Annotated in this window: 38 protein-coding genes, 1 tRNA gene and 1 other RNA gene; 30 read left to right on the top strand and 10 right to left on the bottom strand. The window is 52.3% G+C overall.

The window, feature by feature from the left end:
- From ACYVJG_RS10925 to ACYVJG_RS10900, 6 genes are all read left to right on the top strand, one after another.
- A partial coding sequence (locus ACYVJG_RS10925; protein WP_460431080.1) for a zinc ribbon domain-containing protein occupies nucleotides 1–161 on the top strand: 161 nt, incomplete at its 5' end.
- Nucleotides 162–233: 72 nt separating this feature from the next.
- Nucleotides 234–437: a hypothetical protein gene (locus ACYVJG_RS10920; RefSeq protein WP_460431079.1), complete on the top strand. Its 204-nt coding sequence runs from the start codon at nucleotides 234–236 to the stop codon at nucleotides 435–437.
- The gene (locus ACYVJG_RS10915) at nucleotides 437–751 is read left to right on the top strand and encodes a cell division protein ZapA (protein WP_460431078.1); all 315 of its coding nucleotides are present in this window, start codon (nucleotides 437–439) and stop codon (nucleotides 749–751) included. Before ACYVJG_RS10920 ends, ACYVJG_RS10915 begins: the two co-directional genes overlap by 1 nt.
- A 30-nt stretch (nucleotides 752–781) precedes the next feature.
- Nucleotides 782–964, top strand: a non-coding RNA gene (ssrS, locus tag ACYVJG_RS10910) — 6S RNA.
- A 29-nt stretch (nucleotides 965–993) separates the two neighbouring features.
- On the top strand, nucleotides 994–1,611 hold the full coding sequence (locus ACYVJG_RS10905; protein ID WP_460431077.1) for a 5-formyltetrahydrofolate cyclo-ligase: 618 nt from the start codon (nucleotides 994–996) through the stop codon (nucleotides 1,609–1,611).
- A 6-nt stretch (nucleotides 1,612–1,617) separates the two neighbouring features.
- Nucleotides 1,618–2,421, top strand: coding sequence for a sulfite exporter TauE/SafE family protein (locus ACYVJG_RS10900; protein ID WP_460431076.1), 804 nt, complete (start codon nucleotides 1,618–1,620; stop codon nucleotides 2,419–2,421).
- Here ACYVJG_RS10900 and ACYVJG_RS10895 read toward each other — a convergent pair.
- A complete protein-coding gene (locus ACYVJG_RS10895; RefSeq protein ID WP_460431075.1) occupies nucleotides 2,401–2,841 on the bottom strand; it encodes a cyclic pyranopterin monophosphate synthase MoaC in 441 nt (146 codons plus the stop codon). The genes ACYVJG_RS10900 and ACYVJG_RS10895 overlap by 21 nt on opposite strands.
- 262 nt (nucleotides 2,842–3,103) lie before the next feature.
- On the bottom strand, nucleotides 3,104–6,601 hold the full coding sequence (locus tag ACYVJG_RS10890) for an indolepyruvate ferredoxin oxidoreductase family protein (RefSeq protein ID WP_460431074.1): 3,498 nt from the start codon (nucleotides 6,599–6,601) through the stop codon (nucleotides 3,104–3,106).
- Nucleotides 6,602–6,859: 258 nt separating this feature from the next.
- Here ACYVJG_RS10890 and leuS point away from each other — a divergent pair, with 258 nt between their 5' ends.
- From leuS to ACYVJG_RS10865, 5 genes are read left to right on the top strand one after another with little or no spacing between them, the layout of a single operon-like run.
- Nucleotides 6,860–9,478 (top strand): leucine--tRNA ligase, encoded by a 2,619-nt coding sequence (leuS, locus tag ACYVJG_RS10885; protein WP_460431073.1) that lies wholly within the window; start codon nucleotides 6,860–6,862, stop codon nucleotides 9,476–9,478.
- Between the two features lie 41 nt (nucleotides 9,479–9,519).
- A complete protein-coding gene (locus ACYVJG_RS10880; protein WP_022653305.1) occupies nucleotides 9,520–10,032 on the top strand; it encodes an LPS-assembly lipoprotein LptE in 513 nt (170 codons plus the stop codon).
- Nucleotides 10,032–11,042 (top strand): DNA polymerase III subunit delta, encoded by a 1,011-nt coding sequence (gene holA / locus ACYVJG_RS10875; protein ID WP_022653304.1) that lies wholly within the window; start codon nucleotides 10,032–10,034, stop codon nucleotides 11,040–11,042. The genes ACYVJG_RS10880 and holA overlap by 1 nt, the downstream gene beginning before the upstream one ends.
- A 24-nt stretch (nucleotides 11,043–11,066) precedes the next feature.
- Nucleotides 11,067–11,501, top strand: coding sequence for a response regulator (locus ACYVJG_RS10870; RefSeq protein ID WP_460431072.1), 435 nt, complete (start codon nucleotides 11,067–11,069; stop codon nucleotides 11,499–11,501).
- Between the two features lie 25 nt (nucleotides 11,502–11,526).
- A complete protein-coding gene (locus ACYVJG_RS10865; RefSeq protein ID WP_460431071.1) occupies nucleotides 11,527–12,525 on the top strand; it encodes a hypothetical protein in 999 nt (332 codons plus the stop codon).
- 3 nt (nucleotides 12,526–12,528) lie between these two features.
- On the opposite strand, the gene ACYVJG_RS10860 is transcribed toward ACYVJG_RS10865, so the two are convergent.
- Both ACYVJG_RS10860 and ACYVJG_RS10855 read right to left on the bottom strand, forming a co-directional pair.
- Complete coding sequence (locus ACYVJG_RS10860; protein ID WP_460431070.1) at nucleotides 12,529–12,939, bottom strand: YchJ family protein; 411 nt, start codon at nucleotides 12,937–12,939, stop codon at nucleotides 12,529–12,531.
- The gene (locus tag ACYVJG_RS10855) at nucleotides 12,920–13,384 is read right to left on the bottom strand and encodes a hypothetical protein (protein WP_460431069.1); all 465 of its coding nucleotides are present in this window, start codon (nucleotides 13,382–13,384) and stop codon (nucleotides 12,920–12,922) included. The genes ACYVJG_RS10860 and ACYVJG_RS10855 overlap by 20 nt, the downstream gene beginning before the upstream one ends.
- 63 nt (nucleotides 13,385–13,447) lie before the next feature.
- Here ACYVJG_RS10855 and ACYVJG_RS10850 point away from each other — a divergent pair, with 63 nt between their 5' ends.
- From ACYVJG_RS10850 to ACYVJG_RS10825, 6 genes are all read left to right on the top strand, one after another.
- Complete coding sequence (locus ACYVJG_RS10850; protein ID WP_460431068.1) at nucleotides 13,448–15,496, top strand: methyl-accepting chemotaxis protein; 2,049 nt, start codon at nucleotides 13,448–13,450, stop codon at nucleotides 15,494–15,496.
- A 79-nt stretch (nucleotides 15,497–15,575) separates the two neighbouring features.
- Nucleotides 15,576–15,660: transfer RNA gene (locus ACYVJG_RS10845), tRNA-Leu, on the top strand.
- 547 nt (nucleotides 15,661–16,207) lie between these two features.
- Nucleotides 16,208–18,394 (top strand): type I restriction-modification system subunit M, encoded by a 2,187-nt coding sequence (locus tag ACYVJG_RS10840; RefSeq protein WP_460431067.1) that lies wholly within the window; start codon nucleotides 16,208–16,210, stop codon nucleotides 18,392–18,394.
- The gene (locus tag ACYVJG_RS10835) at nucleotides 18,391–19,614 is read left to right on the top strand and encodes a restriction endonuclease subunit S (RefSeq protein WP_460431066.1); all 1,224 of its coding nucleotides are present in this window, start codon (nucleotides 18,391–18,393) and stop codon (nucleotides 19,612–19,614) included. Before ACYVJG_RS10840 ends, ACYVJG_RS10835 begins: the two co-directional genes overlap by 4 nt.
- Nucleotides 19,611–20,387 (top strand): DUF3800 domain-containing protein, encoded by a 777-nt coding sequence (locus tag ACYVJG_RS10830; RefSeq protein WP_460431065.1) that lies wholly within the window; start codon nucleotides 19,611–19,613, stop codon nucleotides 20,385–20,387. The genes ACYVJG_RS10835 and ACYVJG_RS10830 overlap by 4 nt, the downstream gene beginning before the upstream one ends.
- A 174-nt stretch (nucleotides 20,388–20,561) precedes the next feature.
- Nucleotides 20,562–23,846, top strand: a complete 3,285-nt coding sequence (locus tag ACYVJG_RS10825) for a type I restriction endonuclease subunit R (RefSeq protein WP_460431064.1) — start codon at nucleotides 20,562–20,564, stop codon at nucleotides 23,844–23,846.
- 522 nt (nucleotides 23,847–24,368) lie between these two features.
- Here the strand turns inward: ACYVJG_RS10825 and ACYVJG_RS10820 are convergent.
- The 3 genes from ACYVJG_RS10820 to glnK all read right to left on the bottom strand — a co-directional run bounded on the left by ACYVJG_RS10820 (nucleotide 24,369) and on the right by glnK (nucleotide 26,640).
- Nucleotides 24,369–24,665, bottom strand: coding sequence for a transposase (locus tag ACYVJG_RS10820; RefSeq protein ID WP_460431063.1), 297 nt, complete (start codon nucleotides 24,663–24,665; stop codon nucleotides 24,369–24,371).
- A gap of 168 nt (nucleotides 24,666–24,833) precedes the next feature.
- Nucleotides 24,834–26,273, bottom strand: a complete 1,440-nt coding sequence (locus tag ACYVJG_RS10815) for an ammonium transporter (protein WP_460431062.1) — start codon at nucleotides 26,271–26,273, stop codon at nucleotides 24,834–24,836.
- A 28-nt stretch (nucleotides 26,274–26,301) separates the two neighbouring features.
- Nucleotides 26,302–26,640, bottom strand: coding sequence for a P-II family nitrogen regulator (gene glnK, locus ACYVJG_RS10810; protein WP_022654670.1), 339 nt, complete (start codon nucleotides 26,638–26,640; stop codon nucleotides 26,302–26,304).
- Between the two features lie 395 nt (nucleotides 26,641–27,035).
- Between glnK and ACYVJG_RS10805 the strand changes: the two genes are divergently transcribed.
- The 7 genes from ACYVJG_RS10805 to ACYVJG_RS10775 all read left to right on the top strand — a co-directional run bounded on the left by ACYVJG_RS10805 (nucleotide 27,036) and on the right by ACYVJG_RS10775 (nucleotide 34,696).
- The gene (locus ACYVJG_RS10805) at nucleotides 27,036–27,317 is read left to right on the top strand and encodes an accessory factor UbiK family protein (RefSeq protein WP_022654671.1); all 282 of its coding nucleotides are present in this window, start codon (nucleotides 27,036–27,038) and stop codon (nucleotides 27,315–27,317) included.
- 4 nt (nucleotides 27,318–27,321) lie between these two features.
- The gene (locus ACYVJG_RS10800) at nucleotides 27,322–28,812 is read left to right on the top strand and encodes a YifB family Mg chelatase-like AAA ATPase (protein ID WP_460431061.1); all 1,491 of its coding nucleotides are present in this window, start codon (nucleotides 27,322–27,324) and stop codon (nucleotides 28,810–28,812) included.
- A gap of 25 nt (nucleotides 28,813–28,837) precedes the next feature.
- Nucleotides 28,838–29,614 (top strand): TlyA family RNA methyltransferase, encoded by a 777-nt coding sequence (locus tag ACYVJG_RS10795; protein WP_460431060.1) that lies wholly within the window; start codon nucleotides 28,838–28,840, stop codon nucleotides 29,612–29,614.
- Nucleotides 29,607–30,365: a pseudouridine synthase gene (locus tag ACYVJG_RS10790; RefSeq protein WP_460431059.1), complete on the top strand. Its 759-nt coding sequence runs from the start codon at nucleotides 29,607–29,609 to the stop codon at nucleotides 30,363–30,365. Before ACYVJG_RS10795 ends, ACYVJG_RS10790 begins: the two co-directional genes overlap by 8 nt.
- A gap of 32 nt (nucleotides 30,366–30,397) precedes the next feature.
- On the top strand, nucleotides 30,398–31,714 hold the full coding sequence (locus ACYVJG_RS10785) for a hybrid sensor histidine kinase/response regulator (RefSeq protein WP_460431058.1): 1,317 nt from the start codon (nucleotides 30,398–30,400) through the stop codon (nucleotides 31,712–31,714).
- Nucleotides 31,715–31,736: 22 nt separating this feature from the next.
- Nucleotides 31,737–33,536 (top strand): putative bifunctional diguanylate cyclase/phosphodiesterase, encoded by a 1,800-nt coding sequence (locus ACYVJG_RS10780; protein WP_460431057.1) that lies wholly within the window; start codon nucleotides 31,737–31,739, stop codon nucleotides 33,534–33,536.
- 203 nt (nucleotides 33,537–33,739) lie between these two features.
- The gene (locus ACYVJG_RS10775; RefSeq protein ID WP_460431056.1) at nucleotides 33,740–34,696 is read left to right on the top strand and encodes an Rpn family recombination-promoting nuclease/putative transposase; all 957 of its coding nucleotides are present in this window, start codon (nucleotides 33,740–33,742) and stop codon (nucleotides 34,694–34,696) included.
- Between the two features lie 154 nt (nucleotides 34,697–34,850).
- Here the strand turns inward: ACYVJG_RS10775 and ACYVJG_RS10770 are convergent, their stop codons facing one another.
- Both ACYVJG_RS10770 and rsmI read right to left on the bottom strand, forming a co-directional pair.
- Nucleotides 34,851–35,366 carry a hypothetical protein gene (locus tag ACYVJG_RS10770; protein WP_460431055.1) on the bottom strand — a complete coding sequence of 172 codons (516 nt, stop codon included), beginning with the start codon at nucleotides 35,364–35,366 and terminating at the stop codon, nucleotides 34,851–34,853.
- Between the two features lie 35 nt (nucleotides 35,367–35,401).
- The gene (rsmI, locus tag ACYVJG_RS10765; RefSeq protein ID WP_460431054.1) at nucleotides 35,402–36,310 is read right to left on the bottom strand and encodes a 16S rRNA (cytidine(1402)-2'-O)-methyltransferase; all 909 of its coding nucleotides are present in this window, start codon (nucleotides 36,308–36,310) and stop codon (nucleotides 35,402–35,404) included.
- Here rsmI and ACYVJG_RS10760 point away from each other — a divergent pair.
- The 6 genes from ACYVJG_RS10760 to prfA all read left to right on the top strand — a co-directional run bounded on the left by ACYVJG_RS10760 (nucleotide 36,305) and on the right by prfA (nucleotide 41,403).
- Nucleotides 36,305–37,441, top strand: a complete 1,137-nt coding sequence (locus tag ACYVJG_RS10760; protein ID WP_460431053.1) for a penicillin-binding protein activator — start codon at nucleotides 36,305–36,307, stop codon at nucleotides 37,439–37,441. The genes rsmI and ACYVJG_RS10760 overlap by 6 nt on opposite strands.
- Entirely contained in the window at nucleotides 37,404–37,757 is a 354-nt protein-coding gene (locus ACYVJG_RS10755) for a YraN family protein (protein ID WP_460431052.1), read from the top strand. Before ACYVJG_RS10760 ends, ACYVJG_RS10755 begins: the two co-directional genes overlap by 38 nt.
- Nucleotides 37,758–37,792: 35 nt before the next feature.
- Nucleotides 37,793–38,383, top strand: a complete 591-nt coding sequence (locus ACYVJG_RS10750) for a phosphoheptose isomerase (protein ID WP_460431051.1) — start codon at nucleotides 37,793–37,795, stop codon at nucleotides 38,381–38,383.
- Nucleotides 38,384–38,386: 3 nt separating this feature from the next.
- On the top strand, nucleotides 38,387–38,989 hold the full coding sequence (locus tag ACYVJG_RS10745) for a BON domain-containing protein (protein WP_460431050.1): 603 nt from the start codon (nucleotides 38,387–38,389) through the stop codon (nucleotides 38,987–38,989).
- A 75-nt stretch (nucleotides 38,990–39,064) separates the two neighbouring features.
- Nucleotides 39,065–40,315 (top strand): glutamyl-tRNA reductase, encoded by a 1,251-nt coding sequence (gene hemA, locus ACYVJG_RS10740; protein ID WP_460431049.1) that lies wholly within the window; start codon nucleotides 39,065–39,067, stop codon nucleotides 40,313–40,315.
- 8 nt (nucleotides 40,316–40,323) lie between these two features.
- Entirely contained in the window at nucleotides 40,324–41,403 is a 1,080-nt protein-coding gene (gene prfA, locus ACYVJG_RS10735; RefSeq protein WP_022654328.1) for a peptide chain release factor 1, read from the top strand.
- A 40-nt stretch (nucleotides 41,404–41,443) separates the two neighbouring features.
- Here the strand turns inward: prfA and ACYVJG_RS10730 are convergent, their stop codons facing one another.
- Nucleotides 41,444–42,127: a hypothetical protein gene (locus tag ACYVJG_RS10730; RefSeq protein ID WP_460431048.1), complete on the bottom strand. Its 684-nt coding sequence runs from the start codon at nucleotides 42,125–42,127 to the stop codon at nucleotides 41,444–41,446.
- Nucleotides 42,128–42,407 lie beyond the last annotated feature (280 nt).

Here is a 42,407-nt window from a genome sequence, read left to right as displayed (position 1 = left end):
AACATCGTTTCGAGTGCCCTCACTGTGGTCTGCGGGCGCACAGCGACTTGAATGCAAGTCGGAACCTTGCCCGCATTGGCGAGACCGCCGTCTCGCCAAGGGCGGCTGTAAATACGCCTGATGTTGGAAATGGGATCAACCATGCTCTCGTTTCACAATAAAGCCTTCGACTTCAGTCGAGGGTTATTTACAAGGTTTGACGCTAAATTAGCCGCCCTTTATAGTGCGCTCCCATGAACGCTGAACTCGAAACCCTACACCAAAAAGTGCTGCAGCTTGCTGCTCTCTGTCGGCAATTGCGCTCGGAAAATGCTGAATTGCGTCAGCAACTCGCACGCTCCACCCAAGACAACCGCCACTTACAAGCGCGGTTGAATGAGACATGCGCCAAAATCGCTGACTTAATCAGCCAATTACCCGAAGAGGATGATGTGTAATGGGCATACAACAGGTCGAGATCAATTTATTGGGTCAACGTTTGTATGTCAGTTGTCCTGATGGCGAAAAACCTGCGCTGATGGAAGCTGTTCGCTTCTTAGAAGCGCGAATGCGCTCGATTCGTGAGGCTGGGCGTGTCGTGGATGTGGGAAAAATTGCGCTATTAGCGGCATTAAACATCACTCACGACTATTTACACACCAAGGTTGCAGGTAGCGATGTAGACTTACTGCAATTTCAGGGTAAAATAGAGGCCATGAGTCGATTGATTGACGAAGTGCTTGATCCCGATGCCGACGAGGCACACGATTGAGCCTTTAAGCAAGTATCGAACACCTTTTTTAGTCCCCTGCGCTGTTTGCAAAGGCACAAATTCCTTTGAACCAATAATCGCAGACTGGTTTCTGGCTTGATTTGTACCTGCGTGTCGCGCTGCCTAGTTCAGTGCGCCCAAAGTACAACGTCGGGAACCACATTGAACCTTAGGTTCAAGCGAATCAGCCGGCGCGGCAATCGCGGGGGACTTCTCCTTCCTACATGTCAAATAAGCCCCCTGTGTCTGCAGCCAGTGATCTTGCTCGCCACAAAAGTGAATTGCGTCGGCAATTGCGACAGGCCAGACAGGCGCTCTCTCCCAAACACCGTCATGACGCGGCACAACGCGTTGCAAAGTTGGCACGTCCCTATCTCAAATCGGGGCGGCGGATTGCGCTTTATCAAGCGTATGGCAGTGAAATCTCGTTACAACCGTTACTAAGCCTCGCCCGACAACAACGCTGTCGAGTGTTTCTTCCTGTGGTACCAAAACGTGGCCGTTGCTTATCATTTACTGAATGGCGGCCACAACAAGCAGGCTATCGCAACCGATTTGGTATTGTTGAACTGCGAGGTGTGGCACTCACTGCTAAAAAGATGCACACCATTTTTATGCCTTTACTTGGTTTTGATCAGCAAGGTTATCGCTTGGGGCAAGGCGGGGGGTTTTATGATGCCACGCTGGCTTTTCGTCGCCATTATCAGCACTTACAACAACCCCGTTTAGTGGGTGTAGCCTTCGCCTGCCAACAGGTGGCGGCAGTGCCAACCGAGGCATGGGATTTACCTTTAGATGCGGTGCTTACCGAACGGGAGCGGCGTGTATTTTCTAGTTTACGATTACGGCGGAAAGACTAAGAGACAATGCCTGAACTATCAATTTTATTGGGGCTGATGGCAATCGGTGCCGTGGCTGGCTTTCTTGCGGGGTTACTTGGGGTAGGCGGTGGTTTAATTATTGTGCCGGCGTTGGTGTGGATGTTAGAAGCCAGCGGCATGCATGATCATGTGCAACATATTGCCCTTGGCACATCGTTAGCTGTCATGGTGTTTACCAGCTTTGCCAGTGTGCGGGCACATCATCGTCATGGCGCGGTCGATTGGTCGATTGTGCGGCGGATGGCGCCGGCGATGGTCTTGGGAACGTTATTGGGCTCACAAATTGCGGGCTTTATTCCAAGCCGTGATTTGAAATGGTTTTTCGTTTTTTATGCCTATCTTATTGCCGTCCAGATGTTATTAAACCTCAAACCAAAGCCAGAACGCGATTTGCCCGGTGCCGTAGGGCTATGGTCGATTGGTGGGATCATTGGGGTGATTTCCAGCTTTGTTGGGATTGGCGGCGGCTCGATGAGCGTACCGTTTATGAGCTGGTGTAATGTGGCCATGCAAAGAGCGATTGCAACCAGCGCTGCCTTAGGGTGGCCGATTGCGTTGTCAGGCGCCATTGGGTATGTGATTGCAGGATGGTCACAGGCTAAGCTGCCCGAGTATTCGGTGGGTTTTGTCTATCTGCCAGCGTTATTAACACTGTGTATTGTGACCACCGTGGTTGCGCCAATTGGTGCCAAAATCGCTCACGCCCTGCCTGTCTCCCAGCTCAAGAAAGCCTTTGCTGGTATTTTGATTGTGATGGCAAGCGAAATGTTATGGGGTTTGCTGCGTTAGGATGTCGTGTTGTGTCTCATCCAACAGCCGAATATGCGCAATCCGCAACGCTTCGTTAGTTTCTTTGCAGTGGGTGTAGAGTGCTAAGAGCGCCGCGCTGACCGCGCTAAGTGCCTCGGTATCTGCCCCATTGCCGCCGCGTGTTTCCGCTTTAGCCGTACAGATAATGGCGGCATTTTCACGATCAAAGCGAAAACCCACGGTTACCCGCATAAAACTGCGATAAGCCGGCTCGGAAAAAAGATGGGCGGTTTGTCGTGCGCCTTCGAGCGCGGCTTGTCTGGCATGACTAAGCCATTCGCCAAAGCCTTCTTCTCCAGCATCGATTTTAGCCAACAGAGAAGCGCTAATTTCAATCCGACCTTCAGCAATGGCAGTTTGCTGCATGAGTTGTGCGTATTCTGTATTGATGCTGCCCATGAGTATCGGTTTCCGTATGTGCACTGAGGATCGACTAAATCTGTCGTCTTTTCGGAACGCGATCACATTACGCCAATAACATGATTTTGTTGGAAAGACGCGATAGCACAGTTTAGCAAACTGTGTTGTGGCATGGTGGGCAAATTACACGAGAAACGCAATACCAATTTCCGAAAAGAAAGCCGGTCTTTGTGAATCTCCTGCAGAAACTACAGAATGATCCACAAAAACCGGCACAAATGACTTTTTGTTTAAATTTTAACTACGCAGCACGATGTTCTGTTGTCTGTTGGTGCCACTGGGCAAATAGCGTTTGTTCTTGTTGTCTGACCTTGTGTAAAGCGGCTTCTTTGACATGCCCAAAACCGCGAATTTGCTCTGGTAAGCCAGCGATCTCGATAGCAAGCGCAAGGTTATCGCTGTTGAGCTCAGACAATACTTTTGCCATCGTTGCTTCAAAATCGCGAATCAATCCCCGTTCAACCCGTCGTTCTGCTTGCCAGCCAAACACATCTAACGCAGTGCCACGCAGCCCGCGCAATTTAGCCAACAGTTTCAACGCAGAAAAAGCCCACGAACCAAAGCGGAATTTGCGAGGTTTATCGCTACCACCGCCTAGCCATTTTTGTAAATAGCCGGTGCCAAAGTAGAAGGAGAGGTGGAAATCGCCTTCAAACTGTTGCTGCAATTCGGCGACAAACTCACCATCGGTGTACAAGCGCGCCACTTCATATTCGTCTTTATACGACAGCAATTTGAAATAACTGCGAGCCGCAGCGCGGGTAAGGTGACGCGACCCGGGTTTGACTCGTTCTTCTGCTGCTTGAACGTGTTCAACCCAATGGTGGTAACGATTGGCAAGCGCCTGATTTTGATAGGCCGTTAAAAAAGCCTCATGTGCTTCACGCATTTTTGCCAGCGATTGAGGGAAGGGCAAGGTTTTTACCACAGCAGGAGGGAAGGCGAGACTTTCCACTTTAGCCAAATCGTGCGCGGCATAGCGGCCCCAAGTGAAGCTCTGTCGGTTGAACTCCACCGCCGCACCATTCAATTCAATGGCGCGTAACATGGCTTGTTCACTGATTGGAATCAATCCTTTTTGCCATGCCACACCCAACATAAACATATTGGTGGCCAGCGAGTCGCCCATCAATGCAATGGCCAAGCGGGTGGCATCAAGGTCGGCATAGTATTCTTGTCCAAGGGTGTCCACCAACGTTTGCCGCATGGCTTGACTGGGGAAATGGGCATCGGGGTTTTTGGTGAACTCACTGGTTGGGGCTTCAAAGCGATTGACCAAACCACGGGTAAACCCACGCCGCATTTTAGCCAATGATTCCGCACTCGCGGTCACCACTAAGTCGCAACCTAACACCACATTGGCATCACCTGCTGCAATCCGTACCGCGTGCAGCTTGTCTTGTTGATCAGCAAGGCGGATGTGTGACCACACCGACCCCCCTTTTTGTGCCAAGCCTGCCATATCCAACACTGAAATGCCCAGCCCGTCTAAGTGTGCGGCAACCCCGAGAATTTGGCCGATGGTCACAACACCGGTGCCCCCCACCCCAGTGACCATAATGCCGTAGGGCTGCTGAGTGCTGGGAAGAGGTGGTAACGGCAGAGGCGGCATATCATTTAAGCTAGGCCGACTCTTTTGGCCATTCTTTTTCAGTTGTCCACCTTCGACAGTGACAAAGCTTGGGCAGTAGCCATCCACACAAGAGAAATCTTTATTACAAGAAGACTGGTCAATGGTGCGCTTCCGTCCCAGTGGTGTTTCCAGCGGCAACACAGATAAGCACTGCGAAGTTTTGCCACAATCACCACAGCCTTCACAGACACGATGATTGATAAAAGCGCGTTTAGCGGGATCGGGATAGTTGCCGCGTTTCCGCCGCCGCCGTTTTTCTGCCGCACACGTTTGGTCATGGATCAAAATGGTGGTGCCGGCAATCGCACGCAGCTGTTGTTGTAGCTGCTCAAGCTCACGCCGATGAAAGACTTCCACCCCAGCCGCCAAGCCTTGCACCCCTTGGTATTTTTCTGGCTCGTCGGTGGTAATCACAATCCGTTTAACCCCTTCGGCTGCCAGCTGACGGGTAAGCATCGGCACATCAAGATACCCATCCACATGCTGACCACCCGTCATGGCTACCGCATCGTTATACAAAATTTTGTAAGTGATATTGACCTTGGCCGCAATCGCAGCCCGAATCGCCATCAGGCCAGAATGGAAATAGGTGCCATCCCCTAAGTTGGCAAACACATGCTGCTCTGAGGTGAACGGCGCTTGGCCAATCCAAGTACACCCTTCTCCACCCATTTGGGTAAAGGTTTGAGTATGCGGCTCAATCCAAGTCGCCATGTAATGACAGCCAATCCCTGCCACGGCACGGCTGCCATCGGGGACTTTGGTCGAGGTGTTGTGTGGACACCCCGAACAATAATGCGGTACACGGGCAATCGCCTCGCGTTTTTGTTGCAGTTGGGCTTCTTTTTCTTGATAAAACTTCAGCCGTTCATGAATGATCGGGCTATCAAAAATGGTTTCTAAACGCTTGGCGATAGCACGAGCAATCATCGCAGGAGTCAGCTCGCCCGCTGCTGGCAACAACCAATCACCATGCGGCAACGCCCATTCGCCCTTTTCGGCAAACTTTCCGACCACCCGTGGCCGCACGTCTTCACGCCAGTTGTAGAGCTGCTCTTTTAGCTGGTATTCGATGATTTGGCGTTTTTCTTCGACCACCAAAATTTCTTCCAGCCCTTCAGCAAAATGACGCACCCCTTCCGACTCTAATGGCCACACCATCCCGACCTTGAAAATCCGTAGGCCAATATCAGCCGCTAGGCGCTCATCAATTCCCAAATCATCGAGGGCCTGCATGACATCAAGATAGCTTTTGCCACTGGTGATAATGCCAAGCCGAGGGTTGGGCGAGTCGAGCACAACCCGATTCAGTTGATTGGTTCGCGCATAGGCCATCGCCGCATACAGGCGGTGATGTAACAGTCGTTCTTCTTGTGCTAACGGTGGATCCGGCCAGCGGATATTGAGCCCCCCTTCTGGAATCGGAAAATCCTCGGGAATTCGCGTAGTGATGCGTTCTGGCGACACATCAACCACCGCCGAGCTTTCTACCGTATCCGAAATCGCTTTCATGGCAACCCAACAGCCACAATAGCGACTCATCGCCCAACCATGCAGACCAAAATCTAAAAACTCTTGCACCCCTGCTGGATTCAACACCGGAATCATCGAGGCAGCGAGAATATGATCAGATTGATGAGGAAAAGTGGAGGATTTTGCCGCATGGTCATCACCTGCAATGACTAACACACCGCCATAACGACTACTACCAGCGGCATTGCCATGTTTGAGCACGTCGCCGGAACGATCGACACCGGGGCCTTTGCCATACCACAAGGCAAACACACCATCGTATTGTGCCCCTTGAAAAAGATTAACCTGTTGTGTGCCCCATACGGCGGTGGCGGCTAAGTCTTCATTCAGCCCAGCTTTGAAATGAATATGATGGGGTTTGAGGTAGGGTTCGGCTTTTTCCATCGCTTGGTCAACATTGCCAAGTGGAGAGCCACGATAACCGCTGATAAAACCAGCGGTATTTAAGCCTACGGCTTGATCGCGTTGCCGTTGCATCATCGGCAAACGCACAAGGGCTTGAATGCCCGTCATATACACCTGACCAGTTTGCGCGGTGTACTTGTCATCCAGAGAGAGTGTTTCTCGGATCATGGTGTTTCTCCTCGTGAACCAACCTCATCAAGTGGATAACGAGATGGGTGGCTTTATTGCGATTGATTCACCTCGCTCTTGTGGAGCGGGTTTTACCTGTGGGGTAGCGATATTTTTATCCCCCTGTGGCCAATCTAGAGAGCAAACCACGAAAGGTCAATTTGCGCCGCAACAAAGCATGCTGCGCAATTCCGCAAAAGCGGATGCAAATCGCTATAATCGCTGGATTTTCTTTCTTTCCATTAGGTTCACTACATCATGCAAGAACAGTACGCCCCGCGCGATATTGAAGCGGCTGCACAAGCGCATTGGGAAAAAACTGCCGCGTTTAAAGCAGTGGAAGACCTGAGCAAGCCAAAATTCTATTGTTTGTCGATGTTCCCCTACCCCTCCGGCAAACTGCACATGGGCCACGTCCGTAACTACACCATCGGTGACGTGCTATCCCGCTTCAAAAAAATGCAGGGGTTTAATGTTTTGCAACCCATGGGCTGGGATGCGTTTGGGATGCCGGCTGAAAATGCGGCCATCAACAACCAAGTTGCGCCCGCTGCATGGACCTATGCCAATATCGATTACATGAAAACCCAGCTGAAAAGCCTCGGTTTTGCCATCGATTGGGAACGGGAAGTGACCACTTGTAAACCCGATTACTACCGTTGGGAACAGTGGCTGTTCACCAAGTTGTATGAAAAAGGGGTGATTTATAAAAAGCTCGGGGTGGTGAATTGGGACCCAATCGATCAAACCGTGTTGGCGAATGAGCAGGTGATTGATGGGCGTGGCTGGCGCTCGGGTGCGTTGATTGAAAAACGTGAAATCCCGATGTATTACTTCGCCATCACCAAGTACGCTGATGAATTGTTAGACGATTTAGAAAAACTCGATTGGCCGCCACAAGTGGCCACGATGCAGCGCAATTGGATTGGCAAAAGCTATGGTGCCAACATCCGCTTTGCCTATGATGAAGTATCAATTGGTCATGCAGGCGAGTTGTCTGTTTACACCACCCGTCCCGATACCTTGATGGGTGCCACTTATGTGGCGGTAGCAGCAGAACACCCACTGGCGCAACAAGCCGCCGCCGCCCAACCTGAGTTGGCCGCCTTTATTGCCGAATGTAAAGCCGGTTCGGTCGCCGAGGCAGATTTAGCTACCATGGAAAAGAAAGGCATGGCCACAGGGCTTTATGTGGTACATCCACTGACCGGCGAAAAACTGCCAATTTGGGTGGCAAATTATGTTTTGATGAGCTACGGCTCTGGGGCGGTGATGGCCGTTCCCGCGCATGATGAGCGCGATTTTGCTTTTGCCAATAAGTATCAACTGCCGATTAAACAAGTCATTACCTTGACCAGCGGTGATGCCGATTTTGACCCCACGACATGGCAAGATTGGTATGCCTGCAAAGACCCTGGCGCGACACAAACACTGCATTCGGGTAAATACGATGGACTGGACTTTGAAGGGGCGTTTACTGCCATCGTGCAAGATTTGGCCACCAAAGGTGCTGGAGAGAAAACCACCCAATATCGCCTGCGTGATTGGGGTATCTCTCGCCAACGCTATTGGGGATGCCCAATTCCGATTATTCATTGCCCAAGCTGTGGCGATGTTTCGGTGCCAGAAGATCAGTTGCCAGTGGTCTTGCCAGAAAATGTGGTGCCGGATGGCTCCGGCAATCCATTGGTAAAAATGCCTGAGTTTTACGAAACGACATGTCCGAAGTGTGGTGGTGCAGCAAAACGTGAAACTGACACCATGGATACTTTTGTCGAATCGAGCTGGTATTTTGCCCGCTACGCCAGCCCCGATTGTCAAACTGGGATGGTCGATGAACGCGCTAAATATTGGTTAAACGTCGATCAATATATTGGCGGCATTGAACACGCCATTTTGCATTTGTTGTACGCCCGTTTCTTCAACAAATTGATGCGTGATCAAGGTCTGTTGCATACCGATGAACCATTCCAAAAATTGCTGACTCAAGGCATGGTGGTATGTGAGACATTCTATCGTGAGCAAGCCAACGGCAAAAAAGATTGGTTTAACCCTGCCGACGTTGAAATCACCCGTGATGCCAAAGGCAAAATTACGGGTGCCATTTTGAAACAAGATGGTCAGCCGGTGGTGATTGGCGGCATTGAAAAAATGTCGAAGTCGAAAAACAACGGTGTTGATCCCCAAGCTTTGATTGAACAATATGGGGCAGATACGGCGCGCTTGTTTATGATGTTCGCCGCACCACCATCGCAATCGTTGGAATGGTCGGATGCTGGGGTGGAAGGGGCACATCGTTTCTTACGCCGCGTGTGGAAAATCGTCCACGAGCATGTGCAACAAGGTGTGGTCGCCGCTTGCCGTGAGCAACAAGGGTTGTCTGCGGATCAAAAAGCGCTGCGTTATCAGTTGCACAGCACCATTCAAAAAGTGACCGATGACTATGGTGTACGGCAACAGTTCAACACTGCCATTGCCGCCGTGATGGAATTGCTCAACAGCTATCAAAAGACCGATTTAAGTGATGCAGTGGGTCGCGCCTTGGCACAAGAAGTGTTAGAGGCTGTGGCATTATTGTTGTCACCGATTGTGCCGCATATCTGCGAGGGCTTGTGGCAAGCCTTGCGTGGCGATAACAGCCTGTTGCAACAAGCATGGCCGGCAGTCGATGCCTCGGCGTTGGTGAAATCAGAAATTGAACTGATGGTGCAGGTCAACGGTAAGTTACGTGGCGCCGTCACTGTCGCCGCCGACGCGAACAATGAATTGATTCAACAAGCCGCCCTTGCCAACGAAAACGTACAACGTTTTATGGAAGGTAAACCGGCGAAGAAAATCATTGTTGTGCCGGGGCGTTTGGTCAATATCGTGGTGTAACTTTTTTAAGTAGCGTAATAACACATAGGAGTGATGTGCCGATGGCTTTCCCTTTTCGCACCTTTTGTGCTGCGGTGCTGGCGCTAGGGCTGTCGGCCTGTGGCTTCCACTTGCGTGGCCAAGGCCAAGTTGGCCCTGCCTTGCCGTTTTCGACGGTGTATGTTGAAAACCCAAGTGGTAGCGCCATCGCTCCCCTACTCAGCCGCTCACTGTCTTTGCAAAAAGGCGTGAGCGTGATGAGTGATGTACGAGCAGCAGATACCGTCTTAAGCGTGTTGTCAGAACAACAAGCAAAAGACTTACTGACCTTAAACCGCGCCGGTCGTGTTAACGAATATCAGCTGACATATCGTGTCAGCGTGCAGCTCAAGAAAAATAACCAAGCGTTTGGCGAGCCCGTCACGGTATGGGTGCGGCGCGATTTTCCGTATAGCGATAGTTCAGTGTTGGGTAAGGAGCAAGAAGAACAATTGGTCTGGCGCATGATGCGAGAAGAAGCGACCACGCTGTTAATGTATCGGTTGCCGGCGGTGAAAGCGGTGAGTCGTCCTTAATGCCACAGTTGAAGATTGACGAGCTCAATACTGCCTTATCCAAGCAAGGCCTTGCCCCGTTGTACGTAATCCACGGTGAGGAAACCTTGCTCGCGCTCGAAGCTGCCGATGTGCTACGCACTGTTGCGCGGCAACAGGGTTTTGAGGAACGCGAAGTCTTGACGGTTGAGGGCCATTTTGATTGGTCGTATCTGTTTGAAGCCGCGATGAGTGTGTCGTTGTTTGCCAGCCGTAAATTGCTTGAGTTGCGTATTCCCTCTGGCAAGCCCGGCACCGAAGGCGCTGAGGCACTACAACGCTTGGCCCAACAGCTTCCTGTTGATACGTTGGTCCTGATTTTGTTGCCTCGCCTAGAGCGTGCTCAACAACAAAGCAAGTGGTTTAGCGCACTAGAAAAACAGGGGGTGGTGTTGGCAGCACAGCCCATCGACCGCCGCGAATTGCCACAATGGATTCGTCGTCGGCTGGCAGCACAACAACACAGCATGACCCCTGAAGCGTTGGCGTTTTTTGTCGATCGTGTCGAGGGAAATTTACTCGCAGCACGACAAGAAATCGACAAATTAGCGTTGCTCTATCCTGCCGGCGAACTGGATTTGCCCGAGGTGCAAGCGGCGGTAGCCAATGTAGCGCGGTTTGATGTGTTTGCCTTGTCAGAAGCTTGGCTGGCAGGCGATACCGCCCGAACCTTGCGTATGTTGCATGGTTTAGCGGCAGAGGGCGAAAGCCCAGTGTTGGTGTTGTGGTCGTTGGCAGAAGAGCTGCGCACCCTAATTCGGGTGAGCGATGGTCGGCAACAAGGCCGATCCATGAATGAGTTGTTGCGTGAATTCCGAGTGTGGGGGGCACGTCAACGTTGGATTGAACCTGCTTTGCGCCGGCTATCACGTCCACAGTTGCTCAATGCTTTGAGTGAATGTGCACGGATTGATCGTTGTATCAAAGGGGCGGAAGCAGGGGAACCGTGGGGTTTATTGCAAAATATGCTGCGTATGCTATGCAAATCATAGCGCACACAAAAAGTTGGAATCACTATGCCTGTTTCTGCCCTAAATATTATGTTGGTTGAGGATGAGCTAGCGGATATGCACTTAATCCGCTTTGCTTTAAATAATGGGGAATTACCCGTCTCACTCCATCACGCTTGTGATGGCTTAGATGCGGTGCAATACCTCGAACAACATCCTGCCGCGTTGCCTGATCTGATCTTATTGGATTTGAATATGCCAAGGATGGACGGCAAAGAGTTTTTGAAAACCGTGAAACACCATCCGATGTGGAGTCAAATTCCCGTGGTGGTGTTGACCACTTCGGATGCCGAGCGGGATGTCTTGGATGTGTATCGTCTTGGCGCGGCGGGCTATGTCACCAAACCCAGTGATATGACGGTGTTTGTCGATGCCATGCATCACTTAAAACACTACTGGATGCAAACCGTGCGCCTCCCTGGCCGGTTGTTATCTGCTTAACTCGCCAACAGAAAGGCAATCGGGCATGGCCATTACTGCACAAGTCAGTCAAGGAACATTGTTATTAGATCATAACGGGCAAGTATCGCGCTTTGCTGTAGATTCAGAGGTCGCCAAAACCATTGGATTATGGATGGCATGGTTTAACCAAGCCCCAACCAGCAGCGAACTCAATACCATCGTCAACTATGTGCAAACCCAATCTCATAGTGCCAGCCAAGCCGCAGCGGCCGTCTTGACCCACCTCATTCCCGCTGCCACCAGCCACACCACCTTATTTCACACCCTGTATAGCAACCTCACCGGCCATGTCGCCAATAGCCAAGAAGCCAATTCCTATCTCACACAGCTCAACACCGGCAGTTTAACCCCGGCTGGCCTCTTGGAATTGGCAGGACAGGTTAAGCTTAGCCAATTAGCCGCAACACAAAGCGTGCCCGATGGAAGTCAGTTGGTCAGTGTCAATGAGCTAACTGCGGTTCAGAATTACCTGACCACCGGCAACTATGAACCATTCGCTGCCCAGCTTGGCCAAATTCTTGGCAGCAGCGAGGCCAGTGTGAACAGTGCCCAGCTCGCACCGCTGTTTATTGCGTATGGCAGTGAAGTCAAGACCTTGGCACAGTCGCTACTTAACCAAGCGCAGAATGGCGCCAGCCAACAAAGTTTGGTCAATTACGCCAATGATTTCTTTGTGGATACGCTGTCAAAGTTGGGACAAACAACGCTCAATAGCCGCAGCGAGATTGCCAATGCACTACAGCGGGTGGCGACACAAATTACCGAATCGTCGATTTGGGATAAGCTGCAAGCTGAATGGCAACGTGCCCAAGATCAGTTGTCGAACTGGGTGCAAAATCCGATAGATTCGGTGAAGGACAAAGTCGATGAGGTGCTCGATAAAATCAAATGGCCTTCCTTCCGCCCACTCCCAGAGACGGAGTCGATGGAAACCGATGCTGAAATCACACTAATCGGTATCAGCGTTAACCATTCAGGCAGCGAGCACGACCCGTTCGCCTAGTCGTTAGCTGTCTGTGAAATCACCATCAACATACCACCATCGCCCCGCTTCTCGGACAAAACGGCTGCGCTCGTGCAAACGAAAAGCGCGGCCGTTGACTTTATAGCGGGCCACAAACTCCACTTCACTGCGGTTCTCGTCATTGTCGATCACAGCGAGATGCGACAGCACCTGTAAACCACACCACTGTGGCGGATGATCATCTTCCAGTTCAGTCGGGCATGTGCTGGCGTGCCATGTTTGACGCAAATAGGCCCAATGCTGTTGTGTGAAGGCGCTATAGCGCGAGCGCATCAGCTGTTCGGCGGTCTCAGCAAACTTTTGCCCCAACAGCAAGGGCTGACAACATTGTTCAAAAGAAAGACCGCTGCTGCATGGACATGGCATCGGTGACTTAGCGCGCTGTTTGGCCATAAATCGTTTTCAATAAAAAATGGGTAAAAAGCGGGGGAGTGGATTGACGCGTCTGCCACGGTTGGGCATTCACGCTATCCAGTTTTTGTTTGAGTCGCTGGCGCAAATCGGTTTGGCTCAAGCGTCCGGCTTGGACTTTTGCAATCAACTCGCGATAACGAGCAAATACCTCATCATCAATAGGATTGGCACCGACAATTTTAAGTCGCTGTTGATTTAAAGCCTCTGCTGCCTGCAACCGTGTCAATTCACCTTCTCGCAAACGGTCCGCGATTTGATCTGCCGCAGCAAGCAATTGCTGTTGTTTTTTCTCGCGTTGCAGTGAAGTGTCGGTCGTGGTGTTAGGCGTTGTCGTCGATGAAGGGCCTTGCCCAAAGGGCAATCCGGCACAGCCGCTAAGAATTAGCAAAAATGCTAAAAGAGTGCCTATAGAAGAGAGTTTCATGTTATGTTTATTGACATAAAAATGGATTAAAAAAACCACATCACTGGAACAGGAGAAACAACAATGGCCATTGGACTACAACATCGTCCGCTTAGCCAACAACTTATCTTAGTGGTCTCGCTAATCTTGTTGTTAGTGTTTAGCATTTTAACCGGCGCAGTTTCATACTTTGGGCAAAAAATGGCACAGGAAAAAGCCCAAGCTGCTATGGTCAGCGATGCCCAAATGATGCGCGGGATTTTAGATGCCTATTTTGACAACGTAAAAGAACGCGGAGCACGCCAACTCCAGTTTTTTGAACGTTGGCTCGGCGGCACAATCACTGCCGACCCCAATACCCTCGTCAAAACGGGGAATAAAGAACTGCCACAGATCAAGCTAGGCGATGTTGTGTTAAATGGTAATACCGATTTAATGGCACGGTTTCGTGATTTAACCGGTGATGACACAGCGGTGTTACAACTGCACGATGGCCTGTTTTATCGTACAGCCACACTGTTGAAAAAAGATGGCGTTGCCATGAATGGCACGCCCTTACCAAAAGATGACCCAGTACCAACTACCTTAGCCCAAGGTAAAGATTACAGCGGTTTGGTGGAACGCAATGGCAAGTATTACTTCAGCACCGTACGGGTTTTAAAAGACAGCCAAGGTAAGGTCTTTGGTGGCTTGTCGGTACGGATTGCCTTGGATGGCGAATTGGCACAGATTCGTCAACTACTCAGTTCACGCTCTATCGGCAAAACCGGTTATCCCTTTTTAATGCACCCAAGCAGCGAAGAAAAAGGCATTGCCCGTTTTGTGCTACACCCTCGCTTCCAAGACAAAACTGTTGTAGAAGCGGTCAGCGATCAACCCACACAAGATGCTTTACGCAAGATGATTAGCGATAAACAAGGTATGATTCGCTATTTGTTGGCCGATCCTAAGTCGGGGGATTTGTTAGAAAAAGTGGTGGCGGTTGAAACCTCGGAGAAATGGAATTGGGTGTTAGCGTTTGGCACGTGGACACACGAATTCAATGAAGATACCGTGGTGTTGCGCAACATTATGATGGTGATTTCGTTATGCGCCGGCGTGTTGTCTGCCGTGTTAATTTTGTTAGTGATTCGACAACGCTTAAAACCTTTATCTGAAATGGTCACTGCCGTCGAACGGATGGGCATGGGTGATCTGCATGTTCGGGTGAGCAATGCCGAAGCCAACAGCGGTAACGAGGTATTACGACTGGGCGCGGCATTGAATGAAACGGTGAATAAGGTGGCAGGGCTGGTCAATCAGGCCAATGGCTGTGCGCAACAAATCGCCAGCTCATCGGCACAGCTGGAAACCACAGCGCAATACGTGCTCGATAGCTCGTCGCAACAATCGTCCTCTGCCACGGAAATGGCAGCGGCGATTGAACAGATGTCTGCCAATATTGCCCGTGTTGCTGAACATGCCAGCCGTGCCGCAATGCTCAGTAGCACCGCCCGTGAAACAACACAAGAAGGCCGTAATGTGGTGCAAAACACGGTATCCGATATGGAAACCATCGCCAGTGATATTCGTGCCTCGGCTGAGATGATTTTGTCATTAGGTGAACGCTCTCGCCAAGTGTCGAGTATTGTCGATGTGATTCGTGATATTGCTGAACAAACCAATTTGTTGGCACTCAACGCCGCGATTGAGGCCGCCCGTGCGGGTGAAATGGGGCGGGGGTTTGCGGTGGTGGCCGATGAAGTGCGGAAACTGGCCGAGCGCACGGCGATCTCCACTCAAGAAATCACCGGCACCATTCAGGCGATTGTCACTGAAACCCAGCAAGCGGCGGAGCGGATGGGGACTGTCCGAGAGCAGGTCAGCACAGGGGTCAGTTCGGCACAACAGGCCAATAAAACGCTAGGCGTGGTGGATACACAAACAGCCGATGCGGTGGCGGTAGTAAAAAATATTGCCAGTGATATGCAAGAGCAAAGCCATTCTAGCCAAGCAATTGCAGAGCATGTTGGACAAATCGCTAGCATGGCTCAGGCCAACACCGATGCCGCACAAGGTAATCGTGAATCGGCTCATGCGTTGCAACAGGTGTCAAAAGAGCTGATTCAGGCCTTGGGGCAGTTCAAATTTTAATTTTTTTAAAAAGCCCCTTGTCAAAAAAAAGCAGGCTGTGTATTATTTGTTTCCTCGCAGCAACAACTGCAAGACACCTGCCCAGGTGGCGAAATAGGTAGACGCAGGGGATTCAAAATCCCCCGCCGCAAGGCGTGTCGGTTCGAGTCCGACCTTGGGCACCAAGAATTCAAAAAGCGACGCCTAGCGTTTCCAAACAAACCCAGCAAAAGCCCTGTGCCTGCTGGGTTTTTTGTCGTCTATTGCCAATGATTGGCAACATCGGAACAAGTGAAGTTTGTGTATCACTTTGTGTTTAACCTCTTCCCAACCGCTAAACAGCAGAGTTCATGCCGATGCTAAAAACGGCCTAGTAGGATACTTGTTGTTCTTCGATGTCTTGCGTATCGACAAAAAATATCAATCGGCACACTTCTGCAACTTGGTATAATTCTGTCATGGAAACCGTCAAAACGCTGAAACTGCGCATCTAAAGACAAGTACGCGAATTAAAAAATAAGTAAATCAACTCCCGTCTAAAGACAGAAGCTTTATGGTCAGGAAAACCTGCCACATTCCGGACATTTACAAGGTCGGTTGCACAAACGGCAGTTTGTGCTATCCCCCGTTATTCGGCTTTGCCGCCATGCCACGAGAGGGATACGGGCGACGCACTGAAGATAGCGCAATTCCTCCTCTGACCCAAGTCAGGGGTTTCCTTGCGGAGAATCTATGAATATCCAGCAACTCGAAAACGAACTCTGGGAAGCGGCTGACCAACTGCGCGCCAATTCCAAGCTCACCGCCGCCGAATATGCAATGCCGGTACTTGGCCTGATCTTTCTGCGTCATGCCGACAACCGTTTCAAGGCTTATTTGCCTGACATCGAGGCTGACATCCCATCACAGGTACCTATAACCCTGCGCGAAGAACTCATCAAACTCGGTTTTCAGGGCAAAGCTGCCATTTATTTGCCAGAAGCTGCACGTTTTGACCGCATCGTTAGCCTGCCACAAGGTGCTCAGGTGGGCGAGATTATCGACGCCGCCATGGACGCAGTCGAGGCCGAATACCCAGTACTTTCTGGGGTGTTGCCGCGAGGCTATGCTGCCTTTAAACCTGATCTGCTGGCTGATTTAGTCAAAATTTTCGACCGCCCCGCCATCAAGGCCGCCACTGGTGACGTGTTCGGGCGCATTTACGAATACTTCCTCAACAAGTTCGCCATGAGCGGCGCGCAGGAAGGCGGCGAATTCTTCACGCCACCGTCGCTGGTGCGCATGATCGTCAACGTCATCGAACCAGACCACGGACTCGTACTCGATCCGGCCTGCGGCTCGGCGGGGATGTTCGTGCAAACGGGCCACTTCATCGAAGACGTGCGCCACCAACAGGCCAACGACACTGTTACCTTCCATGGTCAGGAAAAAAGCGACACCAACACCAAACTGGCCCGCATGAACCTCGTGGTGCACGGGCTTGATGCCTCCAATATTCGCCAGGGCAACACCTTTTACGACCAAGCCGAACACCTGATTGGCCAGTGCGATTTTGTGATGGCCAACCCACCCTTTAATGTGGACGGTGTGGACGCCAAAAGAGTACAAGCCCAAGTTGGCGATGGCGGACGTCTGCCCTTCGGCCTGCCCGGCACCAATGCCAAGACCGGCGCCATCAGCAACGCCAACAGCCTGTGGATTCAGTACTTCTACGCCTACCTCAATGACACCGGTCGCGCCGGTTTCGTCATGGCCTCCAGTGCCTCGGACGCCGGCAACAAAGACCGCGACATCCGCGAAAAGCTGGTCAAGACCGGCCACGTCGATGTGATGATGGCCATTGGCAACAAGTTCTTCTACACCCGCAGCCTGCCGTGCACGCTGTGGTTCTTTGATAAAGGCAAGCAGCAAGACCTGCACGACCAAGTGCTGATGATCGATGCGCGCAACGTCTATCATGTCGTCTCGGCACGTTCACACGTTTTCACCGACGAGCAACTCGCCAACCTCACCGCTATTGTCTGGCTGTACCGAGGTGAAACCGAAAAATTCGTCACGCTCGTCGCCCGCTATCAGCGTCAGGTGGATGACTGGCTGGCCGCCCTTCCCGCACGCCTCGAGGCTGACACCGCCGCTGTGCAGGCATTAGCCGCGCCGCTGCAAACCTTTGCCAATCAGACCACGCTGGCTGAGTTGAACGCCGACCAAGCCGAGGACACGCAAATCACGCAGGCCCAACTTGACGCTTTTAAGGTCGAGCTGGCGACGGCACAGGCCGACACGCAGGCGGCGGATGCTATCGCCGCGCTGCTCACCACCTGCACCGAGGCCCGCGCCGCTATCGCAACTGTTCGGGCTGAGCCTGTCGAAGCCCATTCAAGCCAAGTCACCTTGCAAGCCACGCTCGAGGCCTTGGCACCGCAACTCAAAGCCGCTGGTAAAACCATCGAAGCCCGCCACAAGCAATGGCTCAAGCTGCTGGACACGGCTGAAAAGCAGCTACGCGCTCGGCAGAGCAAAGCCTTCGACGGCAAAGCCGCGCGCGAAGCCAAGCGCGCTCTGCTGGCGGCTGATGCAAAGAAAAACGAGGACCCGACGGTGCGTGATGCAGTGCTCGACGCGCTGAAACAAGCCGCCTACTTCATCCATCAGGTGCATTGGTTGCATAGCCGCTTTCCACAAGGCTGGTTTCAGGATGTGCCGGGCTTGTGCAAAGCGGTGACGATTGACGAAATCGCCGCCAACGACTGGTCGCTCACGCCCGGGCGCTATGTGGGCGTGGCCGCCGCCGCAGAGGATGATGAAGACGACTTTGCTGAAAAGCTGCGCGAGATTCACGATGAGTTGGCCGAGTTGAATGACAAGGCGGTGGAATTGGCGGGGCGGATTGCCCGCAACTTTGAGGAGTTGATGGGATGAGCTGGCCACTGCGCCCTATTTCTGAATTGTGCGAGTTGGCTGTGGACTGCGTGAACAAGACGGCACCCGTTGTTGAGCACGAAACACCATACAAAATGATTCGTACCACCAATGTGAAAGGTGGTTTTGTCGACATTCATGATGTGCGTTATGTTTCGAAAGACACTTTTGACAAATGGACACGTCGATCCCGGCCTCGCTACGGGGATGTTATCCTGACCCGAGAGGCACCTGTTGGCGAAGTGGGGCGCTGCACATTTTCGGATGAAGAGAATATTTTTCTCGGGCAGAGACTTTTTCAGTACCGTCCAGATCCCGAAAAACTAGACTGGAACTTTCTTGCCTATGTTCTTCAGTCGCCTGAAGTTCAAGGTCGATTACATGGGCGTTCGTTTGGGGCGACGGTTCCCCACGTTAAAGTCGGTGACGCCGAATCACTCTTGATTCCTTGCCCCCCTCTTGAGGAACAGCGGCAGATTGGTTGCGTACTGTCCGCCTACGACGACCTGATCGCCACCAACCAGCGCCGCATTGCCTTGCTCGAAGACGCCGCTCGCCGTCTGTACCGCGAGTGGTTCGTACACCTGCGCTTTCCCGGCCATGAGTCGGTGCCGGTGAAGGACGGGGTGCCGGAGGGGTGGGCTAAATTGCCTCTGGGTGATGTTGCAGAAATCACGATGGGGCAGAGCCCTGAATCCAAGTACTACAACACCGATGAAGACGGGCTGCCGTTTCATCAAGGCGTTTCCGATTTCGGAAATCGCTTTGTCTCGCACGAAACCTACACCAAACAAGCCACGCGCATTGCGGAGGCGGGTGACATCCTGTGCAGTGTTAGGGCCCCTGTTGGTCGGCTTAACCTAACCCGAGACAAGATTGCCATTGGCCGTGGTCTATCGGCCATGCATAGCCGCGCAGGCCATCAGTCTTTGTTGTTCTATCAGTTGGATGCGCTGTTCGTAGAAGAGGACATGATCGGCGGCGGCGCTATCTTTGCCTCGGTCGGGAAAAAGGAGCTTTTCGGTCAGTTGGTCTTGCAACCAAGCTCCAGCATTGCCACTACATTCAATCGGCTTGCCGCAGATATTGATGCACAAATCGAGAACCTTGATTCGCAGAATCAAGAGTTGGCCAAGGCCCGCGACCTCCTACTCCCCAAACTGATGTCCGGCCAACTCGACGTCTCTGGCATCCGCCTGCCCGATGAGGTGACGGTATGATCGAACCGGTGGCCAGCTACATCATCCCTGGGGGCGGTAGTAGCCACAGCGACTACATCGTCTACGTCGACGAAAGCGGCGACCACAGCCTCACGTCCATCAACCCGCGCTATCCGCTATTTGTGTTGTCGTTCTGTGTATTTCGAAAGTCGGTTTACAACGAGCAAGTGGCACCCGCGCTGCGGCGCTTGAAGTTTGCCGCCTTCGGGCACGACATGGTGGTGCTGCACGAATCGGACATGCGCCGCCGCCGTGGGGCATTTGCCCATTTGATGCAGGCGCCGCGCGAGCAGTTTCTGGACGACGTGACCGGCACCATTGCGCAGGCTGATTTTCAGTTGGTGGCCGCCGTCATCGACAAAACCCGCCTCAAGAAAGCTTCGGATTCACCAGGACATGCCTACCACCTGGCGCTGGCTATGGGCTTGCAAAGCCTGTTTGAGCTGCTGTGCGAGGCTGGCCAGCACGGGACAGTCACCCACATCGTCTGCGAGGCGCGCGGAACTCAGGAAGATATGGAGCTTGAGCTTGAGTTTCGCCGCTTGTGCGATCAGGCGGCTTACGCGCAGAGAGGCATTGCTTTTGAAATGGTGATTGCCGACAAGAAAACCAATTCAGAAGGTCTGCAACTGGCAGACCTCACGGCGCGGCCCATTGGCTTGTCGGTGCTTCGGCCTGAGCAGGCCAACCGAGCGGCACAGGTGCTGGAAGAGAAGTTCTACCGGGGCAAAACCGGCAGCAAGCTGGGCACGGGGCTGAAGGTGTTTCCTTGAGCAGCGAAAACTGCACCCCAAAAAGCAGAAGGGCCTCCGAGAAGTCTCGGAAGCCCAACGCCGGTGGCGTAGTCGCAACCCATTTGGGTGCAATAGTAGCGGATCGACCATGACTTGACAAGATAGCTGGGATCTGCTTTTGGTAGTCCACAAGGACAAAAGGGAAACAAGAAAATGGCCAAGAAGGACTATTCCGAAGACCTGTTGATCCAAGCGCCAACAGCTGAACTGCTGGAAAAGCAGCTAGGCTGGGAAAGCGTGTTTGCACAAGACGAAGGGGGGTTCGGGCCTGATAGCCTGCTGGGGCGGACATCAGACACCGAGGTGGTGCTCACTCGCGATGTGCTGGCAGCGCTCAGGCGCTTGAACCCGGGCCTGCCCGATGTCGCCTATCAGGATGCCTTGGCGCTGGTGGCGCAAGATGACATCACCAAATCGCTGATCGCGCAAAACGAGGAAAAATACACGCTGTTGCGCGATGGTGTGCCGGTGAAATACCGCGACGCTGCCGGTCGGCTGGTCGACAAGCGGCTGCGTTTGATTGATTTCGATGAACCCAAAAACAATCGCTATCTCGCAGTGCGTGAATTGTGGGTACGCGGCAAATTGTGGCTGCGTCGCCCCGATGTGATCGGCTTCGTCAACGGTTTGCCCCTTGTGTTCATCGAGCTCAAACGCTTCGAGGTACACATCGACAGCGCGTACAAGAAAAACTACGCCGATTACTTGGACACCATTCCGCACTTGTTTCACTGGAACGCACTGGTCATCATCTCCAACGGCCACGATGCCCAGTACGGTTCGCTGACCAGCTCCCGCGAGCATTTCTATCGCTGGAAGCGACTCGACGAGGACGATCCGGAACCCAGCAAGGACCAGCCACTGTTGCCGATTCTCTTGCACGGCATGCTGCATCAGCAACACCTACTAGATATCGTCGAGAACTTCATCTTGTTTGATGCCTCTGACGGCAACACACACAAAATCGTGGCACGTAACCACCAATACCTTGGGGTAAATCGCGTGATCGACCGCTTGACCTCCACCGATCCCAAGATTCAGGCAGAGGTCGCTGCGGGTCAGTTGGGGGTGTTCTGGCACACTCAAGGCTCGGGCAAATCGTATTCGATGGTGTTTTTGACCGAGAAAATCCATCGCAAGCTGTCCGCTGCTTGGACATTTGTGGTCATCACTGATCGTACCGAGTTAGATGATCAAATCGCATCGACCTATACCAACTGCGGGCGCGCTAATGGCAAGACTGATCAGGCCAAGAATGGCGCTGCGCTGCGCTCAATGTTGCTTGACCAGAATCGCCGCTATGTGTTTGGCCTGATTCAAAAATACCGTGAGCGCGTCACTGAGGCCTATTCAGACCGTGACAACATCATCGTTATCAGTGACGAAGCACACCGAACGCAGTATGGACGGCTGGCGCTGAATATGCGCAAAGGACTGCCAAACGCCAAGTTCCTGGGCTTCACAGGCACCCCATTGATCGATGTTGGCGAGAAGCAGCTGACCCGTGAGGTGTTCGGTGACTATGTCTCTATCTACGACTTTCAGCGTGCGGTGGCAGATGGTGCAACACTGCCCTTGTTCTACGAGAACCGTGGCGAAAAGCTAAAAATTGTCGACCCAAAGGTCAGCGAACGCATCGCACAACACATCGAAGCAGCGAAGCAGGCTGCCGCGTTGGATGATCCGTGGACCGAGGAAAAAGAAGAAAAGCTCTATCGGGAATTGGCGCGGGACTATCCGATCCTGACCTCACCCACGCGACTGGACAAAGTCGCACAAGACTTTGTTGACCATTTTCACCAGCGCTGGCGTGTGGTCGAAAACGGGGGTGGCAAGGCCTTGATGGTATGTCTGGACAAAATCACCTGCGTGAAAATGCATGATCTGATCGTGGCCAAGTGGCAGGAAAAAACTGCCCAATTAGAAGTTGCTGTGGCAGCGGAGGAAGCCTTGTTTGCGGCAAAGGGCAAAGCGCCTACCGGACTCCTCAAGCAACGACGAGAGCATGTGGAGTGGATGAAAGCCACCGAGTGCTGCGTGGTAGTGTCACAGGAGCAGGGCGAAGTGGCGGAGTTTGCTAAGTGGCGGAATTTCCGTGATGAGCCATTAGACATCACGCCACACCGCGAAAAGATAGTCAAACGCGACTTGGAAAAAGAGTTCAAGAAAGCAGACAACCCTTTCCGCATCGCGATTGTCTGCGCCATGTGGTTAACCGGCTTCGACGTGAAATGCCTGGCCACCCTGTATCTGGATAAACCCATGCAAGGCCATACCCTAATGCAGGCTATTGCTCGCGTGAATCGAGTTGGTGGTGGCAAGAAACATGGGCTGATCATCGATTACAACGGCATGATTAAGAGCCTGCGACGGGCGCTGGCCACTTTTGCACAGGGTGATCGTGCTGGCACGGGCAAGGGAGAGGCGGAACAGGATACAGTGCGCGATGATGCCGAGGCACTGACAGAATATGCCGATAGTCTCAAGGCTGCAGCCGAGTTCCTGATGAATCTGGGTTTTGATGTTAACGAACTGATCAATGCCAAAGGCTTCGATAAACAAAAACAGATCTTGGTAGCGGTTAACCTTCTCTGCGAAAGTGACGAACGCCGCAAGACCTATCAGGTGATTGTTGAGGATGTGCAAGCGCGCCATCGTGGTCTCTTCCCCCACCCGAGGCTTTTCGATTTCGATGAAATGGAGAGTGCTGTCACAGCCATCTACAACAAGATGCAGGATGCGCGCGTATCACCCGATGTCAGCAGCTTGCTGCAGGATTTGTACGACGTGGTGGATGTAGCTGTAGCGACCGACACCCCAGCAGTCAGAGAGACTACCGCTCGGTATGATCTTTCTAATATTGACTTTTCTCGCCTGCGTGCTGAATTTGAGAAGTCGCCCTTCAAGAATGTCGTGGCGATGAGCTTGATGGAAAAGATTGAGGAACGCCTAGCTGCGATGGTGGCACGCAACCCCACGCGCGTAGACCTGTATGAGCGTTATCAAGAAATCGTTCAGGCATACAACAAAGACAAGGATGCAGTTGAAATTCAGAAGGTGATGGACGACCTGTTCGCCTTCAATAACGACTGTAGCGAAGAGGAAAAGCGTTATCTGCGCGAAGGGCTTGATAGCGAAACGGAACTGGCCGTGTTTGATTTGCTTCAGAAAGATTCACTCACCAAGAGTGATTGTAAAGCGATCAAGAAAGTTGCCAAGGACTTACTGGGCAAATTGGCAGATCAGCGCTTCGCGCTGGAGCGCTTGCGCAATATGGCAACCGTACAGGCGCAGATGAAGGCCGAGATCATCAAGCACTTGTATACCCACCTCCCTCCCAGTGCCTATGACCCAGACGAAATCAATATCAAGGCGAGTGCCGTGTTCGCGCATATCTACAGCGCTGGTCTTGGTGGTCGTGAATCGCGCTACCATTAAGCCAGATCTAGCGTTGCCAAACAAACCCAGCAAAGCCCTGTGTCTGCTGGGTTTTTTGTCGTCTATTGCCAATGATTGGCAACATCGGGACAAGTGAAGTTTGTGTATCACTTTTTGTTCCATGACAGCCGATGCCATCCCACCATGCCGTTTGAAAAACGAGAAGCAGAATTCTCAAAGCCTGATACTTGCCCCCCCAGTCGTCTTGGATAATGTATTCGATTTTGCAAAGTCCAATCAAAAATCACTTTGCAAAAAGCATATCAGTGGTAGCGCATGGCCGCCCCCTCTCTTTTCTTTTGCTATCAATCCACCATCAAAAAAGCACGTTTTTTTTAATTAATTTCGCAAATTTTTTATTAAAATGCGCAAAGGCCGCCTTCAAATGCACACTCGCCACACAAATCTTTTGCCGCTTGGTACTCGTTTTCGCCGCGTAATACCCCGAGCGGCTGACATTCAATAGGCGACATGCCTGACTCACGGATGCCTTCTGTTGCCACCGATCAATCAAACCGTGAGCTATTTCAGCTCTCGGGCAAAGAAGGCAGAGGCCTTTTTTAAGAATTCATTATCCGATTTCAGTTGACGGTTTTCGGCTTCCAGTTGGCGGATTCGTTGCTGTTCCGCCGTCAAGGGTTTCCCAATCCCTGGCTCGCCATTGAGCTCTGCACGATATTGCTCCACCCACCGACGCACTGCGGTTTGACCCACCCTCATCGACTCCACCACTTCCATCACGCTCAGGCCTTGGTCAACTACCATCCTCGCCACTTCTAGCTTGAAGCTCGCATCATATTGACTACGTTTTGAATTCATTTCTTCTCCCTCGTTAAGATCTATCATGCCCTATCGAGGTGTCTACGGGTATTAGACCATTACATACCGCATGACAATCAAAAATAGCTATTTGACACCCACCAAATCGAAAAACCCCCACCAGACTGGCGGGGGTTTTGTGTTGAGCGGACTGTTTAGAGAATTCAATCAGTCGATACGCTCGCCGTGTAACACCACATCCAAACCTTCGCGTTCTTCCTCTTCGGTCACACGCAGACCCATGACCATATCAATCCCTTTGAGGATCACGAAAGTCACTACCAAGGTGTAGGCCATTGTGGCTAAGGTGGCGACAGTTTGTGTCACTACACTGCCTTCAACCCCACCAATTTCAGGTACAGCCAACACACCGACCAAAATCGAACCTAAGATACCGCCAACACCGTGCACACCAAAGGCATCTAAAGAGTCATCGTAGCCAAGCATGTGTTTCAGACCCGTCGCACCCCAGTAACATGCCACACCAGCGATCAGACCTAAAATCAGCGCACCTTTAGGATCAACGAAGCCAGCCGCAGGGGTGATCGCCACCAAACCAGCCACGGCACCAGACGCAATACCTAACAGAGAAGGCTTTTTCTTCACCACCCACTCAGCCAACATCCATGCCACAGCAGCAGCGCCCGCAGCAATTTGTGTCACCAACATGGCCATCCCTGCGCGGCCATTGGCTTCTAAAGCCGAACCAGCGTTGAAACCAAACCAACCGACCCACAACATCGAAGCACCAATCAGGGTCAACACCAAGTTGTGGGGAGGCATAGCTTCGCGGCCAAAACCAACCCGTTTGCCGAGAACAAAGGCTGCCACCAAACCCGCTACACCGGCGTTGATGTGCACCACAGTACCGCCAGCAAAGTCCAACACGCCATCAGCAAACATCCAACCCGTTGGCTCCCACACCCAGTGCGCCACAGGGACATATACCGCAAACATCCAGATCACCACGAACACCAACATCGACGAGAATTTCATCCGCTCAGCAAATGCACCTGTAATCAGTGCACATGTGATGATGGCAAAGGTCATTTGGAACACAACAAACACCGACTCAGGGATATTGGCCCCGGCTGTGCCAGACAGCGCATTCAGCGATACACCATTTAAGAATGCTTTATCCAAACCACCGATGAAACCATTCCCTGGGGTAAGCGCTAAGCTGTAACCAAAGGCAAACCACAACACCGTCACCACACAAGCAATGGCAAAGCTTTGCATCAGAGTGGCTAACACGTTTTTCTTCCGCACCATACCGCCGTAGAACAAAGCCAAGCCGGGGAGGGTCATAAACAACACCAACGCAGTCGCAACCAACATCCAAGCGGTGTTACCGGTGTCTAATTTTGGTTCTGGTGCCGGTGGTGCCGCTTCAGCGGCAGGCGCAGCGTCGGCGGGGGCAGCAGCAGGTGTAGCAACAGCAGCAGCGGGGGCTTCAGGCGCCACAGCGGCTGGTGCTTCAGTTGCCGCCGCAGGGGCTTCGGCAGTGGCAGCCGCTACCGGAGCAGCGGCGGTGTTTTCCTCGGCAAAGACGGGGGTGGCAAACCCAACCGCCCCTGCCAACAAGGCAGACATAAGCCATCTTTTCATGTTGTGTTCTCCCTGATTCGCAAAACTGTTAGATGGCATCCGGCCCGGTTTCACCGGTGCGGATCCGTACCACTTGTTCGAGTTCAAAGACAAAGATTTTGCCGTCGCCGATTTTTCCGGTATGCGCCCCTTGTTCAATGGCTTCCAAGGCTTGATCTAACAACTCATCGCGGATGGCAATCTCAATTTTGACTTTCGGCAGAAAATCCACCACATATTCCGCACCACGGTACAGCTCGGTATGACCTTTTTGCCGTCCAAACCCTTTAACCTCGGTAACGGTCACGCCTTGCACGCCAACAGCGGCGAGGGCTTCGCGGACCTCATCCAATTTGAAAGGTTTAATAATGGCAGAGATGAGTTTCATGACTGACTCCTTGCAGTGAACCCGAATGGACATTGTGTGTAAGGGCTGCCCCTTTTGTGACTGTCTTGCCTTAGGCATGAATCATGCCAGTTTATTTATTACTTAATAAACAAAGACTTGTTAATTGATGATGAAGGCTGTGCCATTTTGTCATGCGGAACAGCAAGCCCCGAATCACAGCATCGACCATTTATCACGCACTATATTGGTGCGAGGTGCTGAAATTATGCGCTTTGAGCGCACTACCGCCATGACGTCCGCGCTGTGCTTTGGCGTATCAAGCCACACGAATACGTCCCTGCCAGCAATTTTGCAAAAGTTATGCAGCAAGAATTTTGCTACACTTGCTGGTATCTCGTTTTCTTTGTTTCTCAGCCTGTTAGAAAGGGCCAACCATGTTGACGCAAAAACTCTTTGAAGAAATTAGCCAGAAGGTCAGCGAAACACTGGCCAACAGTCCGGTGAAAGATGTTGAGAAAAATATGCGGGCCATGTTGGGCGCCACTTTTAGCAAAATGGATTTGGTGACCCGTGAAGAATTTGAAGTACAACAAGAAGTCCTTGCCCATACCCGCGCCACCCTCACGCGTCTAGAACAACGCATTGCTGAGTTAGAGGCGCAACTGGCCACTGCACAGCCAACAACCAATCCCCCGCCGACGACCTCTCAGGAGTAATCCCATGCGCTTGGCCGTGGTTCACAGTCGGGCGCAAGCAGGCATTCACGCCCCCTCTGTTCAAGTTGAAGTGCATCTCGCCAATGGTTTGCCTTCGTTTACCTTGGTTGGTTTGCCAGATACCGAAGTTCGAGAAAGCCGAGATCGGGTACGAGCGGCAATCCAAACCTCTGGCTTTGATTTCCCTGCGGCTCGACTCACGGTCAATCTGGCACCAGCGGATTTACCCAAAAGCTCTGGGCGCTTTGACCTAGCGATTGCTCTCGGTATTCTGGTGGCTTCGGGTCAATTACCCGATACGCCTTTGGCCGATTGTGAATTTGCTGGTGAGTTGGGATTGACGGGCGAACTGCGCCCCATCCGAGGGGCAATTCCTGCTGCGTTCGGTGCAGCCAAAGCCAAGCGGCGTTTGGTGTTGCCCAGTTCATCTGCCGCCGAAGCCGCCCTCGCCGATCAGGCACCGGTGTTTGCTGCGGACACCTTAAAACAGGTGTGTGATTTTCTAGCAGGGCATCAACCGCTGCCATTTGCTCAAGCCTGCGCCCAAGGTGAACGTGAGCACTATCCCGATTTAGCCGATGTTCGAGGCCAATTTGCCGCACGGCGTGCCCTCGAAGTCGCGGCGGCAGGTCGCCACAGCCTATTGCTAATTGGCCCCCCTGGTACCGGAAAATCGATGTTAGCCAGCCGCCTGCCTAGCATTTTGCCGCCACTCGATGCACACAGCGCACTGGAAGCCGCAGCAATTCAATCGCTCTCCCCCTCCGGTTTTGATGTGAAACGCTTTGGTTTACGCAGTTTCCGTGCGCCCCATCACTCGATCTCGGCAGCGGCGTTAGTCGGTGGAGGATCCGATCCACGGCCGGGGGAAATCAGCCTCGCTCATCATGGCGTCTTATTTTTAGATGAGTTGCCCGAGTTTGACCGCCGCGTGTTAGAAGTGCTGCGCGAACCTTTAGAAACTGGCAAAGTGTTGATTTCACGCGCAGCCCGCCAAGCAGAATTTCCAGCACAATTCCAATTAGTCGCCGCGATGAACCCCTGCCCCTGCGGCTATTTAGGACATGCCACCCGCGCTTGCACCTGCACGCCGGAACAAGTGAGCCGTTATCGAGCGCGGTTATCTGGCCCGCTCTTAGATCGCATTGATTTGGCCATTGAAGTGCCAAGCGTGCCACCAGAAGCCCTCAGCAGTCGCGCCAATGGCAGCAGCAGTGAAGAGGTGCGACAGCGCGTCGAGCAAGCATGGCAATCACAGCTTACTCGGCAAGGGAAATCAAACAGCGAATTACACGGCAACGATCTCGATCAACATTGCGCTTTAAGCGATAACTGTCGTGAGTTTTTAAATGATGCAGCGCGACGATTAGATTTATCGGCTCGTGCCTACCATCGCATTTTACGCGTGGCGCGTACCTTGGCCGATCTGGAGTTACACCGCGATATCGACCGTCGCCATCTTGCCGAGGCCATCCAATACCGCCGCCGTTTATAATTGCTGCTTTGAACGAGGCCGGGTTATGGAACGAGCAGATAAGGTGTTGGTAGAACGAGGGCTGGCGACTACCCGCAGTGCTGCCCAACGCTTGATTGATGAAGGGCGGGTCTGGCTGAGAGTGGGACAGGCAGCAGACAAATTGATTGATAAAGCCAGCAGTAAAGTGCCAGCCACAGCAGAACTGGTGGTGCAAGCCAGTGAAGCCGACCGCTATGTCTCGCGGGGCGGTTTGAAATTGGCTGGTGCCTTGGCGCATTGTGGCCTTGTTGTGACTGGCTATGCCGCGTTAGATGTCGGTATTTCCACTGGCGGTTTTACCGATTGTTTGTTGCAACAGGGTGCCAAACAGGTAGTCGGGATTGATGTAGGACATGGTCAACTGGCAGCACGGTTATTGGCCGATCCCCGCGTCACGCTGTTTGAAGGTGTCAATGCACGAGCCCCTGACGAGGCGGCGTTAATCGCAGCGAACGGCGGTCAACGCTTTGACATTGCGGTATGTGATGTATCGTTTATTTCCTTAACCTTAGTGCTACCGGCCATTGCGCGGTTGCTGCACCCTGATGCCATCGCTTTACTGCTGGTGAAACCTCAATTTGAGGTCGGGCGGGAAGGGTTGGGTGGGGGTGGAATTGTACGCAATACCAATTTATACCCACAGGTTGAGCAGAAAATCCGACAATGTGCGGCTGAACACGGTTTGCATTGTGTCGATTATTTCGCCAGCCCCATTGCCGGCGGCGATGGCAATCGTGAATTTTTCCTCTACGCTCGTCGGATACAGGCTGAAAATGTTTGATAAAACCCCTCCTAACTCAGAATCCATCCGCTTATCTAAACTGATGGCCCAACGTGGTTTGTGTTCACGCCGTGAAGCAGACAGTTATATCGCCAAAGGGTGGGTCAAGGTGGATGGCGTTGTGGTGAATGAACTTGGCAGTCGCGTTTTGCCACACCAAAAAATCGAACTGCAACGGGCCGCCCAAGAAGCACAAGCCTCGCGCGTGACGTTTTTACTCAATAAACCCGTTGGCTATGTCTCTGCCCAAGCCGAGGATGGCTATCAGCCTGCTGTGGTTTTATTACGACCGGAAAACCGTTGGGCAGAAGACCAAGCCCCTGTTCGTTTCCAACGCGATCATCTACGTGGCCTTGCCCCTGCTGGCCGTCTTGACATCGATTCGGTGGGCTTGTTGGTGTTGACCCAAGATGGTCGGATTGCGCGGCAGATTATTGCGGAAGATTCCGAGGTCGAAAAAGAATACTTAGTGCGTGTCAGCGGGCGGTTATCTGCTGAAGGTTTGCGTTTGCTCAACCACGGTTTAAGTCTCGACGGAGAAGCTTTGTTGCCGGCAAAAGTCTGGTGGCAAAACCGCGATCAACTGCGCTTTATTCTAAAAGAAGGCAAAAAACGGCAAATCCGCCGCATGTGTGAGTTGGTTGGCTTGCAAGTGGTTGGCCTCAAGCGCATCCGGATTGGCAACATTGTATTGGGCGATCTCCCCGCCGGCCAATGGCGTTATCTCTCTGCACAAGAATCTTTTATTTAATCCCGTTGTTATTGTTTTAGGTGTGCGTATTGATGTCTGGAACACCGCTTTCCCCCGAAACGCTACAAGCGGCTTTAACACAAGCACAAGCGCAAATCGATGCTCTCACCCGTGAACGCAACACTTTATTGGTGTTGCGGGAAGGGGATCGGGTGGCCTATGAGTCACGCGAGGCAGCCCTAGCCGCTGCCCGTGACGAAGCAGAAAAAGCCAATCAAGCGAAAAGCGATTTTCTGTCGAATATGAGCCACGAGCTACGTACGCCATTAAACGCCATCTTGGGCTTTGCACAAGTCCTGAAAAATAGCCGGACTTCGCCGTTGAATGAGCGACAAAATACCCAAGTCGAACACATTCTCAAAGCCGGTCATCACCTGTTGTCGTTAATCAATGAAGTCTTGGATTTGAGTCGTGTGGAGTCGGGGCGGATGGCACTGACCCTCTCTACCGTCTCGGCGCGCACCGTGATTGAAGAAAGTCTTGAACTGGCCCAACCCTTGGCCGAGCGTGTTGGCGTTACGCTACAAGACCAAAGCCAATTGATGCTATTGCCGATGATTCATGCCGATGCGGCGCGGGCACGACAAGCGCTGCTGAATTTATTGTCGAACGCGATTAAATATAACCGTCCACAAGGCACAGTCACTGTGTCGGCCCAAGCTGTCGGCCAGCAGTTGGTCATCACGGTGCAAGATAACGGTGTCGGCATTCCCCGTAGTCGTCACCGTGAATTGTTCCAACCTTTTAATCGTCTTGGTTATAACCACACCGCGATTGAAGGCAGTGGAATTGGTTTAGTGTTGACCCGTCGCCTGATGGAATTGATGGGCGGTGATATTGGGTTTGAAAGTGAAGAAGGCCTAGGTAGCCGCTTCTGGCTACGTTTTCCGGTGGCGGCCCAAACCCAAGCGGTGCATAGCCAGCCCACCCCCACCCAAACACCCTATCCCACTGCCGCCACAGCCAAAGCACAAACCATTCTGTATATCGAAGACAATCCAGCGAATTTGGCTTTGTTAGAAGAAGTGTTCCACGAACAAGCCGATTGGCAGTTGATTAGCGCAGTGGATGCGGAGTCGGGATTGGCGTTGGCACGCATCAGACAACCCGATTTGATGCTGATAGACTTGAATCTACCTAAAATGAGTGGACAAGAAGCAGCAGAACACTGTAAAAACGATCCTCAGTTACGGCGTATTCCTTTGGTGGCACTGACAGCCAATGCCATGTTCCAACATAAAAAGTCATACAGCCCATTTAGTGCTTATTTGACCAAACCGGTTGATATTCCACATCTCTTAGCCACGATTAACCAATTACTCAACCACAACCCCATTGCCGGTGGCTGAACATTAACCGATTGAATCGACTATGTCCCAACTACGCCAACCCTATCTCCACTCGCGGATTCTGATTGTTGATGACAACCTAGCCAATATCGCTTTGTTAGAGGCGATATTAGAAGATGCTGGCTATGATCGAGTGGAAAGTGAAAGCGACCCACGACAAGTTTTGCCACGTCATCAAAGACAGGCGTTCGATTTGATCTTGCTTGATATCAGAATGCCGTACTTAGATGGCTATGGTGTGATGCAATTGTTACAGCAACACCAAGGCGAAGAAGACTATTTACCGGTATTGGTACTGACGGCGCAAAACGACAATGAAACGCGGCTGAAAGCCCTAGAATATGGCGCCCGAGACTTTGTCACCAAGCCCTTTGAGCCCTACGAAGTTTTATTAAGAATTCACAACCAGCTCGAAGTCCGCGCACTGTATCGAGAGCGACAACGACAAAATACCCGCTTAGAAGAATTGGTGGTCGAACGTACTGGACAGTTATTGGAACGCAAACGGCGTTTGGCGTATATGGCCAGCCACGATCCAGTCACCGCCCTCCCCAACCGCACCGCCTTTATTGATCACTTAGACACCTTACTCACCACCCCCGATTGTCCTCCGTATCGTCTCTTTCTGCTGTCTTTAGAAGGTCACCGCCGCCTTGATGCGTTGGAAGGGTATGACTTTGGCGAACGCATTTTGCGCGAGCTTGGTTTGCGGTTACAAGATGTGGTTGAGCTGCGTGATGGCTTTGTGGCGTATTGGGGCGGGGCCGAGTTTATTGTGGTGTTGCCGGAGATGGTATGCCAACAGTTGCACTGGCTGGAGGATGTGCTGTGTCGGCCACTGTATATCCGCAATTATGAGTTGTTATTGATTGCGCGGGCGGGCAGTGTGCGTCTTCCAGAGGATGGGAATTTATCCGCAACCCTATTGCGCCGCGCTGCATTGGCCTTGTCTTTCTGCCCCACCGGTAGTCGTTTTACCTGCCAAAATTACCAGCCCAAACAAGAGGCTTTTGTCGCCGAACGGCAAAGTTTAGAGTCTGAATTACGTCATGCCCTTGAACGCGATGAACTCGAACTGTTTTATCAACCCAAAGTCGATTTGCGCCACGGTTGTATTGTGGGGGCAGAGGCGCTATTGCGTTGGCGACATCCTGAGCGTGGTTTAGTCCCACCGGGGCAGTTTGTGAGCTTGGCAGAAGAAACCGGCATGATTGATGCCATCGGTTTATGGGCAATTCGCCGTGCGATTGACGATGCCCACGCGTGGGAAATTGCTTGTGGCCAATCACTGAATATCGCGGTCAATGTCTCTGCCCGCCAACTCGATTTGGCGCGCGCCAATGGCCGTTCTTTGGCAGAAGAAGTCGCCTCAATTTTGCAAGACAGCCGTTTCCCTGCAACCCAACTCGAACTCGAAATCACCGAGAGCGCCATCATGCAAGATGTCGATTATGCTTTGCGTGAATTGCAACAGCTACGGGAATTGGGCGTGACATTGGCTGTGGATGACTTTGGCACCGGTTATTCGAGCTTGGCTTATCTGCAAAAGTTGACGGTCAACACCATCAAAATTGACCGTGCCTTTATTCATGGCATGTCCGACAGCCCCGATGCGTGCGCTATTGTGCGTTCGATTTTGGCGTTGGGTCGTGAGCTCGGTTTAACAGTCGTCGCCGAAGGTATCGAACATCAGAGTGATTTAGAGGTATTAAATCAGCTGGCGTGTGATATTGGCCAAGGCTACTTATTTAGCCGTCCTCTGCCTCGCGATGCGTTTTTTGAGCATCTACAACAACACGCCCTGCGCTTAGTTGAAACCTAAGGTATAGACAACACTGCTGGGCTGACATCAGGCCGGCCACAATGTGGCTGGCCATTCTGTCACAATTCATAACCACTGCTGTAACACGGTTGGATTCATGGTCAATTAAGCGCGTTCTTGCCCAGCACAAAACGGTGCTCACCATCCTAGGCTTATCATCCACAAGCTATAATCACTTGTTGCCCTAAGCTCACATCCCAATCATGCTGCCGCTGCTCGACCCGAAGAACGATTACATTTTCAAACGTCTCTTTGCCCAATCACCCGAATTACTGTCTGATTTGATCAATAGCATCCGCTACGATCAACCGCCGATTATCATCACCGATATTCTCAACCCCAATATCTCCGGTGAAGACCTCCACGCTAAAGAAATCGTGTTAGATGTCTTGGCCAAAGATGGCTTTGGCGTGCAATACAATATTGAAATTCAGGTGCGGAAACAGACGTATTGGGGAGAGCGAAGCTTGTATTACAGTTCGCGTCTTATCAGCGAACAGTTAGAAAGTGGTCAATCCTATCGCGAGATGAAGCATGTGATTTGTATTCATCTACTGGATTTTGATTTATTCCCCGACCATCCACAACAAGCTTCATGGCGGTTTGAACTGCGCGATCAACATATTCCTGATGTTGTCCTCACCAAAGCACAGCAAATTGATATTCTGGAATTAGACAAAGCCGACCGCCTCCAACTGGCCCCAACAGCATTAAAGAATTGGGTCGATCTGTTTGAACACTGGCAGGAGCAACACATCATGGCACAGCTGACACACACACCGGTAATGACTGTTTTGCAATCCCTAGAGCAAATGAGCCAAACCAAGGAAGAACGGTTACGGGCATTGGCGCGAGAACGGGCAGTGTGGGATTACAACACCGACATCATCACTGCTCGGGAAGAGGGTTTAGAAGAAGGTATGCAAAAAGGCATGGAGAAAGGCCTTCAACAAGGCATGCAGAAAGGCATGCAGAAAGGTCTGGAAAAAGGCATACAGGCCATGCAAACCCTCCTCCGAACGTTGATCGAGGCGCGGTTTGGTCAGCCGTTGCCAGATTGGGTGTTGTCGCGGTTACGGGCAGCGACGCCGGAGCAGTTGCAGCAATGGGGAGTGTCGTTAACGCAGGCGCAGCGGTTAGAGGATATTTTCGAGGGTTAGATTGGTAGGGTAAACAGAGTCAGGTAGGGTAGGCACGGGTCTTGTGCCTACCAAACGAATGAAGCGGTATACGAACAACACACCATGAAAAAACAGCCATTCGCGGCGGTTCGGTTCCCATCCTCGCGTTTAAATGCCTGAAAACGACCTAACCCTAGTGCCATAACGATTTATCCACCGCAGGGCTGACATCAGGGCGAATCCACGCTGGCCACAATGTGGCTGGCCATTCTGCCTTGCGCCAGCCTTCATACACAATCGACAACCACTGCCGCAACACCGTTGGATTCATCGTCAACTCAGCGCGTTCTTGCCCCGTTTCATCACAAAAAGCCACCCGCACCGCCTCGCTCGATAACGACAAATTGATGGCATGAACCAGCCATACAGCCTGTGCGTTATCGGTGGGGACGGGTGCCTGTTGTTGGAGGCTGTCGCGTGCCGCCGCTTGCAACCAGCTTTGCCATTCATCTTGGGGTGGTTGACTGGCTAAGCGCGTGGCGGGGGCACTCGGTTGCAGGGCATCTAATAGGCGTGGCAACAACCGTGATAACAGGCGCTGGGTTAACCACAATACTTGGCTATGGCCATCACGGGTTGAACCAGACAACCGAATGCGGTCTTCGGCTTCGATGTATTGGGTAGTAATTCGTTCTAGGGCAAGGCTCATCACAACACAGTCTTTAACTCATCAGGATTAAATCATCACTCAACATCATCTTGCGCTTTCAACTGCAGCGCATAGTCGTAAAACAATTTGCGTTTTACACCGGTCAGTTCTGTTGCTAATTGTGCAGCTTGTTTGGTGGGTACGGCACGCAACAAGGTTTGTAATAGCTGTTGCTGTTCAACCGTCAGCCCATCCTCAGCCTGAGCGCGGGGCGGGGCTTGTTCAATGATCAGCACACATTCTCCCCGCTGTTGGTTGCTGTCGGCCTGCACCCACGCTAACAGTTCTGCCGCAGGTAAACGGCGCAAGGTTTCGAAGGTTTTGGTCAACTCTCGCCCCAACACCAACAGCCGTTGTTCACCCAACACCGTCACAATATCTTGCAAACAATCGACAATCCGATGCGGCGCTTCATACAACACCACGGCATAATCAACTTGCTGCCAGCCTTGCAACAGCTTTTGTCGTGCCACCGTTTTAGGCGGCAGAAAACCGTAAAACAATACCTGAGCCGCCTGTAACCCTGCGCCAGCCACCGCCGTCGTCAATGCAGAGGGGCCCGGAATCGGACAGACGGTCAGACCGGCTTCATGGCAACTTTGGACCACTCTGGCGCCGGGGTCGGAAATAGCCGGCGTGCCAGCATCCGACACCAGTACGACCTTTTTTCCCTCCTGTAGCCATTGCAGAATGCGTTGGCATTGTTCGCGTTCATTATGTTCACGCACACTGATTAAGCTGGGCACATGAATCCCATACGCCCGCAACAACTGCCCCGTCACGCGGGTATCTTCGGCACAGACCACATCCGCCGCAGCCAAAACCGCCAAAGCGCGAACGCCAATATCAGTCAAATTCCCAATTGGGGTGGCCACCACATATAATGTGCTGCCTTGCAGCGATGCTTGCGCGTCAGTAAATAATTGAAAGAGCGGCGAATGCACAGACGAGCTCCAATCATCAGCCTCATTGGGCTGGCCCTAGGTTTAGGATGGCACACAGGGGCACTAGCACAGCCCCGTGCGGCGGCAGACTATATCACCAAACTGAATGCAGCACCGCTGCTGCCGATCACTGCCACCAGCCTGCCGATGGCTCATCACAAAGCAGTCACCCTGCCAGAGCCCGATTTGAGCCAGCCTAAAATTGCTATTTTATTGCCCGTCCAAGCCAGCCCGTTGGCCGAAGCAGCAAAAGTGATTTTGGATGGCATTCAAGCGGCGGCAGAACGTGATGGCAGCGCACAGTGGATACGCTACGACACCGACGAGCGTAATGTTGTGGCGCAATATCAACGCGCCCTACAAGACGGTGCCAAGGTGGTGATTGGCCCATTGGCACGGCCTCATATTCAACAATTGTTGAAACAATCCATCCCCATTCCAACGCTTGCCCTGAATACCATCGAGGGGAAAGCCCTGCCACGCACCTTATATTCGCTGAATTTAGCGGTGGAAGGTGAAGCACAAGCGTTGGTGTTTCATCTCATCAAACAAGGGAAACAAAAACCGCTGGTAGTGCGCGATGGCAGCCCACTCGGTCAACGCAGCGCCCAAGCCTTCAGTCAAGCATGGCAAAAGCAACGGGCACAGCGTGTCACCCTGTCTGCCTTGCCGCTGACTCAAACACCGAGCGACTACGACAGCGTGGTGTTAGCGGTGGATAAACAAACCGCGTTAGAACTTCCCACCCTCGGCGAAGGCAGCTCGCGTTATGCCACTTCACAGCTACACGACAACCAACGGCCAAGCCATTTTGCAGGCATCCAAGTGGTTGATATGCCGTGGCTTACCCAGCCCGATTTGCCAGTGGTGCAACGCTATCCGCGCCCCAAAGAACATCTGACCTATGGCACAGAGCGGTTATACGCGCTGGGTATCGACGCATGGCGGGTGGCATTGCGACTGGCACAAGGCCAACCGCTACACCCAGCCTTTGCTGGTGTCACCGGCGAGTTACAACTGAACAGTGAACAACAGTTACAGCGTACTTTGCCCTTGCACACCTTAACCGCCACCACACCACCCGCGCAAAGTGATGACAGCACAACCGACACCACAACAACGCGGGAATGAGGCAGAAGATCTGGCCTTAGCTTATCTCCAAGCGGCAGGCTTGGTGCTGATTGCTCGCAATTGGCGCTGTCGGCTTGGGGAAATCGACCTTATCATGCAGCATCATCAAACGCTGGTATTTGTCGAGGTGCGCTATCGGCGCAGTGCGCGTTATGGTGGTGCAATGGCCAGCATCACACCGGCAAAACAACGTAAACTTTTGCTTACCGCGCAATATTATTTACAGCGCTTATCACACACACCCGCTTGTCGTTTTGATGCTGTGTTGATACAAGGGCAACAAGCCCCCATTTGGCTGCAAAATATTTTCTTTTAACAGCAGATAGCCGCATTTTTGACTGTAGGACAGATATGGAACTGACAGAACGGGTACAAACCCACTTTGTAGAAAGCATCGCCGTGAAACAATTGGCGATGGATATTTTAGCCCCACAGGTTGCCATCGCCGCAGAACGGATGCTGGCTTGTTTAATGAATGAAGGCAAAATTTTGGCCTGCGGTAATGGGGGGTCTGCTGCCGATGCACAACATTTTGCGGCAGAAATGGTGGGCCGTTTTGAACAAGAACGCCCCGGATTGGCCGCCTTGTCGCTATCTACCGATACCTCCGCCCTCACCGCCATTGGCAACGACTATAATTTCGACTTGGTATTCTCTAAACAAGTCAGTGCCCTTGGGCAAAGCGGTGATGTGTTATTGGCCATTTCCACCAGCGGCAATTCGGCCAATGTGATTGAGGCAATTCATGCTGCCCACGAAAGACAAATGACCGTTATCGCTTTGACAGGTCGCGATGGTGGCAAAATCCAACATTTGCTGCAGGGTGATGACGTCAATTTATGCGTACCGGCACAACGCACTGCCCGTATTCAAGAAGTCCATATCTTGTTGATTCATGCCTTGTGTGATTGCATTGACTATATGCTGTTAGGAGCGGAATAAACGATGACAATACAGCGTTCGATTGTGGTACTCGCTACCGTTGCCACCCTGAGCCCTTTTCTTCACGGCTGTGTTCCCTTGATTGCTGGGGGAGCCGCTGGCAGTGCTTTATTAGTCGGATCAGATCGTCGTTCTTCCGGTGCGTATGTCGATGATCAAACACTCGAAGTAAAAATTGGCCAGCAAATTGGTGCCGAACAACCGGACGCCCATGTCAACGTCACCAGTTTCAACCGTGCTGTCTTGCTCACTGGTGAAGCACCCGATGCGGCCAGTAAAACACGGATTGAACTGATTGCCCGTGGGATGCCAAACGTTCGCCGTGTGTTTAACGAATTGGTGATTGCGCCGCCCTCCACCCTTGGTAATCGGCTCAATGACACCTCATTGACCACCAAAGTCAAAACACGGATGTTAGAAAACCGTGAATTTGCACCGAATCACGTCAAAGTGATCTCAGAACGGGGTGAGGTGTTTTTATTGGGATTGGTCACGCCAACCGAAGGCAATACCGCTGCCCGCATTGCCAGCGAAACCGCAGGGGTATTAAAAGTCCACACATTATTTGAATACCTCGACCCAAAAACGGGTATGGTGTCGCCCTAAACACATCGCGTCGGCAGGCTCATGGCCTGCCAATCCCAGTTAAAATAGCTCCCTTTTTTTGGCGCTGTCTCTTCCATGCATCTGCTTGCCCTTGGGCTTAATCACCAAACCGCGCCCTTAGTGGTGCGAGAAAAATTGGCTTTTCCTGCTGACACGGTGCCGGACGCCCTCGAAAGCTTGATCGCGACGCACACAGCGACAGAAGCGGTCATTCTCTCTACTTGCAATCGCACCGAAATCTATTGCAATAGCCGTGATATCGACGCTGCCCTCAATTGGCTGGCGCATTATCATCAGTTACCGCGCAGTGAAATCGAACCTTATCTCTATCTGCTCGATGCCGAAGCTGGCGCGCGCCATGCCTACCGTGTTGCCTGTGGTTTGGACTCGATGGTATTGGGCGAAACGCAAATCCTCGGTCAGCTGAAAGATGCGGTGCGAGTGGCAGAGAACACCGGCACACTCGGGACTTTGCTCAATCATCTGTTCCAAAATGCGTTCTCGGTCGCAAAAACCGTACGCAGCCAAACCGCAGTAGGTGCCAGTTCGGTGTCGATGGCGGCGGCAGCAGTGCGGTTAGCCGAGCAGATTTTCCCCTCGATTCAAGAAGTCAAAGTCCTGTTTATCGGTGCTGGTGAGATGATTGAATTGGTGGCAACGCATTATGCCGCACAACACCCTGCGGCCTTGTGTGTCGCCAACCGTACCGTCGCACGCGGCTTGGCCTTAGCTGAACGCTTTGGGGGCAGTGCCATTGCCTTGTCCGATCTACCCGAACATCTGCCGCAATATGATGTGGTGGTGACTTCTACCGCCAGCCAGCTCCCGATTTTGGGCAAGGGCATGGTGGAACGGGCGTTGCGCGTGCGCCGTCACAAACCGATTTTTATGTTAGATCTTGCGGTGCCACGCGATATCGAGGCCGAAGTCGCCGAATTGGACGATGTTTTTTTATACACCGTCGATGATTTGGCCTCGATTGTCGAAGCAGGGCGCGATGCTCGCCGCCAAGCAGCAGAACAAGCCGAAGCCATTATTGTTGAACATACCCATGCTTTTTTAGATTGGCTGGCCGCGCGCGAAGTGGTGCCAGTGGTGCGGGCTTTGCGCGATCATGGCGAGCGGGTGCGCCGTCATGCCATCGCTGCCGCAGAAAAACGCCTCGCCCGTGGCGAAGATCCTCGTGCTGTGCTCGAAGCCTTTTCGCAACAACTGACCAATAAACTGCTCCACCCTCCTACTGCCGCCCTCAACCAAGCACGCGGCGAATCGCGTGAACAGATGCTCAGTCTGATTTCGCGTTTGTACGATCTTCATCCGGATTAAACGATTTTATGAAACCCTCTATTGCCCAAAAACTGGACCAACTTGCCGACCGTTTAGAAGAAGTCACTTGCTTATTAAGTGAGCAAGCCGCCACAGCGGACATGGACAGTTTTCGCAAATTAACTCGTGAACATGCCGAGTTGACCCCACTGGTGGAAACCCACCGCCAATGGAAGCAAGCCCAAGCCGATTTAACTGCGGCACAAGACTGGTTGAATGATCCTGAAATGCGGGAATTTGCCCGCGATGAAATCGACGCCGCCCAAGCTCGTATCGAAGCCCTCGACCTTGAATTGCAAAAGGCTTTATTGCCACGCGATCCCAATGATGAAAAAAATATCTTCTTGGAAATTCGCGCAGGCACCGGTGGCGATGAAGCAGCATTGTTTGCAGCAGACCTTTTCCGAATGTATTCACGCTACGCCGAACGGCAACGGTGGCAAGTCGAGATTGTGTCGGCGTCGGAATCGGATTTGGGTGGGTTTAAAGAAATTATCGCCCGCATTGAAGGGTATGGCGCTTATTCGCGGTTGAAGTTTGAAAGCGGTGGTCATCGCGTACAGCGGGTGCCAGCGACAGAAACCCAAGGCCGTATTCACACCTCTGCCTGCACAGTGGCGGTGATGCCAGAAGCCGATGAGCTCGAAGCGGTGAATCTCAACCCTGCCGACTTGCGCATTGATACCTTCCGTGCCAGTGGTGCCGGTGGACAACATATCAACAAAACCGACTCTGCCGTGCGGATCACCCACTTGCCAACAGGGATTGTGGTGGAATGCCAAGACGACCGTTCGCAACACAAAAATAAAGCCCGTGCAATGGCGGTGTTGGCTTCGCGGATTAACGACATTCAACGCCGTGAGCAACAAGCCAAAGAAGCCGCCGAGCGCAAGAGCTTGATTGGGTCAGGAGATCGTTCCGAGCGCATCCGAACGTATAACTATCCTCAAGGCCGCATGACAGACCACCGCATCAACCTGACCTTGTATAAGTTGGATAGTTTGATGGATGGTGATTTAGACGAACTCACCCACGCCCTTATCGCCGAACATCAGGCGGAATTGTTAGCAGCCTTGGGTGAGGACTAAGCCGCAAGGAAAAAAGCCAGCGAGGGATCGCTGGCTTTTTTTATGGTTGCGGTTTGGCTTGCGTCGCCAACAGTGGCGCGCGGATGCGCGTTTCAAAATCTTTGGGGGCAACATACTGCAACACCTCTTTGCCTTTGGTGTCGAGCACAACATCCAACCCTAAATTTGGGTACAGAAAGTGCGTCAAAGTTTCCCCAACCGTAATCCGTTCTTTCGGCGCACCAAAACGCTGCAATACCGTTGCCTCATCTAAATTTGCGCTGGGTATCAAACCAATAGCACGGATGGGGAGTGCGTTGGCTTTGGCAAGATCATCAGGATGCAGGCTGATTTTTTTGGTACTGCTTTCCATGTGCTCCGCTTTCAAAGCGCGGTCACGCATTGCGGTGATGGTTGCTGGAGTGGCATCGAGGGTGAAAATCACCCGCCCCATGACAAAACCAAGTGAGACTTGGCTGTAATAGGCTTCGACCTCTCCCACTTCGCCCGGTGCAGCCACAATCGCTATTTCCATATCCTCCCCGAGCTGTTGTCGGACATCCGCCAGTGTGCTGCGGCTTGGTGTCAGGCCGAATACGGTACTGTGGCCTTGGGCATCCACAGTGATTTGCCACGGTAGATTTTGGTTGGGGTGATCGGTGCTGGCCGGTGGTGTGCTGGGCAGGAAGAACGGAACGAGTAGGGCAAATACAGCTAACCCAACAATGTAAAACGCTATTTTCATGGGGATCGTTGGTTTGGGAGAGTGCTGTATTTTGCCACAGTGGGCGGGGATTTCTAGATCAGTCACCCATAGCCAAAGGCTACAGCACCCAAATCACAAACAAAACCGCCCCACCCAATCAAGGGCGAGGCGGTTCGTGTTTCATGCCAAATCGTAGATACCGTCTTGGGCGTCAACTGATTTTGGCGTAATCAGCCTGATAGAGCTGACGAGTTTTCCACACACCGAAGCATAAATGCACCAACTTGCGCATGGCCGCTCCCAAAGCGGCCATCTTGCA

Source organism: Aquaspirillum soli (assembly GCF_054781915.1).
This window is presented reverse-complemented; position numbering and strand designations above follow the sequence as displayed.

What these genes read in the sequence shown, in the direction of transcription:
- ACYVJG_RS10920 (WP_460431079.1), top strand. Translation starts at nt 234, where the DNA reads ATGAACGCTGAACTCGAAACCCTACACCAAAAAGTGCTGCAGCTTGCT.
- ACYVJG_RS10745 (WP_460431050.1), top strand. Translation starts at nt 38,387, where the DNA reads ATGACAATACAGCGTTCGATTGTGGTACTCGCTACCGTTGCCACCCTG.
- ACYVJG_RS10780 (WP_460431057.1), top strand. Translation starts at nt 31,737, where the DNA reads ATGTCCCAACTACGCCAACCCTATCTCCACTCGCGGATTCTGATTGTT.
- ACYVJG_RS10900 (WP_460431076.1), top strand. Translation starts at nt 1,618, where the DNA reads ATGCCTGAACTATCAATTTTATTGGGGCTGATGGCAATCGGTGCCGTG.
- glnK (WP_022654670.1), bottom strand. Translation starts at nt 26,640, where the DNA reads ATGAAACTCATCTCTGCCATTATTAAACCTTTCAAATTGGATGAGGTC.
- ACYVJG_RS10880 (WP_022653305.1), top strand. Translation starts at nt 9,520, where the DNA reads ATGGCTTTCCCTTTTCGCACCTTTTGTGCTGCGGTGCTGGCGCTAGGG.
- ACYVJG_RS10795 (WP_460431060.1), top strand. Translation starts at nt 28,838, where the DNA reads ATGGAACGAGCAGATAAGGTGTTGGTAGAACGAGGGCTGGCGACTACC.
- ACYVJG_RS10915 (WP_460431078.1), top strand. Translation starts at nt 437, where the DNA reads ATGGGCATACAACAGGTCGAGATCAATTTATTGGGTCAACGTTTGTAT.
- ACYVJG_RS10850 (WP_460431068.1), top strand. Translation starts at nt 13,448, where the DNA reads ATGGCCATTGGACTACAACATCGTCCGCTTAGCCAACAACTTATCTTA.
- ACYVJG_RS10890 (WP_460431074.1), bottom strand. Translation starts at nt 6,601, where the DNA reads ATGATCCGAGAAACACTCTCTCTGGATGACAAGTACACCGCGCAAACT.
- hemA (WP_460431049.1), top strand. Translation starts at nt 39,065, where the DNA reads ATGCATCTGCTTGCCCTTGGGCTTAATCACCAAACCGCGCCCTTAGTG.
- ACYVJG_RS10770 (WP_460431055.1), bottom strand. Translation starts at nt 35,366, where the DNA reads ATGAGCCTTGCCCTAGAACGAATTACTACCCAATACATCGAAGCCGAA.
- ACYVJG_RS10895 (WP_460431075.1), bottom strand. Translation starts at nt 2,841, where the DNA reads ATGGGCAGCATCAATACAGAATACGCACAACTCATGCAGCAAACTGCC.
- ACYVJG_RS10755 (WP_460431052.1), top strand. Translation starts at nt 37,404, where the DNA reads ATGACAGCACAACCGACACCACAACAACGCGGGAATGAGGCAGAAGAT.
- prfA (WP_022654328.1), top strand. Translation starts at nt 40,324, where the DNA reads ATGAAACCCTCTATTGCCCAAAAACTGGACCAACTTGCCGACCGTTTA.
- ACYVJG_RS10840 (WP_460431067.1), top strand. Translation starts at nt 16,208, where the DNA reads ATGAATATCCAGCAACTCGAAAACGAACTCTGGGAAGCGGCTGACCAA.
- ACYVJG_RS10790 (WP_460431059.1), top strand. Translation starts at nt 29,607, where the DNA reads ATGTTTGATAAAACCCCTCCTAACTCAGAATCCATCCGCTTATCTAAA.
- ACYVJG_RS10865 (WP_460431071.1), top strand. Translation starts at nt 11,527, where the DNA reads ATGGCCATTACTGCACAAGTCAGTCAAGGAACATTGTTATTAGATCAT.
- ACYVJG_RS10815 (WP_460431062.1), bottom strand. Translation starts at nt 26,273, where the DNA reads ATGAAAAGATGGCTTATGTCTGCCTTGTTGGCAGGGGCGGTTGGGTTT.
- ACYVJG_RS10830 (WP_460431065.1), top strand. Translation starts at nt 19,611, where the DNA reads ATGATCGAACCGGTGGCCAGCTACATCATCCCTGGGGGCGGTAGTAGC.
- ACYVJG_RS10860 (WP_460431070.1), bottom strand. Translation starts at nt 12,939, where the DNA reads ATGGCCAAACAGCGCGCTAAGTCACCGATGCCATGTCCATGCAGCAGC.
- ACYVJG_RS10760 (WP_460431053.1), top strand. Translation starts at nt 36,305, where the DNA reads ATGCACAGACGAGCTCCAATCATCAGCCTCATTGGGCTGGCCCTAGGT.
- ACYVJG_RS10835 (WP_460431066.1), top strand. Translation starts at nt 18,391, where the DNA reads ATGAGCTGGCCACTGCGCCCTATTTCTGAATTGTGCGAGTTGGCTGTG.
- ACYVJG_RS10820 (WP_460431063.1), bottom strand. Translation starts at nt 24,665, where the DNA reads ATGAATTCAAAACGTAGTCAATATGATGCGAGCTTCAAGCTAGAAGTG.
- ACYVJG_RS10870 (WP_460431072.1), top strand. Translation starts at nt 11,067, where the DNA reads ATGCCTGTTTCTGCCCTAAATATTATGTTGGTTGAGGATGAGCTAGCG.
- ACYVJG_RS10785 (WP_460431058.1), top strand. Translation starts at nt 30,398, where the DNA reads ATGTCTGGAACACCGCTTTCCCCCGAAACGCTACAAGCGGCTTTAACA.
- holA (WP_022653304.1), top strand. Translation starts at nt 10,032, where the DNA reads ATGCCACAGTTGAAGATTGACGAGCTCAATACTGCCTTATCCAAGCAA.
- leuS (WP_460431073.1), top strand. Translation starts at nt 6,860, where the DNA reads ATGCAAGAACAGTACGCCCCGCGCGATATTGAAGCGGCTGCACAAGCG.
- ACYVJG_RS10805 (WP_022654671.1), top strand. Translation starts at nt 27,036, where the DNA reads ATGTTGACGCAAAAACTCTTTGAAGAAATTAGCCAGAAGGTCAGCGAA.
- ACYVJG_RS10730 (WP_460431048.1), bottom strand. Translation starts at nt 42,127, where the DNA reads ATGAAAATAGCGTTTTACATTGTTGGGTTAGCTGTATTTGCCCTACTC.
- ACYVJG_RS10800 (WP_460431061.1), top strand. Translation starts at nt 27,322, where the DNA reads ATGCGCTTGGCCGTGGTTCACAGTCGGGCGCAAGCAGGCATTCACGCC.
- ACYVJG_RS10750 (WP_460431051.1), top strand. Translation starts at nt 37,793, where the DNA reads ATGGAACTGACAGAACGGGTACAAACCCACTTTGTAGAAAGCATCGCC.
- ACYVJG_RS10775 (WP_460431056.1), top strand. Translation starts at nt 33,740, where the DNA reads ATGCTGCCGCTGCTCGACCCGAAGAACGATTACATTTTCAAACGTCTC.
- ACYVJG_RS10855 (WP_460431069.1), bottom strand. Translation starts at nt 13,384, where the DNA reads ATGAAACTCTCTTCTATAGGCACTCTTTTAGCATTTTTGCTAATTCTT.
- ACYVJG_RS10825 (WP_460431064.1), top strand. Translation starts at nt 20,562, where the DNA reads ATGGCCAAGAAGGACTATTCCGAAGACCTGTTGATCCAAGCGCCAACA.